Annotated in this window: 48 protein-coding genes, 2 tRNA genes and 1 rRNA gene; 26 read left to right on the top strand and 25 right to left on the bottom strand. The window is 44.8% G+C overall.

The window, feature by feature from the left end:
- Positions 1–25 precede the first annotated feature (25 nt).
- Complete coding sequence (locus B147_RS0103670) at positions 26–1,621, top strand: SidJ-related pseudokinase (RefSeq protein WP_020585894.1); 1,596 nt, start codon at positions 26–28, stop codon at positions 1,619–1,621.
- Here B147_RS0103670 and B147_RS0103665 read toward each other — a convergent pair.
- Positions 1,591–2,769, bottom strand: coding sequence for a lytic transglycosylase domain-containing protein (locus B147_RS0103665; protein ID WP_020585893.1), 1,179 nt, complete (start codon positions 2,767–2,769; stop codon positions 1,591–1,593). The genes B147_RS0103670 and B147_RS0103665 overlap by 31 nt on opposite strands.
- A 249-nt stretch (positions 2,770–3,018) precedes the next feature.
- Between B147_RS0103665 and B147_RS0103655 the strand changes: the two genes are divergently transcribed.
- From B147_RS0103655 to B147_RS0103620, 8 genes are all read left to right on the top strand, one after another.
- Positions 3,019–3,834, top strand: coding sequence for an inositol monophosphatase family protein (locus B147_RS0103655; RefSeq protein WP_020585891.1), 816 nt, complete (start codon positions 3,019–3,021; stop codon positions 3,832–3,834).
- Positions 3,835–3,854: 20 nt separating this feature from the next.
- Positions 3,855–4,103 (top strand): hypothetical protein, encoded by a 249-nt coding sequence (locus B147_RS0103650; protein ID WP_020585890.1) that lies wholly within the window; start codon positions 3,855–3,857, stop codon positions 4,101–4,103.
- Positions 4,100–4,954: a ribosome biogenesis GTPase YlqF gene (gene ylqF / locus B147_RS27300; RefSeq protein WP_020585889.1), complete on the top strand. Its 855-nt coding sequence runs from the start codon at positions 4,100–4,102 to the stop codon at positions 4,952–4,954. The genes B147_RS0103650 and ylqF overlap by 4 nt, the downstream gene beginning before the upstream one ends.
- On the top strand, positions 4,938–6,992 hold the full coding sequence (locus tag B147_RS0103640) for a carboxy terminal-processing peptidase (RefSeq protein ID WP_020585888.1): 2,055 nt from the start codon (positions 4,938–4,940) through the stop codon (positions 6,990–6,992). Before ylqF ends, B147_RS0103640 begins: the two co-directional genes overlap by 17 nt.
- Positions 6,993–7,088: 96 nt before the next feature.
- On the top strand, positions 7,089–10,328 hold the full coding sequence (locus tag B147_RS0103635) for an AsmA family protein (protein WP_020585887.1): 3,240 nt from the start codon (positions 7,089–7,091) through the stop codon (positions 10,326–10,328).
- Positions 10,318–11,130, top strand: a complete 813-nt coding sequence (locus B147_RS0103630) for an acyl-[acyl-carrier-protein] thioesterase (protein WP_020585886.1) — start codon at positions 10,318–10,320, stop codon at positions 11,128–11,130. Before B147_RS0103635 ends, B147_RS0103630 begins: the two co-directional genes overlap by 11 nt.
- 81 nt (positions 11,131–11,211) lie before the next feature.
- Complete coding sequence (locus B147_RS0103625; RefSeq protein WP_020585885.1) at positions 11,212–11,682, top strand: regulatory protein RecX; 471 nt, start codon at positions 11,212–11,214, stop codon at positions 11,680–11,682.
- Between the two features lie 258 nt (positions 11,683–11,940).
- Positions 11,941–12,357, top strand: a complete 417-nt coding sequence (locus B147_RS0103620) for a PilZ domain-containing protein (protein WP_020585884.1) — start codon at positions 11,941–11,943, stop codon at positions 12,355–12,357.
- Positions 12,358–12,415: 58 nt separating this feature from the next.
- On the opposite strand, the gene B147_RS0103615 is transcribed toward B147_RS0103620, so the two are convergent.
- Positions 12,416–14,320, bottom strand: a complete 1,905-nt coding sequence (locus B147_RS0103615) for a peptidylprolyl isomerase (protein ID WP_020585883.1) — start codon at positions 14,318–14,320, stop codon at positions 12,416–12,418.
- A gap of 170 nt (positions 14,321–14,490) precedes the next feature.
- On the opposite strand from B147_RS0103615, the gene B147_RS0103610 reads away from it, so the two are divergent.
- Positions 14,491–14,566: transfer RNA gene (locus tag B147_RS0103610), tRNA-Ala, on the top strand.
- 358 nt (positions 14,567–14,924) lie between these two features.
- Here the strand turns inward: B147_RS0103610 and B147_RS0103605 are convergent.
- From B147_RS0103605 to B147_RS0103590, 4 genes are all read right to left on the bottom strand, one after another.
- On the bottom strand, positions 14,925–15,185 hold the full coding sequence (locus B147_RS0103605) for a glutaredoxin family protein (protein ID WP_020585882.1): 261 nt from the start codon (positions 15,183–15,185) through the stop codon (positions 14,925–14,927).
- Positions 15,186–15,277: 92 nt separating this feature from the next.
- Positions 15,278–16,696: a Do family serine endopeptidase gene (locus B147_RS0103600; protein ID WP_020585881.1), complete on the bottom strand. Its 1,419-nt coding sequence runs from the start codon at positions 16,694–16,696 to the stop codon at positions 15,278–15,280.
- 85 nt (positions 16,697–16,781) lie between these two features.
- A complete protein-coding gene (locus tag B147_RS0103595) occupies positions 16,782–18,209 on the bottom strand; it encodes a HAMP domain-containing sensor histidine kinase (protein WP_020585880.1) in 1,428 nt (475 codons plus the stop codon).
- Entirely contained in the window at positions 18,202–18,882 is a 681-nt protein-coding gene (locus B147_RS0103590) for a response regulator (protein WP_020585879.1), read from the bottom strand. Before B147_RS0103590 ends, B147_RS0103595 begins: the two co-directional genes overlap by 8 nt.
- A 239-nt stretch (positions 18,883–19,121) precedes the next feature.
- Between B147_RS0103590 and aspA the strand changes: the two genes are divergently transcribed.
- A complete protein-coding gene (aspA, locus tag B147_RS0103580) occupies positions 19,122–20,984 on the top strand; it encodes an aspartate ammonia-lyase (protein ID WP_020585877.1) in 1,863 nt (620 codons plus the stop codon).
- Between the two features lie 5 nt (positions 20,985–20,989).
- Here the strand turns inward: aspA and cysK are convergent, their stop codons facing one another.
- The 4 genes from cysK to B147_RS29975 all read right to left on the bottom strand — a co-directional run bounded on the left by cysK (position 20,990) and on the right by B147_RS29975 (position 25,435).
- Positions 20,990–21,907, bottom strand: a complete 918-nt coding sequence (cysK, locus tag B147_RS0103575; protein ID WP_020585876.1) for a cysteine synthase A — start codon at positions 21,905–21,907, stop codon at positions 20,990–20,992.
- Entirely contained in the window at positions 21,894–22,877 is a 984-nt protein-coding gene (locus B147_RS0103570) for a serine O-acetyltransferase (RefSeq protein WP_020585875.1), read from the bottom strand. Before B147_RS0103570 ends, cysK begins: the two co-directional genes overlap by 14 nt.
- Positions 22,878–22,882: 5 nt before the next feature.
- Positions 22,883–23,275, bottom strand: coding sequence for a helix-turn-helix domain-containing protein (locus B147_RS0103565; protein WP_020585874.1), 393 nt, complete (start codon positions 23,273–23,275; stop codon positions 22,883–22,885).
- Between the two features lie 231 nt (positions 23,276–23,506).
- The gene (locus tag B147_RS29975; RefSeq protein WP_020585873.1) at positions 23,507–25,435 is read right to left on the bottom strand and encodes a methyl-accepting chemotaxis protein; all 1,929 of its coding nucleotides are present in this window, start codon (positions 25,433–25,435) and stop codon (positions 23,507–23,509) included.
- Between the two features lie 526 nt (positions 25,436–25,961).
- Here B147_RS29975 and truA point away from each other — a divergent pair.
- On the top strand, positions 25,962–26,732 hold the full coding sequence (truA, locus tag B147_RS0103550; protein WP_020585871.1) for a tRNA pseudouridine(38-40) synthase TruA: 771 nt from the start codon (positions 25,962–25,964) through the stop codon (positions 26,730–26,732).
- Between the two features lie 32 nt (positions 26,733–26,764).
- Here truA and B147_RS0103545 read toward each other — a convergent pair whose 3' ends face one another.
- The 3 genes from B147_RS0103545 to B147_RS0103535 form a co-directional block, all read right to left on the bottom strand.
- A complete protein-coding gene (locus B147_RS0103545) occupies positions 26,765–28,549 on the bottom strand; it encodes a chloride channel protein (protein ID WP_020585870.1) in 1,785 nt (594 codons plus the stop codon).
- Positions 28,550–28,718: 169 nt separating this feature from the next.
- Positions 28,719–30,032, bottom strand: coding sequence for an aminotransferase class I/II-fold pyridoxal phosphate-dependent enzyme (locus B147_RS0103540; protein ID WP_020585869.1), 1,314 nt, complete (start codon positions 30,030–30,032; stop codon positions 28,719–28,721).
- 138 nt (positions 30,033–30,170) lie between these two features.
- Entirely contained in the window at positions 30,171–30,443 is a 273-nt protein-coding gene (locus tag B147_RS0103535; protein ID WP_026259500.1) for a PxxKW family cysteine-rich protein, read from the bottom strand.
- 372 nt (positions 30,444–30,815) lie between these two features.
- On the opposite strand from B147_RS0103535, the gene B147_RS0103530 reads away from it, so the two are divergent.
- Positions 30,816–31,799, top strand: coding sequence for a KpsF/GutQ family sugar-phosphate isomerase (locus B147_RS0103530; RefSeq protein ID WP_026259499.1), 984 nt, complete (start codon positions 30,816–30,818; stop codon positions 31,797–31,799).
- A complete protein-coding gene (locus B147_RS0103525) occupies positions 31,796–33,121 on the top strand; it encodes an ATP-dependent 6-phosphofructokinase (protein WP_020585866.1) in 1,326 nt (441 codons plus the stop codon). The genes B147_RS0103530 and B147_RS0103525 overlap by 4 nt, the downstream gene beginning before the upstream one ends.
- On the opposite strand, the gene B147_RS0103520 is transcribed toward B147_RS0103525, so the two are convergent.
- Together B147_RS0103520 and miaA are read right to left on the bottom strand one after the other, a co-directional pair.
- Complete coding sequence (locus tag B147_RS0103520) at positions 33,108–34,562, bottom strand: penicillin-binding protein activator (protein ID WP_245568912.1); 1,455 nt, start codon at positions 34,560–34,562, stop codon at positions 33,108–33,110. The two genes, B147_RS0103525 and B147_RS0103520, sit on opposite strands and share 14 nt — an antisense overlap.
- A gap of 207 nt (positions 34,563–34,769) precedes the next feature.
- Positions 34,770–35,681: a tRNA (adenosine(37)-N6)-dimethylallyltransferase MiaA gene (gene miaA / locus B147_RS0103515; RefSeq protein WP_020585864.1), complete on the bottom strand. Its 912-nt coding sequence runs from the start codon at positions 35,679–35,681 to the stop codon at positions 34,770–34,772.
- Between the two features lie 477 nt (positions 35,682–36,158).
- On the opposite strand from miaA, the gene B147_RS0103510 reads away from it, so the two are divergent.
- The 3 genes from B147_RS0103510 (at position 36,159) to B147_RS0103500 (ending at position 37,989) form a co-directional block, all read left to right on the top strand.
- Positions 36,159–36,476, top strand: coding sequence for a TusE/DsrC/DsvC family sulfur relay protein (locus B147_RS0103510; protein ID WP_020585863.1), 318 nt, complete (start codon positions 36,159–36,161; stop codon positions 36,474–36,476).
- A gap of 222 nt (positions 36,477–36,698) precedes the next feature.
- Positions 36,699–37,151 (top strand): siroheme decarboxylase subunit alpha, encoded by a 453-nt coding sequence (gene ahbA, locus B147_RS0103505; RefSeq protein ID WP_020585862.1) that lies wholly within the window; start codon positions 36,699–36,701, stop codon positions 37,149–37,151.
- A 34-nt stretch (positions 37,152–37,185) separates the two neighbouring features.
- Entirely contained in the window at positions 37,186–37,989 is an 804-nt protein-coding gene (locus B147_RS0103500; RefSeq protein ID WP_020585861.1) for a nitrilase-related carbon-nitrogen hydrolase, read from the top strand.
- A 41-nt stretch (positions 37,990–38,030) separates the two neighbouring features.
- Here the strand turns inward: B147_RS0103500 and B147_RS0103495 are convergent, their stop codons facing one another.
- Genes B147_RS0103495 through B147_RS0103480 form a run of 4 tightly spaced genes read right to left on the bottom strand, consistent with a single transcriptional unit; the run spans position 38,031 to position 40,943 of the window.
- Positions 38,031–38,894, bottom strand: coding sequence for an MlaA family lipoprotein (locus B147_RS0103495; RefSeq protein ID WP_020585860.1), 864 nt, complete (start codon positions 38,892–38,894; stop codon positions 38,031–38,033).
- A gap of 35 nt (positions 38,895–38,929) precedes the next feature.
- On the bottom strand, positions 38,930–39,379 hold the full coding sequence (mlaD, locus tag B147_RS0103490) for an outer membrane lipid asymmetry maintenance protein MlaD (RefSeq protein ID WP_020585859.1): 450 nt from the start codon (positions 39,377–39,379) through the stop codon (positions 38,930–38,932).
- A gap of 26 nt (positions 39,380–39,405) precedes the next feature.
- Positions 39,406–40,146: an ABC transporter ATP-binding protein gene (locus tag B147_RS0103485; protein WP_020585858.1), complete on the bottom strand. Its 741-nt coding sequence runs from the start codon at positions 40,144–40,146 to the stop codon at positions 39,406–39,408.
- A 2-nt stretch (positions 40,147–40,148) separates the two neighbouring features.
- Positions 40,149–40,943, bottom strand: coding sequence for an MlaE family ABC transporter permease (locus B147_RS0103480; protein ID WP_020585857.1), 795 nt, complete (start codon positions 40,941–40,943; stop codon positions 40,149–40,151).
- A gap of 175 nt (positions 40,944–41,118) precedes the next feature.
- On the opposite strand from B147_RS0103480, the gene B147_RS0103475 reads away from it, so the two are divergent.
- Both B147_RS0103475 and B147_RS0103470 read left to right on the top strand, forming a co-directional pair.
- Positions 41,119–41,604, top strand: a complete 486-nt coding sequence (locus B147_RS0103475; RefSeq protein ID WP_020585856.1) for a hypothetical protein — start codon at positions 41,119–41,121, stop codon at positions 41,602–41,604.
- A gap of 2 nt (positions 41,605–41,606) precedes the next feature.
- Positions 41,607–45,827, top strand: coding sequence for an acyl-CoA dehydratase activase (locus tag B147_RS0103470; protein ID WP_020585855.1), 4,221 nt, complete (start codon positions 41,607–41,609; stop codon positions 45,825–45,827).
- Here the strand turns inward: B147_RS0103470 and B147_RS0103465 are convergent.
- The 3 genes from B147_RS0103465 to murA are packed head-to-tail and all read right to left on the bottom strand — an operon-like array spanning position 45,797 to position 50,409.
- On the bottom strand, positions 45,797–46,621 hold the full coding sequence (locus B147_RS0103465) for a hypothetical protein (RefSeq protein ID WP_020585854.1): 825 nt from the start codon (positions 46,619–46,621) through the stop codon (positions 45,797–45,799). The two genes, B147_RS0103470 and B147_RS0103465, sit on opposite strands and share 31 nt — an antisense overlap.
- Positions 46,622–46,641: 20 nt before the next feature.
- Positions 46,642–49,104: a DNA internalization-related competence protein ComEC/Rec2 gene (locus B147_RS0103460; RefSeq protein WP_026259497.1), complete on the bottom strand. Its 2,463-nt coding sequence runs from the start codon at positions 49,102–49,104 to the stop codon at positions 46,642–46,644.
- Positions 49,105–49,149: 45 nt separating this feature from the next.
- A complete protein-coding gene (murA, locus tag B147_RS0103455) occupies positions 49,150–50,409 on the bottom strand; it encodes a UDP-N-acetylglucosamine 1-carboxyvinyltransferase (protein ID WP_020585852.1) in 1,260 nt (419 codons plus the stop codon).
- Between the two features lie 528 nt (positions 50,410–50,937).
- On the opposite strand from murA, the gene B147_RS0103450 reads away from it, so the two are divergent.
- A complete protein-coding gene (locus B147_RS0103450; protein ID WP_157237756.1) occupies positions 50,938–51,339 on the top strand; it encodes a hypothetical protein in 402 nt (133 codons plus the stop codon).
- A 228-nt stretch (positions 51,340–51,567) separates the two neighbouring features.
- Entirely contained in the window at positions 51,568–52,314 is a 747-nt protein-coding gene (locus B147_RS29970; protein ID WP_020585849.1) for a hypothetical protein, read from the top strand.
- A 1,236-nt stretch (positions 52,315–53,550) separates the two neighbouring features.
- On the opposite strand, the gene B147_RS0103430 is transcribed toward B147_RS29970, so the two are convergent.
- Positions 53,551–53,856, bottom strand: coding sequence for a hypothetical protein (locus B147_RS0103430; RefSeq protein WP_020585847.1), 306 nt, complete (start codon positions 53,854–53,856; stop codon positions 53,551–53,553).
- Positions 53,857–53,988: 132 nt separating this feature from the next.
- Between B147_RS0103430 and B147_RS0103425 the strand changes: the two genes are divergently transcribed.
- The 5 genes from B147_RS0103425 (at position 53,989) to B147_RS0103405 (ending at position 57,241) form a co-directional block, all read left to right on the top strand.
- Complete coding sequence (locus B147_RS0103425; protein WP_020585846.1) at positions 53,989–54,375, top strand: hypothetical protein; 387 nt, start codon at positions 53,989–53,991, stop codon at positions 54,373–54,375.
- Positions 54,376–54,789: 414 nt separating this feature from the next.
- Positions 54,790–55,512 carry a rolling circle replication-associated protein gene (locus B147_RS0103420; RefSeq protein ID WP_157237755.1) on the top strand — a complete coding sequence of 241 codons (723 nt, stop codon included), beginning with the start codon at positions 54,790–54,792 and terminating at the stop codon, positions 55,510–55,512.
- Between the two features lie 10 nt (positions 55,513–55,522).
- On the top strand, positions 55,523–55,792 hold the full coding sequence (locus tag B147_RS0103415; RefSeq protein WP_020585844.1) for a hypothetical protein: 270 nt from the start codon (positions 55,523–55,525) through the stop codon (positions 55,790–55,792).
- An 11-nt stretch (positions 55,793–55,803) separates the two neighbouring features.
- A complete protein-coding gene (locus B147_RS0103410) occupies positions 55,804–56,031 on the top strand; it encodes a hypothetical protein (RefSeq protein WP_020585843.1) in 228 nt (75 codons plus the stop codon).
- A gap of 22 nt (positions 56,032–56,053) precedes the next feature.
- Positions 56,054–57,241: a tyrosine-type recombinase/integrase gene (locus tag B147_RS0103405; RefSeq protein WP_020585842.1), complete on the top strand. Its 1,188-nt coding sequence runs from the start codon at positions 56,054–56,056 to the stop codon at positions 57,239–57,241.
- Between the two features lie 86 nt (positions 57,242–57,327).
- Here B147_RS0103405 and B147_RS0103400 read toward each other — a convergent pair.
- Both B147_RS0103400 and rrf read right to left on the bottom strand, forming a co-directional pair.
- A tRNA-Leu gene (locus B147_RS0103400) sits at positions 57,328–57,412 on the bottom strand.
- Positions 57,413–57,555: 143 nt separating this feature from the next.
- Positions 57,556–57,671 (bottom strand): 5S ribosomal RNA (gene rrf / locus B147_RS0103395).

The following is a 57,671-nucleotide window of genomic DNA, read 5'->3' as shown; positions in this document are numbered from 1 at the left end:
TTTACACAGACTTTTTTATAAACAGATGAGCCACAACCCACCTTCCAACGCCCGGATACGGGAAGAACACCTTCTGATTAATCATCGCCTGAGCTTATCCGCAGCATATATGGGTATCCAATATATAGGGCGACATGCAGCTGATTGTCCGTTCACTGTTACCCAGCACACCCTGGATGCGCTGTTTTCGGTATTTGAGACCGCCAGATTTAAAAAGGCCAAACAAGCCTTTTTCCTATATCATGAAGCTGCCTGCACCCTGGTAGATATGGGCAGGTCGATGGAAAACGATATTACCCGAACCATTGTGCCAAAACTTGTGTCGCTTCTGATGAAAAGTTCAGGAAACCAGCTTCGTGCCTTAAGCCAGGCTGTTGGTCGGCTGGCAGACAACCGCCCTACACAAAATATTCCTTTTGTTCCCAACAATATCATGCCTTTGGATATTGATTTTGCCTGCCTTGCCGAAAAGATTACAACCACAGGGGAGAGATTGTCGCCCGACAGGCAACAATGGACCTGGAAGGGCAGGAGTCTGATTGTCCGGGCAGCAGCAAAAATCCTGGCCGTAATCAAATTTGCCACAACAAAAGACAATATCAGGGAAATCCATCAGGAGGCAGTCTGGATGGACTGGTTTTCCAAGAATACTTTGGATTCTGACAACCATATTCCAAAACCGGTCTGTATCCAGGGCAGATATCTATTCAACATCACAAATGAACTGCCCCAAGGTGGTCCAGAAACACTTTACGGGTCTGTCTGCATCGTCTTTATCCCCTGCCCGGGGTATTATGAATACCCTAATTTGAAAGGTGCAGATTGGGAACAAATTAAATCATCGTTTTTCAAGTCAGCCCTTGCCTTGGGCAAATTGTCTTCCCAGGGTCTTTTTCATACGGCATTGATCCCCTTATTCCATAACCGGGTTCAGCAGGATAGAAGAAACGACAATGGCAGATATTTGTGGGAACATGCCGGGCGGCTGGATCAGTGGCTGGACTCCAGCCGGTTCCCCAATTTTGCTGCATCGGGTTTGCGGGATTTTGAGCATATGGCCTGTCAAGCAAAACCGTTGGACCTTGAACATTATACCGGGGAATACCTGCTCAGTTTTATCCTGGTGGCCGGTTCCTGCTTCAGAAACAAAGCCCCGCACAGAAGGGGAACAGACGACACGTGCCCCTACGTGGATACCCGGGATCTTTTTTGCCCGGATCTATTTGAAGTGCTTTTAACAGGGGTATGTGAACACTATTTCAAAGGCTTGACCAATTCCGAGACATTTAATCCCGCTCTATTGAATATCCCTGCACTCATTGAAAATCTCATTGAAAAAATGGGTCTTGATGAACATATGCAGGAAACGTTAAGAGTACAGGATCAGTTAGCGATGGACGATGAGCAGTTTCAAAATTTTCTGACGGACCGGGGGGTTACCTCTATACCGGTCAAAGGGGAAGAAGAGATTATACTTTTTACCGGCCCCCATCTTGGCGGATTCAATCAGTCCATCTCCATACCGGAACTCATTGACTTTCTGTTCAAATTTTCCGCATTTTGCGTGGCAGCCTGTTTTTTAAAAAAACATCATTGCACACGCAATTTATCCCCGGGATGAATGATATGCCTCTTTGACGGTTTGTTAAGTTTTTGCAATGTGTACAGGGAGATATCATATTTTCTTGCAATGGCTGAAAGGCTTTCCCCTGATTTGACCACATGGTACTTTGTAGAAGACAACTGCTTTTTAGCCAGGGTTTTGTAAAGGGAGGCAAATTTTTTCTGGAAATCCTTATGCTTTCCCTCGGGCACAAGAAGCGTGGTGGTACCTTTCTCCAAATCATAGCCCCGGAGTTGGGGGTTATAATCCTTAATGGTTTTGAATGGGAGTTCACAAGCCTTGGCGATTATGGATAAAGGCACAACACTTTCTGTTGAAAGCTTGATTTCAGAAAACGTAAATACCGGATAAAGATCCTGGGGTTCAAGAAGAAAGCCATACGCTTCCGGGTTGGACATGATCAATTTGACCGCAACCATTTTCAGGATATACCGCTGGGTTTCCAAAGGCAGATAAAGGGAAAAAAAATCCCGGGTATCCTGACGTTCCATGGACTTGCTCAAACCATACTCCCCCATATTATAAGCGGACATGGCCAGCAGGTATGAGCCAAACTGGGAATAAAGATCTTTAAGATAGCGACAGGCCGCCTGGGTCGCACGAAACATGTTCCGGCGCTCGTCAACATTTGAATCAATGCGCAACCCGTATCTTTGCCCTGTACTTTTTATAAACTGCCAGTATCCAACCGCACCTTTAGGGGATTCTCCATAGGACAAAAGCGCACTTTCCACAATGGGCAGATATTTTAAATCCAAGGGCAGTTTTTCCTGCTTTAAAACGCTTTCGATGTGGGGAAACCACCGGTGGGCCCGTTTGAGCCAAAGCATCACCTGGGGACGGTTCCATACAGCCAGCATCATCTCTTTTTCAAGCCGCTCCCTGACCTCGGGGTCTGTGAACGGTATTTTTTCCCCACAAAGACGGATATCGCCGGAAAAACGAACGACCTCCACCAGGGTGGGGATGTGGGTCCTCACAATGGGTGGTCCGGATGTGGCTAATTCGGATTTATGTAATTCAGACGTGGAAAATTCAGATGTGGGCAGTTCAGTTGTGGGCAGTTCAAACATTTCTTCAGCCGCAAGTGCTGAATATGCGACAAACATTATCAAAAAAACAGTGAAAACAAGAAATCGTTTCATAATATCCCCGCTATTGTGTGGGGGTTAACGCCTTGGTTCCCCAGAATTGTGAAACCGGTCAGAAAAATCAATGACAATCATTGCATGTCATACGTTAAAAATCAAGCCCGTGAAATTGTGTATTCGCATGGTTATCCTGTACCCCCAAAACAGTAAGGTCGATGTTTTTCCAATGGATGTGCCGGGTATTTTCAAATGCCAAGTAATATGCCATAATAATCAATCTTATTTTAATGGTCCCAAGGATGAATGTCCTTGGTAAATGAGTTAAAAACGGTTGATATCTTGATTTCTTTTATAAAAAATTTGGCCCGTGAAGCGGGGGGGATCTGCCTTGAAGGCCAAAAAGACCTGACTTCCCATGACCTTGAATTTAAATCAGCAAAAGATATTGTCACGGAAATAGACAAACAAGTTGAATCGTTTCTGGTTAAAGCGATCCTTGCCAGGTATCCGGACCATGGTGTACTCGGAGAAGAGTACGGAGCTGTCCAGGCAAAAAGTGCATTCAGGTGGATCATTGATCCCATAGACGGCACCACGTCGTTTGTTCACCGGCTGCCCTTTTACAGCATCAGCATTGCTCTTGAAAAAGAGGGGGAGTTGGTGCTTGGCGTGGTCTATGCCCCGGCGATCGACCAACTCTTTTATGCTGAAAAAGGCAAAGGTGCATTTGTGGGTGACACCCCGATCCATGTTTCCGAAACCAGGGAACTTGGCAACGCGGTCATGGCGACCGGTTTTGCGTGCCTCAGAGCCGGTCTTGAAGACAATAACCTGCCTATTTTTAACGAGATTGTACCCAAACTTCGGGATATCAGGCGGTTCGGATCTGCGGCGTTGGATCTTTGTTATACGGCCCTGGGTAGCCTGGACGGCTTCTGGGAAATAAATCTCAATATTTATGACATTGCTGCAGGGACCGTTATTTTAAGGGAAGCCGGGGGTGTGGTCACCGATTTTACAGGCGGCAGGCAATTCCCGGAAAAAGGCTTTGCGGCTTCAAACAAAGGGTTGCACAATGAATTGATCCATATCCTGGCAGGATTTTGTGCATCTGCATAACTTTACACGTTAATGGACTCATGAACTTTATTTTTACTCTTATATTTATTTTAAGCCTGACAGCCGGCGGTGCCTTTGGATACTATAAGCATTACGACTGGATTGGATATACCATTGTTTTTGCCGTCAGCGGATTTATAGGTTCCAGTATCATTGCGGTCCTCTTTTCATATCTGTATCTTTTTCAAAAAGACAGTGTTGAGCAAGGGCCCATGCTGCCGGAAAAAACAATCAATCACCAACAAGACGTCAAGAAAATAAAACGATGAATATCCAGTGGTTTCCCGGCCATATGTTGGAAACAAAAAATCAACTTAAAAGTTCTATTGCCAAGGTGGATGCCCTGCTTGAGGTGGTGGATGCAAGGCTGCCGTCGTCCAGTTCAAACCCCTTTTTAGACCGGATTGCCACGGGCAAAAACCGGTTGAAAGTACTGAACAAGGCGGATATTGCCGACCCGGAGGCGACACAGGCCTGGCTTGAATATTTTAACCGGGACATCAAACTGCCGGCGGCAGCCATCTGCGGGACCCGTCTGCAGGAAACCTCACATGCCCTACAAGCACTTGTGTCGCAAGTAGACAGAAATAAAGCAAGAAAAGCCAAAGTCATGGTGGTGGGAATTCCTAACACCGGAAAATCCACGATCCTGAACACCCTGGCCGGCCGGAAAGTGGCAAAGACCGGAAATGTACCGGCTGTGACCCGCCACCAGCAGCGCACCAGCCTTAAAGGCAACATTGATATTTACGATACCCCGGGTATCCTGTGGCCGGTGATTGAACCCAGACAGCGCGGACTGGCTTTGGCTGCATCCGGGGCGATCAGTGATACAGCCGTTGACTACCATGAAATCGCCTATTTTGCCGCACAGTTTTTACTGGAAAGATACCCGGCCTGCCTTGCTGAGCGTTACCCGTTTTTAAATCCGATGCCCGGGACTCCCCAGACACTTATCGAATCGGTGGGCAAAGCCCGGGGATGTCTAAAAAAAGGCGGATATGTCGATGTTCAAAAAGCATCACAACTTATTATCAGAGATCTTAGATCCGGCAGACTTGGCCGGATCAGTTTTGAAACACCAAAGGATATAAACTTAGACTATGACAAAGATCAATAAACTTTACCACAGACTTCGGGCAGTAATGGTTGTTGCCGTCTTTTTTTATTGCGCACCACTTTGCCATGCACAAATTGCCGAACTGACCTTTCAGGATGAGCAGTCCCAACAGTGTACCACCATTGTCAATGCCCTTGAACGGGACCACTTTACCGGCAAAAGACTGGATAAACATATGTCTGCTCTGGTGTTTGACCGGTATATCAAATCCCTGGATCCGGGCAGGCATCTTCTGACCCAGGCGGACCTTAGTGATTTTCAGCCGTTGAAAATGCTGATGTATAAATATCTGAAAACCGGTAATCTTGGACCGGCCTTTGAAATTTTCAACCTCTACCGGTCCCGCAGCGAACAGCGCCTTGAATATATTCTTGAACTTGCCAAATCCTGGCAAACCCGAATTGATTTTACCAAAAACGACACCCTTGTCATTGACTATGAACACAAACCCTTTATCCGCGACACCTCAGGCCTTAAACCCCTGTGGAAAAAAGAACTGAAAAACCATATTATTAATTTGAAAATAGACAAAACCTCGGATGATGAAATTTCAGAAACCCTGGAAAAAATCTATACCAACCGGCTATCCCACCTGTCCCAGACACAATCCCGGGACGTATTCCAGATTTTCATGAATGCCGTCACCATGTCTTTTGATCCCCATTCCCAATATTTTGCCCCCCGCCTGTCCGAGGATTTTGATATTCATATGAAGCTGAGCTTAGAAGGTATTGGGGCAGTGCTGCAAAATGAGTATGAATACACAAAGGTGGTCCGGCTTATTCCCAAAGGTCCGGCAGACAAATCCCAGAAACTGGCCCCCGGGGATAAGATCATTGGCGTGGGCCAGGGCCGGGATGGAGAGATCAAGGACACCATTGGCCAGCGCATTGACGATGTGGTCAAATTGATTCGGGGCCCCAAGGACACCTTTGTGCGGCTAAAGATTATCCCTGCCCGAAAATCCAGTGTAACCGACACCATCAGCATCAAACGTGACAAGGTAAAACTTGAGGAGCAGTCCGCCCAAAAAAAGGTGGTGGAGTTAACCTCAAACGACCGGACCTATAAGCTGGGTATCATTGACATCCCCAATTTCTATATAGATTTTGATGCCTACCACAGGGGAGACCCGGATTACAAAAGCACCACAAGAGATGTGACAAAACTGCTGGGGCAGCTGAAAAAAGAAAGCATTGACGGGTTGATTATTGATTTAAGGGACAATGGGGGGGGATCGCTTAAAGAAGCCAATGACCTGACCGGGCTGTTCCTTAAATATGGCCCCACGGTACAGGTCAAAACAAAATTCAGGGTATCGCGCCTGTATGATGAAGATCCGAAGATCCTCTACACAGGTCCCCTTATGGTGCTCATCAACAGGATGAGCGCATCGGCCAGTGAAATTTTTGCAGGAGCCATCCAAGATTATCACCGGGGCCTTATTGTGGGCACCCGGAGTTTTGGCAAGGGCACGGTTCAGGAACTCAAACCATTGGGAGACGGGCGATTGAAAATGACCTCTGCCAAATTTTACCGGGTCTCGGGTGAAAGCACCCAACACAAAGGCGTTGAACCCGACATCTGGTTTCCCCGGATTTACAGGACCAAAGATACCGGAGAAAGCGCCCTTGACGGCGCCCTGCTCTGGGACCATATTGATGCCACCCGTTATTCAGAATATATGTCTTTGCAGCCCATGATCAAACCGTTGGACGATGCCTATAAAAAAAGAGTGGAAAAATCCTTTGGCATTAAATATCTCAACCAGCGAATTCAATTGGCAGAATCATTGAGTGAACAAAAAAGCCTCTCCTTGAATCTTTCGGAACGCCTGAAAACGGACACCGCCTTTAACAAAAAAGAGCTGGCCCTGGAAAACAATTACCGGAAACAGAAAGGGGAAAAACCGCTGGCATCCCTGGAGGATATTGACCCGGAAAAAGAAGAGATCAAGGAGATCCTGACAGACCAGGCCAAATACATTGCTGCAGATTTTATTACGTTAAGCCATAAAATCGGATACAGCTGGCAGTAGCATTCGATTTTATCACCGTTCAGGGCCCAAGGCGATCCATAATGGATAAGACACAATCAATGATTCTTTTACCCAAACCAATATGAATGCATGGTTATGAACAAAAAACGCATACTGCGCATTGCTGTTTTTTTGGCGGTAACCGCGACCGTCTGCGCAGTAGCTCTATCCTTTGCCGTCACGCCATTGATCAACACAAAACAGGTCAAAGCGCGCCTGACCAGGATTCTTCAAGACAAAACCGGCATTGAAGTCCGGTTTGATCAGTTAGCGTTTTTTCTCGATCCCCTGCCAAGTCTTAGCATAACAGATATATCTGCGCAGATTGACCAAAGAAACCGGATTACAATCAACAGCGCGCGGGTGGAACTGGACCCGGCCCAGTTGCTCAAGTTGAATGCGGCTATAAAGCGTATCATCCTTCAATCCCCTGAACTGATCCAGAATAAGGATATTACCCAAAAAAACAAATCCATGTCGCCGGCGGATTTTGTCCTATCAGTGAAGAACAGATTTGACGGATTGCTTGATCTAAGCCCCACAGACACGGATCATCTGGATATAATTATAGCCAATGCCCGATCAAATTATTTTGACGCCATGGACTGCCGGGTTCGGATAACAGGCCGAACACGGGCTGCGCATATCAAAGCGCAGATATCAGGGTTTCGACTGAAAACGCGCTCTATTCCAACACTTGAATCCGTACTCAAAGGCCGAATAACAGAATTTGAGATTCCTCACCTGTCAGTGGACTGCCGTCATGATGAGAACACCTTCCTTGCAGGTAATCTAAAACTCACATCCCTTCAAGCCCATCTTCAAACACCCAAAAACCATGTCATTGATGCAGGTGAGTTTGACCTTAAATTCGCCTTGTCAGAAGAGAGGATAACCGCACACCTTGCACCGTTGGAACTTGTTTATCCCAAAGGGCGTGTTGGAATGGATTTATCACTATCCCCCGGACACGAAGCCTCAAGTATTAAATTTACCGGTGAACAGATTGACATCAGCCAGGCAAGACAGGTATGCCTGCCACTGCTTAACGGACTTGAAACATCCCAAATCCTGTTTGACATACTCAGGGCTGGAACCGCCCAAAAGATTACCGTAGGGTTTAAAAGCCAAAACATTAATCAACTATTCAACCCGGAAAACCTTTTTATAAACGGTCGTGCGGAATCTGCCACCGTTAAAATCCCCGAAGTCCCCGTCATTGTAGACAATGCCTCGGGTCGGGCAGAAATGAAGGACGGAATACTGAGTATTCACCCTAAAACAGGCCACGTGAAAAAAACCGTTATCACCGGGGGTGACCTTGATATCAATCTGGTTCATCAACATACCGTCCCATTTTCAGGCAAATTCCCCCTAAAGGTCGATTTAGCAGAACTTCCTGCAACCCTTATCTCCATATTGCCGGATACGACGCTTGCCCGGGAAATGTCAAACATATCCGGCCTGACCGGCCGGGCGGATGCGGTTCTTGAGCTCAACAGCATCCCAACCCACAGAGACTTGGATGTCAAGGTGACAGCAAAAAACATCCAGGCAAGCGGAAACTACCGGCGTATGCCGTTGCCTGTCCGGATTGACAACGGCACTTTTCTTTTGGACAAACACGAGGTAGTTTTGAAAAACATGTCAGGTGCCATAGGAAACAGCAGGATTTCGAACCTTAATGCTGGTATTGATACCAGGGGTTCAGTGCCCATGAATATAAAAAATATGGCCGCAAATATTATCCTGGAACAGGTGGTCCCCCTGGTTGATCTTTTACCCGGAACAAGGGAAAAACTTGGCCCGGTTAAAAATCTTTCCGGTATCATGGACATTAAAGATCTCAGGGTTGAAGGGCCCATGTTCTCGCCAGATCTGTGGCAGGTTTACATGACAGGCCAGGTGAATAAAGGGGGTGTCATATTTTCAGACAAGACCCAAGGGATATCCGATCTATTCTGCACATTCAACGCAACCCCTTCAACAATAAAGCTGTCTGAAATTACCTGTGCAGTTAAAGACGCCGCCTGGCTTGAAAAAAACATTTCACCGGAATATACCCAAAGTATTGTCCTGCCCCTGACATTGACCCGGGGACAGTTTGTGAAACAGGCGAACGCCTGTCTGTTTCAAGGGCAGTTACTCACGATCTCGGGGACAAAGGTATTCTTCATGGTAGACGGTCCAAACATTGACCAAATAACCCCGTCAGAAGTTCAAATAGAGGACGGGGAACGAACCCATGCGGACGTGGCCTTTTACAGAAAACCGGATATGCCCAAACTTAATTTTTTGGGGAAACTGGATAAAATAACCTTGGAAAGCATGCTTCGCCCGGATTCGTTTCTTCACCGGAAACTTCAGGAGGTGACCGGAAAAAATTCGTTAACTGTTTCAACGGATAAAACGGGCAATATCACCATCACTGCAGACACACTTAATATTGATCCCCTTTTGTCCCCCCAAAAAACATCTGCCGCACCGGTTCGCCCCCTTGTAAAACAGGGACAAATTTTTCTTAATGTCGATACATTGGACTATGACCAGCGTGTATACCAAAAGGTTCAGGCAAAGGTAACAATTAATCAGCCGGGCACGGATATAGATATCACCCATGCACGTCTTTGCGGTCTCGACTTCACAGGGCGGATAACCATTAACCACACCGGGGATAATCCGGAGGTTTTGACCCACTTTTTTTTTAATACGGATCAGGCAAAGGAGGTATCGCTTTCAATCGGATGCTTGACAGGCAGTCAAAGTGTTGTTGAAGGAAGCTATACACTAAAGGGAGAGATATCAGGCGCGGCACAGACCTTGGCCCAGGTAAAATCCAAACAGAACGGGCATCTTAATTTCAAGGCGCAGTCCGGCCGTATATATAAGGCCACACTACTTTCCAGGCTTTTATCAATACTCAATATCTTAGGAGACACCGACCTGCAGCAGCAGGGGTTCGGATTTAAGACATTTACGGCCGAGGCAGACGTAAAAGAGAGCGTGATGCATATAAAAAAATCCTTTATTGACGCAGACAATATGGCCATCATCGCCGAAGGATGGGTAGATCCGTTGAATGACGCCCTGGATATCACCTTTTTGGTGGCCCCGCTTAAAACTATTGATACCATCATTAAATATATTCCGGTTGTAAATACGATTCTCAACGGTCGTCTTATCTCTTTGCCGGCCAGGGCCTATGGAAAAATATCAAATCCCACAGTAGTTCTCCTTCACCCGTCAGCAGTGGGAAAAGGCCTGCTCACCCTGTTTGGGGATCTGGTCAAATCGCCTGGCCGTCTGATCGAAGGGATGAAAAATAATGAGGAATAATCCTGACATATTTTCACAGAAATTTAATCTACCCTATTCCGCTTTAACCATCGGCGGAAGGGTTAAAATGGACTGGCTGTTAAGTATATTCCAGGATGCAGCCTCAGCCCAGTGTCACGCCCAGGGCATTTCCGGGTTTGACATGGCCAAAAAGGAGCTTAAATGGGTGGTGGTCCAATACCGGATACAGCTTCACAAACCCATCGACTGGATGACGCCTCTGGTCGTTCAGACATGGCGGGCACCCTGGAAAAACCTTTACGAAATCCGACAGTTCAGACTGATGGGGGAACAGAAACACACTTTGGAAACACCCTGCCCTCTGGTAACCGCCTCAAGTATCTGGATATTAATAAAGGCAGCAAACAACAGGCCGGTGAGGCTGGCAGCGCATATGCCGGCGTCTTTGATGACGTGCCCTGCGCAAGACCCTGCAATACGAATAAAACCAAGTACGAATCTTACCCATGTTGACCATGAATGCAGCTATCCTATTCATTTCCATGACCTGGATCCCAACGAGCATGTGAATAATCCAGTGTATCTCAGATGGGCAGTGCAATCGGTACCGGATAGCTTAAACCTTGAATATACCCCCGTGACATGTGACGTAATCTATCAAAAGGAAGCCCTGCCCGGAGATACCGTGCAAAGCCGAACGTCTATTAATGTTAAAAACGACCTTCTGTTTACGGAACATCTTATTTTCAGGCCCAGGTCAAAAGAAAATCTGGCCTACCTGACGATCTCCTGGAAAAAAACAGGTCCCCAAAGCCTGTTCCATAAGACGACCAGGGGCTGACCGAATCTATCAACACCCAGGCTCAACCCATAACAACACACGAAAGTATTTTAACAACGCATTGGGACTGTTACATCAAAAATGACTGTTGAAAACGCATACCGGCAGGCCTTGGGGTATCTGTCAAAAAGCCCTAAAACCATCCACCAAATGAAAGAATATCTCGCTGATAAAGGATATAGCGCCAACATAATCGAACAGGTTATTGTGCAGTTGTCAAATTTTAATTACCTGGATGACAGGGCCTTTGCACGCCAGTTCATTGAAAGTAGAATCCGTTACAAACCCAAATCCGTATTTGCCCTTGGCTTTGAACTACGCCAAAAAGGCATTGCCCCGGCACTTGCCGAAGAACTGTTGGCGGCATACAAAGACGAGGATCTGGCATTAAAGGCCGTTGAAACGAAAAAGCAGGCCTGGAACCGACTGGATGAATCTGAATGCAGAAAGAAAATGATGAACTATTTGCGTTACAGAGGGTTTGATTACAGCGTATGCCGGACTGTATGGCATATATTTCAAACAAAAATTCAGAGGAATACACCCCCATGACTAACTATTTTTTTTCCCAATTTAACACTTTATTTACATAAGTATTGCCAAATAAATTTCACAATAGCGAAAAAAATTTATAATTATCCATGAAAAACAAGTCGGGCATTTTCTGAATTATTCGCGATTATCGCCGCTTAGGACTCAGTACATAGGTCGGCCTCGCAAACATTAATCACGGCATAAATATTGCTTAATTTTTATAGGGACAGAATGGGTAAAAGGAAATTTTTAATACAAATAGTTAAGGGTTTACGTATGGTTGGAAGAAAAAGAACCATCGAACGTCGAAAAAACAAACGATATAAAGCGGTGGAAGGCGCCTATGCAGCCATCAGCCCCAATTCGAACAAAATTGGTCAAATCATCGACATCAGTATGGGCGGACTATGTTTTAAATACATAAACACCGAAAACAAATCAGAAGAGCCTGCAAATAGGAACCAGGAGTCCATTTTTTTAAGCAGCATGGGATATTATGTCGGCGATCTTCCCTTCCAGACTGTTGCCGACTATGAAATAACGGATACGCCGTCATTCAGTTCAATGGAAGTCAGAAAGCGCCATGTCAAATTTACCGATCTTACATTTAAACAGCTGTTTGACCTGGACTATTATCTGAAAAACAATGTATCGGAACCGGTAAAACCGCTTCAAAGTCAAAACAAATCCTGAATCGTTATTTATACCGGCTCAAAACAACAAACTGATATCTCTTCTCTATTTCTGAATATCAGTTAATAATATCCGTATTTATCCAAATTTCAGCATTTTCTTTCCGGGCCGACAGCCACTGAGAATAGTAATTTTGTTTTTTTTGGGTTTCAAGTTGCAATTTGACTTTGTCAAAATTATCTGCAATGGCAGCGGCATCAGGTGCTTGCTTTTCTTTGAGGCAAATAATGTAGAATTTTCCCGAAACCTCAAGAACTTGTTCATAGACAGAATTTTTTTCATCAAGGGTAAAAGCGGCTTGTGCAACGGCCTCAGATCCGGTAATACCGGGGACAGCTTCGTTGCGGGTAAACATCTCACTGGATTGAACCGTCAGGTGGTTGTCCCGGGCAAGTTTTTCAAGACTTTCCCTACCATTACCTGCGTTCTCAATCATTGACCCAGCCACTTTCCTAGCAGCCTGTTTTCGCAAACCGGTCGTTAATGTAACGGAAATTTCATTTTTTACATCTTCATAGGCAAGCAGTTTTGGAGCTATTCTTTCAAGCACCCGCATCAGGTAATAATTATTTCCAATTTTCTTAACTTCGCTGATTTCATTATCAGCCAAGGAAAAGGCCGTGGTAGCGAACTCTCCGGGATCTGAAATGCCCATCCCCTTAAGTTCTGTTCCCACAGCAGTAAAAGCAGGTGTATTGACAGGCTGTTTGGCTGCAACCAAGGCAACCTGTTCAAAGGAATCACCGTCAAGCACGGCATCATAGGCGTCCTCAGCCTTATTATATGCCAAATCCTGAAGCCGGCTTAAAGCCAGCTCCTTTTGAATCTGTGTCTTGGCGGTCTCAAAAGGCACAACGGTCTCAGGTGTTTTATCCGTCACCTTAATAATATGCCACCCAAAACGGGTTCTTACAGGCTGTGAAATATCGCCTGCGTTCATGGCAAATGCAGCATCAGCAAAGGGTTTTACCATACTGGTTCTGTCGAACCGGCCAAGGTATCCACCGTCGGCTGCAGACGGTCCCTGGGAATAGGCTTTGGCTAGTTCTGAAAAATCCACTGACTTAACTGCTTTTTCATAAACGCTTAACGCCTCTTCTTTAGCCTTGGCCACAGCCTGATCATCCGCGTTTTCATTCACCCTGATCAGGATATGACTGGCTTCAACCTGTTCCGGCGTGGTAAACCGTGCCGGATTTTGATCATAAAAATCCCGAATCGAGGTCTCATCAATTTTAACCTGATCCTTAAAATCCTCCGGCGCAAAGACAAGGAATGCCACCTTACGTTTAGGCTCGGACATGTACAGATCATGATGATCATCATACTGGGCACGAATCTGCTCTTCGTCGGCAGAGATATCAGAAAATGTGCCCGGATCAATCAGAACGTAGTTAACAGCGGCCTTTGTGTTGTTAAATGAATACCAGGCCCGGGCTTCCTGATCGCCTACGGTTATGCCATTGAGGACCATACGCTGGAGCTTTGTATTCCTGATAGTGTTGCGCTGCATCGCTTCAAAAGTTTCCGGGGTCATGGAGTTCTGTCCAAGCACCCGCTTGTACAAATCCATATTAAAGAAACCGTCTTTCTGGAATGCCTTAACCGAGATCAGATTCTGCTTAAGCTCCTCGTCGGATACAACAATTTTTAACTTTTGGGCCTCGATTTCCAAAATTTTTTGATCAATCAGACTGTCCACGGCATACTGCTTAACATTCATCGACTTTATCAAATCGTCATTTAAAGCGTTCCCGAACTGCTGCTGAAGACGTTGAATCATGTGCTGATAGGCATCCTTGTATTCCGCAAACGTAATGGTCTGGTCATTCACCGTGGCCACCTGATTGCGCTTGCCGGCGTTCATACTGCCAACACCTAAAAATACAAACACAATAATAATGATGGCCAAAAAAATCTTTATGATCCAATTTCCCGTATTTTCCCGAAGATAACGCAGCATCCCTGTATGACTCCTTAACCGGTTCAGATAATTTAAAAGCTCAAAATAATATCGTTTTACACCAACTTGTGTCAATGAATATTCTAAACCTGCAATTTTAATCTATCAAAAACCCATTTTTTTTATTGACACCACTTGCTGTTTCTATTATACATCTACCACTCTTTTATGGGGCTGTAGCTCAGCTGGGAGAGCGCATGGCTGGCAGCCATGAGGTCAGGGGTTCGAGCCCCCTCAGCTCCACCAAGAAAAATTCAAGCCACTGTTCTTGCAGTGGCTTTTTTTTATTGATTGGTGGATTATCCAGTTTATAGTTTCCCCGATTTCTACTGTTTCATTACAGCGCCCCAAACAAATTGAACTGAATCATCAAAAATAAGCCGTACAGCAAAAACGGGCTGCCCTAAATAAGGCAGCCCGTTTTAAAAAAGGAGGGAGATTTCTCGCTGGTTATGATTTATGAACAACGAATTTCACTGCATTCGCCGCAATAGCAAGTTATCCAGCGTTAAATATTAAATTAGCACCTGAACATGACCTGAACATGACACCAGCATTATCAAATGGTAATCCTCCAGATTAAAACCCCATAGAAGCGTCACCATCAGTCCGGTTTAAGGCCAAGTGCTTTCAGGTCGCTGTCGATCTCACGAGGGTTGAACACCTTTCCGGGCCGCCACTTCCCGTCGTTCTCAAGTGTGGGGACCACCCAGTCATCACCGCCGTTAACTTCAATAACCTGGCGTACCACGTCATCGGGCGCCGATTCAATGTCAATATACTTAAAATAAATATCTTTCTGTTCCAAATAAGAAACAGTCTGTGTGCAATGGGGGCACCATGCTGCCCCGTAAACGGTTAACATGATCTTCTCCTCTCAATAGCTGAAACGGTGCACGACGATTGATTCATAGCGTGCACCGTATTCAAAATAATATTGATTGCTGTTAAGTCTCTTTATTTTTCAAACCGGACCACGAATTTCTGGGCGTTACCCCGCATAAAGACCATATAAACGGTCTGTCCTTTCTGTATCGTATGCAGTGTTCCGGTATAGTCACTCACGCCGTTAATTTTTTTATGGTTTATTTCCACCAGTAAATCACCTGTTCTCACGCCGGACACTGCTGCCTGGGAATCCGGATCAATCCGGGTCACCACAAGTCCCTTAATGGATGGGGGGTAGCCGAGCTGCTCGGCTAAATCCTTATCCAAAGACTTAAACATAAAACCCAAGTCATCAAAGCTATTGAACTCTTCTCCGAACTGGGAATTTTCCATGTTATCCGGGCGCTCACCAAGCGTAACCGTAAACGTCTTATTTTTTCCCTGGCGAATTACATCAACATCGACCTTGGAGCCCACCCTTAAATTGGCAATGGTCATGGTCAAATCCCTGGATGAGCTGATTTTTACCCCTTCAACACTGATGATCACATCCCCCTGGCGGATACCGGCCTCATAGGCAGGATTATCCTCATAAGCTTTTGCAACGTAAACACCCTCATCCGGGTCCAGATTATAGTATTCACTCATCTCCTTGCTTACATCCTGGATGGACACGCCTAACCATCCCCTGGATACACGCTTGGAATCCTTAAGCTGATCAATAATACTGGTGGCAAGATCCGAAGGGATGGCAAAACCGATCCCCTGACCGGATTTAATAATGGCGGTGTTAATGCCGACCACTTCACCGTCCATATTCAATAACGGCCCGCCGGAATTGCCCGGGTTAATGGATGCATCAGTCTGGATAAAATCATCATAGGGGCCAGAGCCGATGCTCCTGCCTTTGGCGGAAATAATACCGGCGGTCACCGTCTGCTCAAGACCAAAGGGAGAACCGATGGCCACTACCCAGGAACCGACCTGGGCATCCTTGGAAGATCCGAATTCCAACGGTTGAAGATTCTTGGCATCAATCTTTATCAAGGCAAGGTCTGTTACAGGGTCTACGCCGATGATCCGGGCATCATATTCCTGGTCATCATGAAGGATAACCTTGATCTTGTCGGCATCTTTAATCACATGGTTATTGGTTACAATATATCCTGCCTTATCAATGATAAAGCCTGACCCAAGGCTGCGTTCCGTACGATTTCTCGGCATCCGGCTAAAGGGGCTTAAAAAGTCCTCCATCCCAGGCTGGTTACCGAAAGGGGACCCGAAAAAATGCCGAAAAACCCGGCCGCCACCTTTGATTGTCTTTACGGTCTGAATATTGACCACGCCGGACTTGGCTTGTTGCGCCAATTGTGAAAAATTTGCCGGAACCATCCGAGTCCGTGCACCGGACAGTGCCGGAAAGGCCAAAAGGCCAAAAAGCATCAAAAACGCAGTAAGCATTCTGATTTGTTTACCCACAGATTTCATTTTATAGCTCCTTTAAAAATATATTAATGTATTTAAAAAACTTGCTTTGTGAACATATACAAAGAATAAAACACAAAGATAATTTTTAAATGATCTCAAAATTACGATGCGGTAATGTTACGATAAAGACACTTCCCCCGGTTTCAGGGACTTGTACTGAAATTGAACCTGCGTGCTGTTCTATAATGGTTTTAGCAAGACTTAAACCAAGCCCTGTACCCGGCGTTGTCCTGGAGGACTCCTCCCGGAAAAACCGATCAAAGATCTTTTGACGGTTTTGCGGATCAATGCCGGGCCCGGAATCTTTGACCTGAATCTCCACCAGTTCTTTTCCGCAAGCATGCGCCGTCAAATGAACGTGGCCTTTTTCAGGAGTGTATTTGATGGCATTGTCAATCAAATTTGCAAAAGCGCGCTGGAGCATGCCGGCATCCCCCTGTATCCACAACGCCTTGTCCACCTCCTGGGTAAAGGTAATTTGCTTATCTTCTGCCAGGGGCACAAACAAATCCCAGGCATCTATGACCATGGCACTCAAATCCACAGGTGCGCACTCAAATTCGGCCTCTCCCGCCTCGGCCCGGGAAATGACCAGCATGGTGTTGATCATGTCCAGCAGATGGTCGGATTCTTCTATAGTATTGGCCGCCATGGTCCGGTATGATTCAATATCCCCCGGGGTCTCATGGATCAAGGCAAGTTCCGCAAATCCCCGTATCCGGGTCAGCGGACTTTTAAGATCATGGGCAATATTATCAGACATCTCCCGCATACTTTTTACCAGGGCCGAAATCCGATCCAGCATCCGGTTAAAAGTTACGGCCAAAAGATCAAGCTCATCACAGCTGCCGGATTCGGGAACCCGTTCATCCAGATTGGAGCCGGTTATGGTGCTCGCTGTCGCCCTGATGGCCGCAACACCGTAAAGGGCCTCCCGGGATAAAAACATGCCTGAAACAGCTGAAAATAAAATAACAAACCCCATGGAAATGGAGAATATTTTCTTGAAACCCGATAAAAACCGGGAGTATGCATTCATGGCAAGTCCGGTATGTAAAATAACATTGGATGCCACAAAGGTATACATCATTCTGGCCTTTTGTTTCTGGCCTGCAATGTGAACCGTATTAAACACCGGAACCCGGGAATTCATAAGCCGGTCCACCATTTCCTTATCTATGCGGACATCTTTCCAATAGGACATGGAGGAGGAGGCAAAGACCTCGCCTGTGGGATAGAGGAGCCTGAAAAAGATCTGCTTTTCCCCGGCGGCCTGGGCCTCAATAACTGCCAGGTTCTGGGCCCCCACAATGCCACCCCGGCTGATTACCGTACGAAAATATCCGGCCTTGTCCATGAGTTCCTGGTCCACCTGGTTCATGATGGTCTGGGTAGCAAGAAAATAGAACAAACCGAACGCCACACAGGATGAGATGGAAAAAATACCTGCATACCATACGGTCAGACGAAAGGCGATGCTCCTAAAAAAACCGGTGTGAAAAAACCTAGGCATCTTCAGCCTTTAATACATACCCGGCGCCACGGACTGTGTGGATAAGCTTGCTTGGATATCCCTTGTCAATCTTATCGCGCAACCTGCAGATTCGGGCTTCCACCACATTTGTCATAGGATCGAAATTATAATTCCAGACATGTTCCATGATCATGGTCTTGGAGACCACCCGCTCCCGGTTGCGTACCAGATATTCCAACAGGGAAAATTCCAGGGGCTGCAGCTCAATAAAATCATCGCCCCTTTTGACCTGGCGTTTGACGATATCCACACTTAGATCCGCATAGGACAGGGCCACCGGCTCGGTGCTGTTCCCGGCCCGCCGGATAAGCGCCTGGACCCGGGCCAGCAGTTCTGAAAAAGAAAAAGGTTTGGTCAGGTAATCATCGGCGCCGGCCTCAAGGCCCTTAACCCGGTCCCCCACCCTGCCCCGGGCGCTGAGAACAATAATAGGGGTATTTTTCCCCTTAGCCCTCAATTTTTCTATGAGGGCAAACCCATCCATGCCCGGCAGCATGATGTCGATAATCAAGGTATCAAAATCCGCACCTAACGCCATATCAAGGCCGTCCGGACCTGTACCGGCCACATCCACGGCAAACCCGGAAGCCTTCAGCCCCTTTTCAACAAACTTGGCTATTTTTTCATCATCTTCAACCAAAAGCAGTCTCATGACTTTACCATCCTGCATTTAGGGGTAATATTGATAAATGCCCTGCGGCCGGGCACTTCAAACCAGAGCTCTTTTCTGTAATGCTTCATAAATTTGTCCTTGGTACGTTAGGGTGTTGTGTACGTTTGAAAGACGGGTTAAAATCTATAGTCAATGAAAATATTATTATACCCCCTTACGGATTAATCAATACCGGAACTATTTTTTCGCCTTATCGAATTTATTGGCAGGAGAATTTCATGCATACAAAACAAGACATTATAAAGCTGGCCGCAAAATCCACCGGTATCAACAAAAAAGATCTGGCATCTTTTTTTAGCGAAGGCCGTGAACAGGTGTACCGGCCCAATGAATGGATATTCCATGAATCAACGCCCAGAAGATGGGCTGGTATTATCCTTGAAGGTGAGGTGGAACTGGTTCGCGGACTGCATGGGACTTCCCGCAAAGTTGGGTCCATGGCTGCAGGAACCATGATCAGTGAAAGTGCTTTTTTGGGAGATGCTTCACACGTTAATGGTGCTTTTACCCGAAACGGGGTAAAAATCCGGCAGATATCACGGGAAGAAATTGATCGGCTCAGAGAAAATGAGCCCGATTTTTTTTACAGAATCGTCTCCCGGATTGCCGTCGGTATTAATCGGCGGATGCGCATACTTACTGATAAACTTTTTGAAAACAAGAAGGTTGATGATGTAGCCACAAGCGGATTTCGCCAGGAACACGACTCCCTGGGGGCACGTGACATTTCCAACGATGTTTATTACGGCGTACAGACCCAGCGCGCCATGGAAAACTTTGCTATTTCCGGCTCACATATCAATAATTTTGAGCACATGGTCGAAGCACTGGCTATGGTCAAAAAGGCTGCGGCCCTGGCCAATTATGACCTGGGCAGAATTGATCAAACCAAAATGGAGGCCATAACCCAGGCCTGTGATGAAATCCTGTACGGCAAACTGCACGACCAGTTCACCGTTGACATGTTTCAGGGGGGTGCCGGCACCTCCACCAATATGAACGCCAACGAGGTAATTGCCAATCGGGGTCTGGAGATCATGGGGCATAATAAAGGCGAGTATCAATACCTGCATCCCAATGACCATGTTAACTGCTCCCAATCCACCAATGACACCTATCCCACGGCAATTAAGATAGCGGTATTACTCTCCAAAAAAAATCTGGTGCTGGCAATGGAGGAACTGCGCAATTCCCTGGAAACAAAGGCCGAAGAATTTAAAGACGTACTGAAAATGGGACGTACCGAGAATCAGGATGCCGTTCCCATGACCCTGGGTCAGGAATTCAGCGCCTATGCGGTCATGATTGACAGCGCCATCAATTCCATCATCCAGGCGGCCGAAGAATTTCGGGATGTGAACATGGGGGCGACAGCCATCGGTACAGGCATAAACAGTCCGCCGGGTTACGCCGACCTGGTGGTGAAAAAGCTTACCCAAGTCAGCGGTTTTCAGTTGCGGAGGGCTAGGAACCTGGTGGAGGCCACCCAGAATGCCGGCATTTTTGTCCACATGTCTGCCAATCTCAAGCTTGCGGCCGTACAAATTTCAAAAATATGCAAAGATCTGCGCTGGCTCTCTTCCGGTCCCCGCTGTGGTCTGAATGAAATCAATCTGCCCCCCATGCAGCCGGGATCTTCCATTATGCCGGGCAAGGTAAATCCGGTGATCCCGGAATTGATGAATCAAATTTGTTATCAGGTTATGGGATACGACATGGTTGTATCCATGGCAGCCGAATCCAGTGAATTGGAGCTGTGTATGGGTGAACCAATCATCGCCTTTGATCTGCTGCACGGCATGACGATCCTTAAAAACGGCTGTATCACCCTGGTTGCCCGTTGCATTAACGGCATTGAAGCGAACCGGGATGTGTGCCGAGGTTATGTCCAAACCAGCATCGGATTGGTCACCGCACTGGTTCCGATAATTGGTTATGAACAGTCAGCAGCCATTGCAAAGGAAGCGCTCAAAACCGGGGGGAGTGTATATGATCTGGTTCTGGAAAAAGGGATGCTGACCAAAACGCAACTGGATGACATGCTGCGCCCGGAAAACATGACCGATCCCAGGGAAATATAAAGCCATTACAGGTCGAACAAGCTTGTGCTGATATACCGTTCCCCAGTGTCGCATACGATGAAAACAATGGTTTTCCCCGGGTGCTTCAGGCCGGTCTGAAAGGCGGCATGAAAGTTGGCACCCGAAGAGATGCCGCAAAGAATTGCACATGATTTGGCAAGGGTTCTGGCCCCGTTCATGGCATCTTCTCCTTTGACCGGGAGAATTTGATCGACCAGCTCCCGGTTAAAGTTAGCCGGGACAAAACCGGCACCAATGCCCTGGATGGTATGAGGCCCTGCTTTCCCGCCGGAGAGGACAGGCGAATCAGCCGGTTCCACGGCAATGGACATGAGGTCCGGGTGTTTACCCTTGATATATTCCGTCACCCCGGTCAGGGTGCCGCCGGTGCCCACCCCTGCCACAAAAATATCAACCCTGCCCTGTGCCGCTTCCCAGATCTCCGGACCGGTGGTGGCCCTGTGGATAGCCGGGTTGGCAGGATTCGAAAACTGATCAGGCATAAAGGCATTCCCGTGGGTTGCCACCATCTCGGTCGCTTTGTCCACGGCACCTTTCATGCCAAGGTGTCTCGGGGTCAAAACAAGTTGTGCCCCTAAATGACGCAACAGTTTTTGACGTTCCATACTCATGGTTTCCGGCATGGTCAAAACAAGCTTCAGCCCCTTTATACGTGCCACAAACGCCAGTGCAATGCCGGTATTCCCTGAGGTAGGCTCCACGATCAATGTATCCGGTCCGATCTGTCCGCTTTTCAGACCCGCCTCAATCATGGCAAGACCGACCCGGTCTTTAACGCTGCCCAGTGGATTGAAATACTCCAGTTTAGCGTAGAGATGTGCCCCGCATTCCCGGGAGGGTGCCTCCAGATAGACCAGGGGGGTGTTACCGCAGGCCTGGGTGATGTCGTTAATCGCCTTCACTTACCGTCTCCTTTGGTTGCTGTTGAATAATCAGGCGGGGCTCTTCCATAAATATCTTGGTATCAGCCGGAATAGAGTGTGTGAGCCATACGTTCCCGCCCACAACGGACCGTGCCCCAATAGTAGTATCGCCGCCAAGCACAGTGGCCCCGGAATAGATAATTACATCATCTTCAATGGTGGGATGCCGCTTTACCCAACGCAGTTTTTCTCCGGCATCCCTGGGCAGGGACAACGCACCGATGGTGACATTCTGGTAGATGCGCACATTTTCACCGATCACAGATGTCTCTCCAATGACAACGCCGGTTCCGTGATCAATGACAAAACGTTCACCAATGGTGGCCCCCGGATGAATATCAATGCCGGTCAGACTGTGGGCCAGTTCTGTCATGATCCTGGGAAGCTGCGGAATATCAAGCTGGTGAAGGATGTTGGCGATCCGGTGAACCGTGATGGCATACAGCCCCGGGTAGGAAAAAATAATTTCATCGTGGCTTTTGGCCGCCGGATCCCCGTCATAGGCCGCCCTGACATCAGCCGCTAATTTTCTTCGCAGCACCGGGATCTGTTCGATCACCGCGAACGCAGCCTCATTGCCCCGGCGTTCACATTCCAAACAAACCTTGTCAAATCTCAGACAATCATGGCGCAATACATGGATGATCTGTTTGGAAAGGATATCGTAGAGCAGGGTAATTTCCCGGCCCAGATGGTAGGTATGGTTGACACTATCCATTTTTTCATTTGAAAAATATCCGGGGAATAAAATATTTCTTAATTTTTCGATCATATCCCTGACCGAGGTGGAGAAATGGATGGGTTCATTGCCAATGTGGGCAAAACACTCAGGATCATCCAATGTATTTATAATCCGGTCAATAACCCCGGGGAGGGCAGCTCTTTGAACATTCCGGGCCTGGGTGCCGAGATATGGGCACAGATCTTCTTTTTTGTTCGTCAGACTCATTTTTCTTAACTCCCCTGTATATCATCAAACAAATTCAAGAAGATATCGCACCGTCGGCACGCTTCCATTTTCTTCTCCCATGAATCATGAATCTTGCCCCCACACCGGGTACCGTTGACAAACCAGCACATATCCCCGGATTGGAATTCATAAGCCGGACAACGGTTCATCTGCTCCTTTGGGCATTGCAAAAGATCCCAACATTTTTTTTTCTTGCCGGTCCGCTGCAGGGTACGCGAGAGCAAAAAATAGACCTGTCGCTCCACATGGCCGGGGATCTTGCGCCACCCTTGCTCATAGCTGTGTATTGCTTTAATGGAAATCCCTAAAAGCTGGGCCATCTCTTTCTGGGTACGGTCTAAACGAGATCTGAATATTTTAAATTCCTTGCTGTTCATAGGCTCTTTCCACAAACGGTCATGGGCCGACCTGGTCTATCAACACCCAGGCTCAATCCATAACAAAATATGAAAGTAACTTAGCAACTTATTGATACTTTCATATAAAACTATTTAAATTTATCAAATAAGCTATGCCACAATGTAGTGATTGTCAAACTGTCGCAACCCCTTTTTGCTGCTTAACGACAAAAGCTTAAACTTTAACCCTATCCTGGAAATAAAAAATACTTATATTTTAAATCGTGCTACCATTTCATTAAGGTGCCCGGCAAGCTTTGAAAGTTCTGCGGCGCTTTCATTTACCTGTACAGCTCCTGAATTTGTTTCCTGGGCTGCCTGGTTAACTTCGGTAATATTCCGGGTTACCTCTCCTGTTACTGCAGAAGCCTGGTTCACATTATCATTTACTTCTTGAAGCCCTGATGCTGCCTGGCTCACATTGTTTGAAATCTCCTGAGTCGTTGCCGACTGTTCTTCAATAGCTGTTGCAATTGTAATTACAATACCATTTACTTCATTGATGACAGTTACGATCCCCTTAATTGCAGTTATAGATTCATCAGTACTTGCTTTTACTCCTGATATCCTCTCATTGATTTCCCTGGTCGCTTCTGCTGTCTGTTGGGCAAGCGCCTTGATTTCACCTGCAACTACGGCAAACCCCTTGCCCGCGTCTCCTGCCCTTGCCGCTTCTATTGTTGCGTTCAGGGCAAGAAGATTGGTCTGTTCGGAAATATCAGCGATTGTCTCTGTTACTTTGTTTATCTGTGCTGCCGCATTGCCCAATTCATCCATTGTTTCAGAAACATGCTGCGCCTGGTCAACAGCATGGGTTGTTGTCTCGCTACCTTTGGTTGTGTTGGCGGCTATTTCCTTTATGGTTGCTGTCATTTCTTCAGCAGCAGCCACGATCATCTGTATATTGGTTGTGGCCTGTTCTGTTGCAGCAGCAACGGAATTCATGTTGGTGCTCATCTCTTCTGCGGCAACAGAAACTGAATTCGCTCTTTCGCTTGTGGCCTCTGAATTTGAGGTTATCTGGTTGGCGACTCCGGCAAGTTCAGTGGATGAAGAGGACAATGTCTGGATTCCTATGGAAACATCTCTGAACATTTTATTTAGGCTGTCTGCCATGTTGTTAAGGGCTCTTGCAAGATCTCCTATTTCATCTTTTTGATCAATATCAAGCTGTTGTGTCAAATCTCCCTCTGACATTGCCTTGGCAAGGTAAACTATTTTTTTGAAAGCGCCTGTAATGCTTAAAGTGATAAGAACGGCTATGAATATACCGACAGCAACGGCGACAACTGCAATAGTAACGGCAATATTACTTAGATACCTGCTCCTGGCTTTTGCTGCTGCCATTTCACCGGTTGCATATTGGGTTGCAAGAAGAACATTTTCCTCTATCAGTGGTTCAATTCTATTTACAACCTCTCTCATTTTAGCAGACGAATTATTGATCTGATCGTCTGTCTCTACGAGTGCAAGAAAAAGCGCCTTGTATTTATTCAATTTATCTTTTGATATTCCAGGATGATCGGAAAGTTCAGACAGTATTTTAAGCGCATTGTCTTTATATTTTTTGTCAAACCTTAAAAGATAGTCTTTTTCGTGCTTTCTTAGCGTCAGAAGAGCTGTTAATGAATCCATGTCATTTGCGGCATGAACATCGTCTGTCAGTTCATGTACAACATTTCTAAAGTCTCCCTGCAATCCGGATTTATGACTAAGACCTCTTTTTTCCCACAGAGACACCACGGTATGAAATAATGCAAGATACTGGTCTGCATCTTTTACTATTCTTACAGCACGATCTTCAAATTCTTTGCTTTTATTTTTTATAGCAATACCTTGGATATTGTCTGCCTCTTTTTTCAGCAAGGTTATATTTTTTTCAACTTTATCAACATATTTCTTATCCTTGTTCATCAAAAAATTCTTTTCTTCCCTGCGGCACTGAAGCACTAAAGACTCTATATCTCTAAAACCGTCAGCAATGGCTTTTCCTGTATGCCAGACGGAATCAAACTTCGATGCTGTAACATGATTGGTATAATAAAAGATTCCCAGAGCACAGATAAAAAATATGATAACCAAGCCTATTCCGCCCATAAGTTTCCATGCAAGTTTTAAGTTATTGTACAATTTTTTCATTATCTTCTCCTTAAAAATTAGAATTGGGCATTGAAAAATTTAAGAACCCATAAATAAAGTTTTTTATAAAAAAATCTGTGTAAACCGCGCGAATCTTTCAATATTCGTTGCAGGCTGGGCCTGGGTGCTGATAGACCAGGTCAGCCCATGGCTGTTCACTGAGTTTGCGATAACTAATATAAAAAAATCCAGAAGATCACTTTAAGAAAAGTCCAGTAAAGCACAGATTTATACTAAATTCCACTACCGCCCCCAATAAATTGAAGGCAGGATCAAACTTCCACAAATGGGATCGGCTTGACAGGAATGTTTGGACAAGTTATTTGTATGTGCAAAATACGCATAGGAGGGCAAAGAACATGGAATCACCTGAAAATAATTTTCTGGTGTATGCCTGTTTTTTTTAATTGTAACACCTTTTCAAAGCGGCTTGTAAAATCCAAATATCTCCAAACTCAATCCGTCAAGCATCACCCGCTCGATGTCTTGGTTAAAAAACTTATCAAAAAAAAAGCCATACTGCAGAATGCCCAAGACAGTTGAAAATCAGAACAGCCCGACAAAAAATTTCAAAATTGTGGTGGCCTATGACGGAACCAATTTTTTCGGGTGGCAGCGCCAAGCTGATAAACCCACCATCCAGGGTGAGCTTGAACGTATATTATCCATGATTTTAAACCAGGACATTAAAATTCACGGTTCCGGACGTACGGATGCAGGTGTTCATGCACGGGCCCAGGTGGCCCATTTCCATGCAGAGACCCGTCTTACCCCTGATATCATTCAAAAAGGGGTGAACAGCCTTGTGTCCGCTCCCATTGTGATTCATGACTGCCGGCTCGCAGATCCTGATTTCCATGCACAGTACCATGTTCGTTCCAAAGAGTACCGGTATTACATACTGAACAGAGAACCCCCCACGGCCATTGGCCGGGATTATTTATGGCATGTAAAGCCGGTTCTGAATATAGACGCCATGAATCAGTGCTGTAAATACCTCGTGGGCGAACATGATTTTAAAGCTTTTGAAAATACGGGCAGTCCAAGGTCTTCCACCGTAAGAACGATTTTCAGTGCAAGCTGGACAGAAAAGCCTTACGATCGGCTGGAATTTTGTATCTGTGCCACGGGATTTTTAAAAAACATGGTCCGAAATATCGTAGGAACGCTAAAAGATGCCGGTGCAGGACGGATTAGCCCGGCAATGTTCAATCAGATCCTTTGCTCACGTGAACGTTCCCTTGCCGGAGCGACCGCCCCGGCAAGGGGGTTGTTTTTGCATCAAGTGAATTATTAATTCGTGCTCGACAGGCTGTTCAAACACTAACACTACTTTTCAGATTCCCGGATTCTTGTCACATGGAGGTTATAGTAGGCAATAATGTCACGGCGGTAAAGCATGCCGATAAATTTTCCCGGATCATCTTCATCCACCACAGGCAGCGCATCAATGTTTTTCTTTGTAAGTTTAAGCAGTACCGTGTTCAAATCTTCGGCTAAGGTGGTAGTAATCATACTGGACACCATAATATCCTTCATAAGGACCAGTTGCCCAAGATCGCTTGAAAAAAGAACCTCACGGACATCGGTGGAGGAAAAAATGCCGCATAATCTTCCTTGGCCGTTCATAACCGGGAAATATCTTTGCTTGGTGGTCTGAAATATTTTTTTAAAGTGATTGAAGCTCATGTCCTGGTTCAGGCATCGGACATCCTTGATAAGATGTTTGAGTTTTTCCACTTTTATGGTTTGAAGAATGTCTATCATAAATTCTCCGGCATGAAGCGGTGAATCAACTCGCGATTTCACCTGGTTTTCATAAATAGACCATTTTGTGGACAAAAGATAACACACCGAACAAACCAGAAGACTTGGCAGCAGAAGATGATAGGAGTTGGTCATCTCACTGACAAATATGATGGTGGAGATGGGGGTGTTGGACACAGCCGTGAAAAATCCGGCCATACCAACAATGACAAAGGCCCCCGGCTGGGTTACAACCGTGGGCATAACCATATGAAAAAACTGCCCCACGGCCCCGCCCATGGCGCCGCCGATAACAACCGAAGGCCCAAATACACCGCCGGACCCGCCGGAGCCAATGGAAAAGGATGTGGTAAAAATTTTTCCCAGGGCAAGACCCAAAAGAACGGGGATGGCCAACTGGTTGAAAATAGCCCCCTGGGCCATGCCGTATCCAAAGGCCAGGGTATAAGGCATAAAAAAACCGATCACACCGGTCACAAGACCGCCAAGGGCAGGTTTGATGTGATTTGGGATTTTCAGTTTCCGAAACAGATGCGTCGTCCCATAAAACACCTTAACATATAAAACGCCGGTGAGGACCAGAACTACGGCAAGACCAAGATAGGGACCTAACTGCAATGGATTTTCAAATTTAAATGCCGGGGAATCAAACAACGAACCCCATCCGAAAAACAGACAAAAGGTGCAATAGGCCACCACAGAGGAGATGCCGGCCGGAATGATGACCGAAGACTCAAATTCAGGATCACGGTAGAGCACTTCCGCAGCAAAAAGAGCGCCAGCCAAGGGTGCTCTGAAGATACTGCCCACACCGGCACCAATCCCTGCAGCCATCATAATACACCGTTCCCGTTCAGACAGGTTGAACCGTGTAGCCAGAAAAGAACCGAATCCGCCCCCAATCTGGGCAATGGGCCCTTCCCTGCCCCCTGAGCCGCCGGTGGTCAGCGTAATGGTGGAGGCAATGGTTTTAATAATTGGAATCCGTGAGCGAATAATACCGCCCTTGTGATGGAAGGCGTCTATTGCGGCGTCCGTACCATGCCCCTCTGCCTCCGGAGCAAAGGTATAAACAATCCACCCGGAGACAAGACCTCCCAATGCAGGTAAAAGCAATAACACCCACTTGTTGAAAGGCGTATCGGTGTGGGGCAGCAGCAGATGCTCACCGGCAGGTCCCTGGGGCCTGTATCCGGCCATCATATCCAAAAAATAATGCATGCCAAGGCCGCACAGGTAATGAAACAGAACCGCCCCAAGGCCTGACATGACGCCTATCAAAACAAAATAGAACACCCATTTGCCGGCATATTTGAGATCAACATTACTTTTTCTGCTTAAATTCATTTTTGTGCCCTGCCTCACTTGTCCCGGCAAAATCGTCATCTGCCGAAGATCAGGCCCAATCTATTTTTGACCGCCGGGATTATCCGGATATTTTAAATTTCCGGTTCAGGTTAACGCCAATATTACCTCCATATTTTTAGAGCCTTTTGTCATATGCCATAAAAAAATTTTATTTTCTTAAATCATTGATCCCTGAGAGAATAATGTCAAATAAAGTTTTTACATCTTTTTCTTCCAGACATGAAAACGCCACCCGAAGATTGTCTTCTCCAATGGAGATCAAACCGGTACCATAGTTGTCAAGCAGATGAAGCCTTAAATCTTCTGCGTTCACGCCTTTAACACGGATGCACACAAAATAGCCAGAATTAAACGGATAAACATCAAATCCACTCGCATATTTAGGATCTTTGAGTACCTCTTTAATGGCCATGGCCCGGGATTTAAGCAGGTCAAACTTTTCCTGCTTAAAACGCTCGTAATTTTCATCTTCCATGGATTTGAAAAGAATGGTCTGACTTAAATGAGAACAGTTTGAGATATTGCCCCGGATGCATCCGGCCGTCTTTTTTTCCAGAGCCTCATACACCCCTTCAAGGTTGGCATCTGCGGCAACCGCGTAAGTGGCGAACCCGGTTCTTAAGCCCATGACATAATCTTCCTTGGTGGGTCCGTCGAGTTTAACGGCTAAAAGCCGATTCGTTCTGCCGGCCATTTTGGCAAACAAAGACTGTTTAAATGTTTCCGGTTCAAAAAACAACCCAAAATAAGCGTCATCACAGGCTGCCACAACATTGGTGCCCTTTTGGGCCACATCAATGAGGATTTCTGCAACACGCAACGCCTCATTATCGTTCAAGGAATACCCGGTTGGGTTGTGGGGGAAATTCAGCATGATAATAATTTTATCGTTAAGTGCCGCCTGTTCCCTGACCACACGCTCGAAATCATCCAGGTTAAAGTGGGTCAGTGCGTCGTCATAGGATTGGTACGTAACAAACCGGGCACGATTGCGAACACGGAAGATCATGTTGTAGTTGCCCCATGTCATGTCCGGCACGACAATAACATCCCCGGCATTTACCCACATGTCCGAAAATATGGAAACCCCATGGGTGATGCCGGATGTGACCACGGGCATACTAAGGACGGTGCCCTCAAGTGACGGATTTTTAACATACATTTTCTTAAGCCATGTTTCCCGGAGTTCCGGAAGCCCAAATGAGGAAGCATAAGGCAGATAATCATCCGGTTCAATTTCTGTAATGTATTTTGTCACGGAAGAAAGACTTAAAACGCAACTGCCCTGCTTTGCGATGCCGATGGTGGCGTTGATTTTGTCCGCCTTTATCTTTGCTTCAGCGCTCTGTGTTAAAATTCCTTCGGGGAAAAACAGTCTCTTTCCCATATCAGAGAGCATTTCATATACATGGGGCGTAGCCTGTTTAATGGTGTTATTCAATTCCTGGGCATTGGGGTTCATGATTTAACCTGTTAAATTAAAGTATTCTCCAAATTCAATAAAATGAATATTGGCACCTGAAAAAAGAAAACCCTGCAGCCAGGCCTAAGGAAGTCCAAGGAAAACTGCAGAGTTTTTACGTGCATTGAATCGGTTGCGTTATCTTCGTTTGGATGCCTTGATAGGGTTAAGTTTCTGTTTTTTGGTTTCGGTGGTGGTTTTAACATGGGTGGCCATGTTGCAGTTGCCGTTTTTCCATTTCAAAGAGGGATCAGGCGCAGCAGTGCAGTAAACGCCGGTGGGAAATTCTCCACTTCTCTGACAGCCTTTGCATTCATCAATGATGGGAAGGCAGCTGCCTTCGTTATAGCTGCAGCCCTGGGCTGTCATGAATACACAATCCTGGCCTTCTCTAACAGTTGTACAAATCATAATCGTCTTCCTGTTTTATTGTTATATTACCTTAGTCATTAGGTATTTAATTTCATAAGAAAGTCTGTGTAACTAACACAGATCTTTCAACTTTTGTTGTGGGCTGAGTCTGGGTGCTGATAGACCAGGTTTACCCATGGCTGTTAAATAAAATAAATCCGGGTTTGATATAAACCGGAATAAATAAACCGTAACCAACTATCATAATGCCACTTTAATTGTCAACTAATTATTTTTAAACACATATTTGTTCTATGGTATATTTAGGAGCTATCTCTTGTGGGCAGATCTTTTCTGATGTATAACGATGAAATCGTGAGATCCCATAACCTTAACCACATCCAGTCCAATAATAGTAATCCGGAAAAACCAATGATCATAGACGACGCTGTTCAAGTTCTGAAAATGGAAGCCCAGGCCCTTCTGGACCTTATTGAAAAATTAGATACGGATTTTCAAACCCTTGTTAATGCAATCTTTAGCGCCAAAGGACGAGTCATTATTTCAGGCATCGGAAAATCGGGTTTAATCGGAAGAAAGATTGCCGCCACCTTAAGCAGCACAGGCACAAATGCCATGTTTCTTCATCCGGTTGAAGCCGTTCACGGGGACCTTGGCATGGTCAGCCGAAATGACATATTCATTGCCATCTCAAATTCCGGTGAGACCGGAGAACTCAACCAGCTTTTACCCGTAATCAGGGAGGTAGGCTGTAAGATAGCGGGTTTCACGGGAAAGCCTGAATCCGCCATGGCAGGATTCTGTGATATGATCATAAACACCGGTGTAAAAAAAGAGGCCTGCCCCTTGAATATGGCTCCGACCTGCTCAACCACAGCCCAGCTGGCCATGGGGGATGCCCTGGCCGTGGCCCTGATAAAAAAGAAAAATTTTAAAAAAGCCGATTTCATGCGCTCCCATCCCGGAGGTGCATTGGGGCAGCGCCTGTCAGGCAAGGTCAGCGAACTGATGCTTGAAAAATCAAGCGTGCCTTTTGTACAAACAGGCACCACTATGGCCCAGACCCTTGCCTGTATGGATACCCACCGCCTGGGCGCTGTTTTTGTTCTTGATTCGACTGATAAACTTATGGGAATACTTACAGACGGAGATGTCCGGCACTGGCTTGCAAAGGGGGGAGGTACAGCCGACACCCTTCTTGTAGACGAGATAATGACCCGCTCCCCGAGACACCTGTTCCCCGATTCTTATCTGTATGATGCCTTGAATTTAATGGAAAAATATGAAATTACGGTTTTGCCTATCCTTGGGGAGAGCGGCTGCCTTAAAGGGTTGCTGCATCTCCACGATATCTTGGGAAAGGGAACCTTTAAATTTAATGGAGGGAATCAATGAAAGACATGAACATCAATACGACCATTCCCGTTTTAGGCCCTGCCCGGATTCCATCTCCACTGATTTCCCAGGGGTTGGCCTGTGACGGTAAAACCCGTTTCATGAAAGATGAATACAGAATCAGCGTTGATGTCAGGGTTGACCGTGTGGCCGGAGCCAAGGCAGATGAAATACTCAGTTTTGAACAGGCAGGCCCCCGGGAGAAGATTTATTTTGACCCCAGCAAACTCAAGTGTGCAGTGGTCACTTGTGGAGGGCTGTGCCCGGGGTTAAACGACATTCTCCGGTCGTTAGTGCTTGAATTATATCATGTGTATGGTGTTAAAACCATCTATGGTATCCGCCATGGGCTCCAGGGTTTTATCCACAAATTCGGCCATGAATTAATTGAGCTGAACCCCCAACGAGTATCAGGCATTCAGAACACAGGTGGCTCCATGCTGGGCTCTTCCCGGGGTGGACAGGATATCGGGGAAATAGTGGACTGCCTGGAACGTATTGGAGTGGGATTGCTTTTCATGGTGGGGGGGGACGGGACATTGATGGCATCCAAGTCCATTGGAGATGAAATTTTAAACCGCGGATTGAAGATTTCCGTGGTTGGTATTCCAAAAACCATTGATAATGATATTTTTCTGGTTTCCCGTTCTTTTGGCTTTGATTCAGCCGTAGACGTGGCCACCCTGGCAATCAAGGGCGCCCATAACGAAGCCGAGGCCTATCCCAACGGTATCGGCCTGATCAAGCTCATGGGCAGGTATTCCGGATTTCTGGCAGCCACGGCCGCCCTTGCCCAACCTGATGCCAATTTTGTGCTCATCCCCGAAGAGCAGATCCTGCTGCATGGGGAAAACGGACTTTTAGCCGCTATAGAGCGGCGTCTGGCCCTTAGAAAACATGCAGTAATCATTGTGGCCGAAGGAGCCGGTCAGAATTTTTTTGAAGACAAGGATATCGAGCATGATGCATCGGGCAACGTGAAGCTCAAGGATATTGGTCTATTCTTAAAGTCAGAAATCAGCGATTATTTTAAATCCAAAGATATCCCCATCTCTTTGAAATACATTGATCCATCCTACATTATCCGCAGCTTGCCTGCCAATGCCAATGACTCGGTGTTCTGCGGGCTTCTGGCAAGGGATGCCGTACATGCGGGCATGGCCGGAAAAACCAATTTGCTTATCAGCTTCTGGAATAATAATTATGTCCATGTACCCATGGATGCCTCGGCCGGACGACGCAAAAAAATGGATCCGTCAGGCAGGCTGTGGCAGTCGGTTCTTGAATCCACCGGCCAAAATTCACTGTTTAACGGGTGTTGATTTCCATAAACTGATCATCCTTTATGGTAATCAAGAACAACCTCTTGTGCGGGGTGCCGGTCTTGTCAAAACGAGTGCTTCCGGTGGCCCCGTCAAATATGAATTGCCCCTGCAGAACATCCTTGAGTCGCCTTCCGGAATCAACGTCATCGGCATTGGCTGCCGTGAAGAGAATCTGGGCCGAATCATAGGCAATGGCCTCAAGAAAGCCGGGCCTTTCCTGGTATAAATCCTGGAACGCCCTATCAAACCATACGGTTTCAGGATTGGCACTGCCGGAAAAATATCCGTCGCAGATTACGGCGTTTCTATTGTACCTTCTAGTCTCTTTTAAAAGGCTGTCCTTGTGCCACAGATTGGTCCCTAACAAAGTAAAGCCCTTGGCGTCATGATAGACAAGCTGGGGGAGTATCAAATTGATCCTGGACACTGAATCCGGGATAAACAATGCCTGGAAACGTAGCCGTGTATTCCTGATCAACTCTTTAATGGAAGCTGAAAAATCAGTTTGACTACCGTCATACACCTGGGCCGCCGTTAATTGGCCGTCAAACTGCTCAACCATCTGTCTGAACACCTGCATATAACGATTTCCATAGTTGTCATCCGGATATAAGACAGCCATTCTTGTCAATCCCAGTTCATGAAAAACATAGCTGCCCAGCGCCTGAACCTGCATTTCAGGGGTTATAAAATTGCTGAATATATAATCTCCATATTGGGGAAATTCTGTTTTCTGGGTCAGTGCCATCATGGGAATACCAAGGACCTGGGCTTTATCAGCCGCTTGTTTTGAAGCGAGAATGGGCCCTAAAATGGAAAAAACATTGTTTTTTCCAAGCTGGTCCACACACCTGGCAGCATGTTCAGGATCCGACATACTGTCCTTGACCTCAATGCTTAAATCTTTAATACCAGATTCAGAAAGCCTTGCAAGGGCAAGCTCTATACCCCTCATGGCCTTTTGGCCGTAGAGCTTATACTTGCCGGACATGGGCAGGATGACCCCGATCTTCTTTTTATTAAAGACGATGGAGCCCAGATTTGCCAAAAGTCCCTTTACCCACTCGGTTTTGGGATGATTGGGATATTTTTCAAGAAATGCATTCAAAACATTTGCAGCATTGTCAGAATCTCCTATCCGGGCAAATTTGTACCCCGCCCAATAGTCGAAAAGATCCGGGGGAATGGAAAGATTTTTGATTCTCGAAAATTTTTGAATCTCCTCGGGATCTATTTTTGATAAAAATTTTTCAACATCATCAAGAATAATCGTTTTGAAAACTGCATCATGGCCGGCCCCGGGCCGTTGAGCGAGATCAAAGGCATGATTGTAGAGGAGCAAAGCATCTTGAACAGCCCCTTGATCACTTAAAATCCGGGCCTGATTGATAAGCTCCGGGACAGTTGTCTGCCGGGGTACGGTTTTGTCTGTCGGCATACGGGACGGCTTGGAAGAGGAAACTGGGATAGCATGCTTGGAACATCCGGTAAAAAAAATAAGCGCAATTATACTACAAACAGAAACTACAAATTTTATGTGTTTTGCGTAAGTCATAAAACTACCATCTTGTTTTTTTGGTGGGGGGAGGGATTGTTGATTAAAACCTTCTCCTTAACAGAGACAAACATTATCAATATGAGAGTATTATCTCAAAAAATCTTTTGCTGTTTCAATGGCTTTTTCTACCTCTTTGGCATCAATCCAGATCAAATCCTTTTCCTTTTTAAACCAGGTGAACTGCCGCTTGGCATACCGGCGGGTATCGCGTTTAAGCAGCCGGACCGCCTCTTCAAGGGTAACTTCTCCCTTTATATACATCCCCATATGCCGGTAGCCGATGGACTGCATAGATTTCAATTCCAGGGAATACCCCTGGGTCACAAGATTCTTAACCTCGTCAAGCAGCCCCTGGGACATCATGATATCCACCCGCTGATTAATCCGGTCATATAACAGTTTTCGGTCCATGTGAAGACCAAAAGTGAGGCTTTGGTACCGATCTGATTTGAAATCGTGGGTCTGCCGACGCTGGGAAATGGGAACCCCCGTGGTCAAAAACACCTCAAGGGCCCTTACAATTCTGAATCCGTCATTGGGATGAATCGTTTCTGCTGCCTTTGGATCACATTTTGTCAATTGCTCATGCAGTGCCCGCCCGCCCTTTTCTTCAAGGGTTTGATTCAATTTATCAAGGGTTGCCGGGCAAGCAGGTTTCCCTCTGAACAGGCCATGAATTAAGGCCCTGATATAAAGCCCTGTCCCACCGGCAATCACAGGCACCTTGCCCCGTTGTGTAATGTCGGCAATGGCCTGGTCCGCCAAAAGTGTAAATCTTTTCGCATCAAAATTATCTGCCGGATCAAGGAAGTCAACCAGATGGTGTACGGCAAGCTGCCGCTCCCTTTCATCGGGTTTGGCAGTCCCAACGTCCATATATTTGTAGATCTGCATGGAATCTGCACCAATGACCTCGCCGTTCAGTTCCCGGGCCAGGGCAATGGCAAAGCCGGTTTTCCCGATGCCTGTGGGGCCGCATATGGTAATAATTTTTGTCATACAAAAATAATTTTGTTTTCCGATGGGTTATTATACTAACGGCCAGGGGCAGACCTGGGCTATCAGCACCCAGGCTCAACCCACAACAAAACATGAAAGTAATGTAGCCACTTATTGATACTTTCACATAAACTGAGGTTGACAATATTCAACGAATCGTTCTATATCACGATTCTTAGAGAATGAGAATTAATTAAAGTTTTCATCTAAAGCGATCTAACAGGAAAAACCAGTGTGCAAGGACGGGCCGGGTTCTGTACTTAATACAGATTAACGAAGCCCAAAAGAGCAATAACCACGCAGGGTTCGGCCATTTCGTTTTTTTTACCGAACGTCGGCTATTCTTTATTGACAAGGCTTCAATGCTGAGATAAGGTATGTCTCCAATTGTAATGGTGACTTTGATAGTGAAGACGGTTTGTCTTAAGATAGGTTAAACGAGCAGTTATAACAAACTTTTTTAGGAGGATTGATTCAATGGCAACACTTGAGTTTAACGGGAAAACATTCGAAATAGATGAAGACGGATTTCTTCTTGATTACAATATGTACAATGAAGAATGGGTCGAGTACGTAAAAGGCCAGGAAGGCATTGATGAGATGACTGACGAACACTGGCAGCTCGTTAAAGTTCTCCAGGACTACTACGAGAAAAACGGTATCGCTCCCATGGTTCGTGTTCTTTCCAAGCTCACCAAGTTCAAACTGAAACACATTTATGAACTGTTCCCCTCCGGACCTGGTAAAGGAGCCTGCAAAATGGCCGGCCTTCCGAAACCGACCGGTTGTGTATAGTTAAAAATATTTTAAGTTTTTAACTTAAATTGATAAAGGCCCTGTTTACAAACTAAACAGGGCCTTTGTTTTTCGTACATGTTCGACCAGCACCTCATATTTGCCTATTTTGTCCTGCTCACATAACATTAAGTATGCTACGCAGTCCCAAATAGACAAATCTAAGGCACTGGATCAAACATCTACACAGTTATACTTACAAATTCGGACATTTTCCACCCAATGATAGAAGACCAGACAAGCAAAAACATACTTAACCGGATCCAGGCCGATTTCCCAATTCATCCAAGGCCCTACAAAATCCTGGCCGAAGAACTGGGGCTAAGTGAAGACCAGCTCATAAATGAAATTGAGCTGATGAAACAAGAGCTGATTATCCGCAGGATAGGCGGAAACTTCAGTCCTGATCGCCTGGGGTTTTACTCCACCCTTTGCGCCGCCCGGGTGGCCCCCGACAAAATTGAGTTGTTCACCACGACCGTTAATAGTTTCAGTGGCGTCACCCATAATTATCAAAGGGACCATCAATACAATATCTGGTTCACATTTATTGCACCCTCAGTTGAAAAAATTAAAGAAAGCCTCGAAACTATTTCACAGAAAACCGGAGTGACCGAAATTCTCAATCTGCCGGCCACCCATGTATTTAAAATAGCGGCCAATTTTAAAGTCTGACCTACTATACTATTAATTTATCGTAGGTGTCATCATGCAAAACATCCGTGTGGCCCTGGTCATTCAAAACTGCCCTGTGAACCGGTTTGCGTATAATCTTGACCGAACGGTCAAACATGTCTCTGCTGCAGCCCGGCAACACTGTGATTTTGTTGTGTTCCCTGAAATGAACCTGACGGGTTATGCCCCGGCAGATTTAAGCAATGCTGTTGCCCTTGATTCCATATGGATGGATGAACTGAACCGGCTTGCAAATAATCACAAGATCGCCATACTAACCGGACTTGTTGAAAAGGCGGCTTCGGGAAAAATCTATGCCACGCATCTGGTGTTTCGCCCGGGTCAGCCTGTGGCCCGATACAGAAAAATTCATTTGTCCCCATTTGAGGCACCTTATTTCAGCTATGGAAATGATACACAGGTCTTTAAATTCAAAGGGGTACATTTCGGAATCCAGCTTTGTTACGATGCGCATTTCCCGGAATTGTCAACGGCCATGGCATTAAAAAAGGCGGATATTATTTTTTTCCCCCATGCGTCACCAAGGGGAACCCCCGGGGAAAAAAGCGCTTCATGGAAGCGCCATTTAACGGCCCGTGCATTTGATAATGCAGTATTTGTGGCAGCCGTTAATCAAGTCGGCGAAAACGATGCAGGGCTTAATTTCCCCGGAATTTCCATGATGGTGGGTCCTGACGGATTTTTAGCAGGTGAAAACATTGCGTACGAAAATAATATGTACACCCATGTGCTGGACATGTCGCTACTTGAACATATCCGAAGCCATAAAATGAGATATTTTCTACCCAACCGGCGTGCCAATCTCATTGATAAATAATCTCTCTAAACAACAATTATCCGAATAATTGCATTTTGTCTTTAGTCTTTACTGTTTTTTAATTTTTGAGCGCCGGCCACATCTTTGACAAGAGCGTTACGGTTCTGGATATAGGCGTTCCGCATGGCTGTGTAAGGATCTATTGAGGCCTCTTTAAACGCTTCATACTCCCCGACATGAAAGGATGTCCAGCTCACCTTTTCAAACCCCCAGGCCCCCCAGGACAATTCCCAGGGCTGTGCATAATTGATGGGATTGACAAACCAGTCCCCTGCCCTGCCCACAGCATCCCTCAAAGAGCTGGGACCAAGTATGGGCAGCACCAGGTAAAATCCGTTGCCAATGCCGTATGATCCAAGAGTCTGGCCAAAATCTTCATCCTGAAGCCGGATGCCCACATATTTCTGGGCAAAATTATTTAACCCGCCAAAACCAAGGGTTGTATTGATGAAAAAAGCGGAGAATTCCATGCCTGCGGCCTCACCCTTACCCTGGAGCAGGTCATTGATAAAACGGATAGGAAAAAACAGGTTGTTAAAAAAATTTTTTATACTTTTGCGGGCAAAGGTGGGAACCACCCGGGCATACCCCTTTGAAACAGGCCTCAAGCCATACATGTAAAGTTTATCGTTAAAAACGAATACAGCACGGTTAAATCCTTCAAGGGGATCTGCGACCATGGCATGGGTACTCTGATCAGCCTGATCCTCTTGGAAAATATCAGCTTGAAATTCGTCATCTTCTACCTTATCTGCCTGGTCAACGTCACTGACTGACGGGTCGGGGGAGATATCTGAGCCTGGGGAAGATGCTGCTTGTCCGGTTTGATCGGTTAAGTTACCCGCAACGGCCGGACCTGTGATCAATGTCAGGATCATAACAATAAGGATTATATAAAATTTCATAGATATTTCTCCTGTGGTTTGCATCTGTCCATAACTCAATTATCGTCTTTAAAGATAAATTTTCTGACCATTGATTCAATATCCAGGGCAGATTCAGTATTACTAAACGCCTCTTTGTCTTCAAGCATGATATCAGACCCCCCCGGAGAAATGGAAATATATTTTTCGCCGATGATGCCTGCGGTTTTAACAGAGGCAATGCTGTCTTCGCTGAGTTGTACCCCCTGGTTGATCCTTAAGGCAACCTTTGCCTCCAGACGCTCTTTGTCCAGAATGATCTCAGAGACATTGCCGATCTCAACACCGGCCATCTCAATGCCAGCACCGTTTTTCAAACCGCTTACAGAGGTAAAATATGCATACAGCGTATATCCCTTTGGGTTAAACATCGGGACACCGCCCAGGACAACCGTAAGATATCCAGCGCACAAAAGGCCGATAATTACAAATACGCCTACATAGAATTCCTTATTGATTGATTTCATGAACCTGTCCTTAATTTTTTCATGTATCAGGGTCCTTTTCCTGAAATAAAAGCCTTAACTATCTTATTATCAGTCTGAAAAATCCCATCACTCTGTCCAAAATAAATAATCTTACCCTGGTCAAGCATGGCCACACGCTGGGATATCCTAAAAATCTCCGGGATGTCATGGCTGACAATGACAGCAGTAAAGCCGAATTCTTTCTGGTATGTGGAAATCATGGAATGAACACTGTTTCTTCTCACCGGATCAAGCCCTGACGTGGGTTCGTCAAAAAGTACGGCAACAGGCTCGGTAATCAAAGCCCGGGCAAGGGCCACACGCTTTCTTATGCCTCCGGACAATTGGGCGGGATATTTATTTTCGTGGCTGCTGATCTCCAGCGCCACCATTTTTTCCTTTACCCGCTGCCGGATCTGATCCATGGGCATCTTTTTTTTCTCAGTCAACGGCAGAGCAATATTTTCCCACACCGTTAAAAAATCAAACAATGCATTATCCTGGAACATATAGGATATCTGTTTGTAGAAACGATGTCTTTGAATCATACTCATCTGATCGGTGGGCAAACCATCTACGCAAACCTGCCCTGAATCAGGCTGCATAAGCCCGATGATATGTTTCAGCAACACGGATTTGCCGGTGCCGCTTTTTCCGATGACACAAGTAACACAACCCTTTTCAATGGAAAGGTTAACCCCGTCAAGCACATGATTGCCGGAAAAACTTTTATGAATATCTATCAGTTCAATGAATGGTTGATCCATGATTAAACCAGAAAAGAGGTGATGATGTAATCGGAAACTAGAATCAGGATACAGGAATTGACAACTGCATTCGTGGTGGCCAAGGATACGCTTTTAGCGCCCTGCCCTGACTGGGCCCCTGCAATATGGGCAAAAAAACCCTTGTAGCAGCACATGGTAGAGACAAGTACGCCAAACACCAGGGCCTTGACAAATCCCCCGGCGACATCCGCTAATTCAATGCTTCGAATCACTCTGTCCATATATATATACCGGTTGACATTCAACATTACGACGCCGGTTAGAAACCCGCCGAATATGCCTGTGACATCAAAAAGTGCGGTTAAAAGCGGGAAACTGATAATGGAGGCTGAAAGGCGTGGTGAAAAGATGAACCGCACCGGATGGATGTCCATGGTTTCAAGGGCGTCAATCTGTTCTGAGATTCGCATGACACCAATTTCCGCAGCCATGGCTGACCCGGCCCGGGCCGCAATCATGATGGCGGACAGCACAGGCCCAAGTTCACGGATAAGGGTTATGGCAACCGCTGATCCAAGGGTCGCTTCGGAACCGAAATCCACCAAGGTGTAGTACCCTTGAAGCCCGAGTACCATGCCGGTGAACAAGGCGGTTAAAACGATGACAAACATGGATTTATAACCAATAAACCACACCTGTTCCATAATTTTGGCAATCTGGACAAAAGGCACAAAATTCCGCCAGATACCCTGGAAAAAGAAAATCGATATTCGACCAAGGGATCGGGTGTCGTCAATGCAGGCCAAGCCTAATTTTTCAATACGCAGTTTGAACATGGTCTATATCTTATAGGCGTTCTTTTTTCAAAAGACAAGCAGTAAGAAGCGGATCTCCATACGTGATGAACCTGATTTGGAGTCCATACCCCTGACAAAAATAAATTGACACGTGCTTTTTATTTTCATACGTATAAGCTAAAGATTCTACAAATTTTCATCCAGGACAAATGCCATGACCCAAAAAATCACCCTGAGTATACCGGACAGGCTACATGAAAAACTCAATGAATGGAGAAGCTCTTTTAATCTTTCAAAAATGTTTCAGGATGCGTTGAGTGATGCCATTGAAAAGAAAGAGGCGTTCAGTAAAAAATTATGTGAGGAATTTGACATGACCCAGATTATTAACCGGCTTCAGCAGGAAAAGGAGCAATGGCTTAAAAATTTCTACAATGCCGGCCGAAACCGGGGTTTTGGCTGGGCCCAGGGCGCCCATTACCAGGATTTGTTATACGTACTGGATTGTGATGATACGTGTGATTCCGGTCAAAAAATTGTCCGGCACAGTCGTTTTAAAGCATACTTCGAAGATCTTTACGATGCCCATGATTTGACCCGCTACGCCCAGCAAGGTGGTGTTGACCATGAAAAAAATTTTCTGCAAGGCTGGTTTGACGGGGTCAACGCATTCTGGAATGAAGTCAGGGAGTATATTTAGACATGGAAAAATCAGCCACGATACTCGGCATTGATGCCGGATCCGTTTCCGTTCATCTTGCAATTGTTGATATGAACGGTACTCTTTTGCATAAAGCATCTGACTATCACCATGGCGATGTCCGGGCATGTCTGACAAAAATGATCAAGCATGAGGCCCTTTCATCCGTAACCCATGTGGCTAAAACGGCATCCACGCCCGCCCATATCAATGCAACGCTCAGTGTTGACGAACAGGTGGCCGTCATACGCAGTGCACGCCATATGCATAAAAACTTCAGCGCTATTTTGCATGTGGGGGGAGAAAAATTTTTCCTGAGCCTGTTTGACGGGCAAGGCAACTACAGAGGCCAGCGGCAGAATTCAGGATGTGCTGCAGGTACCGGTGCATTCCTGGACCAACAGGCCGGAAGGATTGATCTGCAGGGATCGGAACAAATTTCATCCATGGCCCTTGAAAACTGTGGACAGCGGCCGGATATCGCCACCCGGTGCGCGGTATTCGCGAAGACTGACCTGATCCATGCCCAGCAGCAGGGTTATGATCTGAAACAAATCTGTGACGGACTTTGCTACGGGCTTGCAAGGAACATTGCCAATACCTTGTTCAAGCAGGATATCCCGGAAAAAGAAATCATATTCTGCGGCGGTGTTGCCAAAAATGATGCCGTTAAAAAACATCTTGAATCCATTATCGGAAAACCCCTTATCAAAGGCGAACATGCACTGGTTTATGGGGCTATGGGCGCAGCATTGTGTCTTGCTGACGACATAATAAATTCTCATGAACCTGCCCGGTCATTTAATAATATCAGTAATTTTTTCCTGGAAAGGACAAAAACAAAAGAAGGGCTTAATCCGGCCCTTCACTTAACCCTGTCTGATTATCCTGACTTTTCATCCGTTACAACCCTTGATTTTGAATCCGTTGATATTGAAATTTTCAATCACATTGATCCCGATTCTGCCGTTAAAGGTTTTTTAGGGCTTGATGTAGGTTCCACCAGCACCAAAAGTATTATTATTGACCTGGATGGTAAACCTGTTGCCGGATTTTATACCCGGACCGCATCAAGACCTGTGGAGGCAGTCCAGCGCATATTCAAAGCGTGTGATCATCTCATGGCTGAAAAAAAGGTTATTTTCCGGATCCAGGGGTGTGGTACCACAGGTTCCGGCCGGCGTATTTCCGGCAAAATCATTGGTGCGGACTTAGAACCCGATGAGATAACGGCCCATGCTACCGCAGCCGTGAATCTCCACCCGGATGTGGATACCATCATTGAAATCGGTGGCCAGGACGCCAAGTTTACCCTGGTTAAAAACGGTCAGGTCACTTCGTCAGTCATGAATACGGTATGTGCTGCAGGTACCGGCAGTTTTATTGAGGAACAGGCCATGCGCCTCAACTGCCCGTTATCCGAGTACTCCCGAAGAGCACAGGGCATTGCGGCACCCGTATCCAGTGACCGGTGCACCGTGTTCATGGAACGGGACATCAATTATTTTTTTGCCGAGGGGTATGGAAAAAACGAAATTCTGGCATCAGTGCTTCATTCGGTACGCGACAACTACCTGACCAAGGTCGCCAATATTGCCCAAATCGGTGACAGGGTGGTATTCCAAGGGGCCACTGCCCGGAACATGGCCCTTGTGGCAGCCTTTGAACAAAAATTGAATAAACCCATCCATGTATCCCAATACTGCCATCTCACCGGTGCGCTTGGTATTGCCCTGATGGCCCGGCAGATGAAAGAGCAAGGCAAACTGCCGGAATCCGGCTTCAAAGGGTTTGATCTATGGAAAGAACGTATTCCGGTGCGTCAGGAGGTTTGCCGACTGTGCACCAACCATTGCAAGATCACCATCGCCGAAGTAAAAGGCGAAACCCTTGCCTACGGATTTTTATGCGGCAGGGATTACCAGACTGAAAAACGAATAAAATCTCCGGATCGTTATGATCTTTTAGGGCTTAGAAAAGAGGTGCGCCACAAGATCCTGCCCGCGCGCCCCGGTTTCAATGGCAATAAAAAAAATATCACCATTGGCCTTCCCAATGCCCTTCACATGGTCCAGGACCTTAATTTATGGCAGATTTTTTTCAAAGAACTTGGATTGCAAGTGGTAACCAGCCTTAAGTGTACCGATCCTGTCAAACAGGGTAAACAGATTGCCGGCGCCGAATTCTGCGCGCCTTTCCTTGCGCTGCACGGCCATGTGCGATTTCTTGAGGATAAATGCGATTATATTTTTCTGCCCTTTTATTTTGAAGACAAAACTGGTGAAAAAGGATTGCGCCGGCACCACTGCTATTATACGCAGTTTGCCCCGGCAGTTCTAAGCCGCCTGACAAAACCGGGAAAAATGCTGGCTCCCATGGTCAGATATCTGTATACGAGCTTTTATACAAAAAAGCAGCTATATGACACATTGAAAAAAACCGGTTCGGATATCTCCTTTTTTGATATATCATCTGCCTGGGACCGGGCACTGTCCATTAATAAAAACATGGAAAGCGCCCTTAACGGGCTGTGGGCATCCCAAGGAGCCGCCGATAGAGCTAACGTACTGTTGCTTGGCCGCCCATATACGGTTTTATCTCCTGCCATGAATAATAACATCCCAGGCATTTTTGCCAATCTGGGCATCAAAACATTTTTCAATGATATGATTGACCTGGAAGGCATTGATTATTCGCCCATTGAGCCATTGCTCAAACAAATTCACTGGAAACATGCAGCTCAAAATCTAAAAGCAGCCTTTGTTGCCGCCACAACCCCAAACCTGTATCCGGTTTACATTTCATCTTTCAGATGTGCGCCTGATGCCTTTGCCGTGGATTACTTCAAGGAGATCATGGCATCGGCAAACAAGCCTTATCTAGTGCTGGAGCTGGATGAACACGACTCCAGTGTGGGATATGAAACCCGTATTGAAGCGGCTGTCCGGGCATTTGAAAATCACATGGGCCAGAGTCAAACGCTTCAAGGCACAGACGCCTCTTTATTTACCCCGAAATTTGATAAAAGCATTGAACAAAAAACAATCATTTTCCCCAACTGGGATGCCATCTCAGGCCACCTCATCGTCAATATTTTCAAAAATGAGGGGTACAATGCTATATTGATGGAAGAGAACCAGGAAACCCTTAAAAAGGCGCTTCTGACAAATACCGGGCAGTGCCTGCCCCTAAATGCAGTGGCATCGGGATTTATCCACACCGTTGAAAAAAACGGACTCTCCCCGGAAAAAACGGTTTTATGGCTGAATGAATCCGATATTGCCTGCAATATAAAAATGTACCCCTACCATATCCAAAAAATTTTAACCCGCCATGGAAAAGGATTTGAAAAAGCCAGGGTCTATATAGGGGAGCTTTCTCTTTTCGACTTAGGGTTCAAGGCATCAACGAACACTTATTTTGCCTATATGTTCGGCGGACTTTTCAGGAGCATCGGATGCAAAATAAGGCCCTATGAAATAAATAAAGGGCAAACCAATTCGGTGTTGCGCACCGCCGGGTCCATCATGGGAACGGCATTTCTCACGGGCGGATCAAAGGAAAAAGCCCTTAAGGAGATCATGTCCATCTTCAAACAAATTCCTATGAAAAAAGGAATGCGGCCAAAGGTGGGAATATTCGGAGATCTGTATGTCAGGGACAACCGGATAATGAATCAGAATCTGATCCAGTTCATTGAAGATAATGGTGGAGAGGTGGTGACCACGCCTTATTACCAGTATGTTCAGATCATCGCCAATGCCTATTTTAAAAAATGGTTCAAGGAGGGTAAATACTTAAGCCTGATTTCAAACAAGGCCCTTCTGGCAGCTGTAAAAACAATGGAGAAAAAATATTATCCATTTTTTGCGCCATTCTTCAATGAAACGGAACTCAAGGTAAATGCGTCCTATGAACATATCCTTGAAACCTACGGTATGCTGCCCGAACATACCGGCGAATCCATGGATAACCTGCTCAAGATCCATTACATGGTCAATGAACATCCGGATTTAGCCCTTCTAGTGGCTGTCAATCCGGCATTTTGCTGCCCAGGCCTTATCACCGAGGCCATGGCCTCACAGATTGAAAAAAAGGTTGGGGTACCGATTATTAATATTACCTATGATCTGTCCGGAGGAAACAAAAATAAGGCGGTGGTGCCTTTCCTGAAATATTTGAAAACACCCCCCTATTCCCAGAGCCGGAAGGCCTCTGTTTGACGTTTGGCCGGCAGGTACGCTTTGATTTCAGGATATCTTCTGATGAAGTCATTCTGAAATTGAATGCGTTTGACATTGAACCGGTTGTGGGAGTCAACAGCTCGGCGGTAACGCAGATAATATTCATCATAATTTTTTAGATGGATTGTACTTTCCGCCTTGGTTATGGCGTCAAAATTCTGGTAACAGAAGCGCAGCAGGGTTTCAAAATTATCCAGATAATTTTCAAGGCTTTTAAAGTGCGCAATCACAATACGGTTGTTATAGAATCTTTTAATTTCATACACCCATTGCAGGTCCTTTTGGTTAAAAAAATCCCTATGATTTTCCACGAACTCAACCATTTGTTTAATGGCGGCCTGGTTATCATACATGGCCTGACGAAGTTCGTCTATAAAGACAATGGTTTGTTTAAGTTTATCTACCTTGGACTGAACCTTGGACTGCTCCTCAAGCTCAACCAGGTCATTGTCCAAATTCTGGGTGGTCTGTTTGAGGATTTCACTGTAACGGATAAGCTGCCGGGTAACAGGCGGCAAATGAACATATTTATATTTTGTTTTCATTTTGGAATAGATAAAAATTTCACCGGCAAGCACGAGGAAAAAACAGACCACAAAAATCAAGCACAAAATCAAACTGTTATCTTTTCTGAACTTAAATATGAAATACGGGGTGGTCACAGGCGCTGCAAATACAATGGCAGCCCACCATTTAGGAAGGCTACGACGTTTGCACTCTAAAAACATCAGGCCGGATAAAATAAAAATAAAAGAGAAATAAATATAATACACCTGTCAAATTTCCTATTGAGTTAATTTGTCCTATGGACCTTAACGGTGTAACCAACGCCATTAGACTGCAATGTAACAGCGCCCATCAGATCCGTTCGAAAAATTGAAATTCTGTTTCGCCGATATCGCTGTAAAACCGTCCGGCAGGGGAACTTATGCCTGTTCATATAACCGCATGATATTATTACTCCTGACGGGTCTACTTTATCAAGGAAAAGTTCATTAGAACTGGAACAACTGCCATGATGGGGGGAGATAAGAACATCTGATTCAAGCCTAAAATTCTTTGTATGTATAAGCTCCCTTTCCCTTTTTTCTTCAATATCGCCTGGAAAGAGCATGGAAAAGGATAAAAAATCAAGCCGGGTAACCAGACTGTTGTTGTTGCTATTGTTATCACTGAAGTGCAGGCTTTTTCCTCCAAGAATACTTATTTTGATTTGATCCCATGAAAATCGGTAGGGATCAAGGCCTGGGGTATTGATTTTAATATTTTTTTGTGCAGCGGTGCGCATCAAATTTTTGAAAACAACGGATAAGGAGGCATCGTGATTTTTTATCCATTCTCTGACCCTAAAGTTATCAAAAATAAAACACAGACCATTCATGTGATCACTGTCCGGGTGTGTCAAAATGACAGCATCAAGCGCCCGAATCCAGTTCTTCCACAAAAAGGGCCCCACAATGTACCGGCCGGTGTCAAAACTGGAACGTCCGCCAAATCCGCCGGCATCAATGAGCAGGGTTTTTCCGCCAGGCGTAATGATAACAGCAGCATTGCCCTGGCCTACATCCAGGGTGTGCACCACAAGCTTTCCTGGATAAAATCGTTTTAACATCCCTTGGCCTGTGGATACGATACCTGCTCCAATCAAAAGAAAAGTCAGATATATGGTCACGTTGTTCTTGTTCATGATTGCAAATCCGAGGCAAAGTATCAATGCATAATAAAGAAAAATTTCAATTGGCCGTGGCGTGACGACCCTGGCCCAGGTCCAGTCCAAACCTGCAATCCAATGAATGGCCTGAAGACAATATGAAAGAATGTGGATATCTAAAGTTAAAAAAATGTGGGCCAGGCCAGGCCAAAAATCCATAGACACAAGTCCTGCCAGCCCCAAAGGAAGGCATAAAAAACCGATGACAGGAATCATGACAAAATTAGTAGCCAGCTGGACCATGGAAAACATATTAAAATAAAACGCTGTTACAGGGGCGGCACCAATCCCTGCAAAGACCGTTGTCAAAATCGTTAAACAGATTCTTCTGATCCATTTATTTTCAGGCAGACCCAAGGTTCTCCCAAGGAAGATAAAGCCTGAAATAATAAAAAAAACACAGGAAAATGAAAGTTGAAATGAGATGGAAAAAAGGGCGCCGGGATCAATAAGAAGAATCAGAGTTGCAGCAAAGTAAAGGGTGTTTAAAGGATCTTTCTCTTTTTCCATGAGAAAGGACGTTAAAAAAACCGCGGCCATAATCAACGCCCTTTGGGTGGATGGTGAAAATCCGGCAAAAAAGGCATAGGCAGTCAAAGGCAAGAGCGTGAGAAAACCTGCTGTTTTTTTTGCGCGGCCGGTTATGACATAAGACGGTTGCCGATTTAATATAAAAATAAATACAGAAAAGAAACCGAACGCCACAAGAGACATGTGCAGCCCGGAAACAGCTAAGATGTGTGAAAGGCCCACTTTTGAAAAATTATCACGGGTTTTTTCATGAATCATCTCTTTTTGTCCGGTAACCAAGGCGGTGAGCACAGCCCTGGCCTGGTTGGGGAAAAAATCGGCTTGACTTCCATCCGTGCTTCGGGCGGCTCTGGTAACATTGTCTGAAAAGCGCACCCGGGTTCTTTGCAAAAATTGTATAACCCGTGCAAAGAAACTGGAGGCAATCCTTCCTGTTTGCACAATGGTACGCGAATTAGCGTAAACGCTGCCGGTTATGCCTTTAAGCCGCATCCTTAATTTATAATCATACCCTCCGGGGTTGGAAAAGTTGCGTATGGCTCTTATTTTTGATGTAACGATAATGTGTTCGCCAAAAAGCAGGGGCTGTTCAGCTTGTTTTGAAGAGTTATGATATACGGTTAAAATCAATTTCCAGTGACTATTGTCGGCATCAATACGGGTGCAATTTACGGTGTATCTGGTTTTATTTTGATAATTTTTAGGAAGAGAGTTAATTATACCTGAAATTCGGTGGGGTTTACCATTACAAAACTTGACAATATGATGATCGGAGTAATCGGGGGCGCATATGCCTGCCATGCGAAACACTGTCAAACCAAACGCGGCAAGGCCTGATAAAATAATAAATTTATCAGGCTTAAATAGAATAAAAATAATTGCGGCAGTCAGGCACACCGCAATAAAGTATATCCAGGGCAAACCTGGTGTAAGGCTTCCTGAGATGGCACCGGTTACACAGGACAAGAGGACAAAAAACATTGGCGCAAGTGTGAGCTTATGCCTAATGTTCACGTATGCCATCCTTAGATAGTGTTTGAACACTATTCATAAAGTATGTCAGGATGAAATTCTTTTAATATCTGCTCCCAGACTTTCAAATTTCTTTTCAATGGTCTCATACCCCCGGTCCATATGATAAACACGGCTGATAACAGTGGTTCCCTGTGCAATTAAGCCTGCAATCACAAGGGAAGCGCTGGCACGAAGATCCGATGCCATAACAGGTGCGCCCTGAAGATGAGACACGCCCCGGACATTGGCGATATTCCCGCCGGAAATTTTGATATCAGCACCCATGCGCAACAATTCATTGGCGTGGATAAAGCGATTTTCAAAAATAGATTCATGAATCATACTGTTGCCCTGGGCAATGGTCATAAGCGCCATAAACTGGGCCTGCATATCAGTGGGGAACCCAGGATACGGCAGGGTTTTTATGTCAATATTTTTAATGGGTTTACAACCTCTAATATGTACCCTGTCATCAAAGGTATCAACTATCGCCCCTGTTGCCTTAAGTTTACTGATAACACCACCCAAATGATCCGGCACACAGTCTCGAATCACCACATCACCCATAGTCGCTACGGCAGCGACCATAAAAGTGCCGGTTTCAATCCGGTCCGGTATTACGCGGCAGGTCGTACCCTGAAGGCGACTCACACCGTCAATGGTTATAATGGGGGTACCGGCACCACTGATATTTGCCCCCATCTTATTTAATGCGTCTGCCAAGCATACAATTTCAGGCTCTCTTGCCGCATTCCTCAGCGTGGTTTGACCCTGGGCTAAAACGGCTGCCATCATAAGGTTTTCCGTACCAGTCACCGTTGGGATGTCAAAATAGACTTCGTTTCCGGTCAAACCCTTTTCAGCCGTTGCTTCAATGTACCCGCCGGAAATTGAAATGGTAGCACCCAGCGCCTCAAGACCTGAAAGATGCATATTTACGGGACGGGCACCAATAGCACACCCTCCCGGCATAGAAACTTTGGCTCGGCCAAACCTTGCTACAAGCGGGCCTAGTACCAGAATAGAGGCCCGCATCTTTCTAACCAACTCATACTCGGCTTCTATTTTATCAATCCCGGCCCCATCAGCAGTAAATGTGTGACCTTCAAATTCACAAGACGCCCCAAGATCTTCAAGAAGCATAAGAATTGAGGAGATGTCCTTCAGCCGGGGTACATTCTCAAATCTGGAAACCCCATCCACAAGAATACTTGATGCAATAAGTGGAAGCGCAGCATTTTTAGCCCCGCTGATAAAGACTTCCCCTGTTAGCTGTCGGCCACCATTAATTTGTATTTTATCCATTAAATAATTTTATTCCTGATTTGAAAGGATGATTAATCGTTAGAAAAGTGGTGGTAGAAATCCACATTATCATCTTAAATATTGAGGTCTTTTAGCATATAATCTTAAAATTTAAAATATATTTTGCCTTGAGACATTTTAACTTAACCGCACTTCGTAAATTTTAAGCAGGACTGCGAGGTAGATTCGTCTATTTTGCTCATACCTGCTTATCCACGTAAACCATGTAGAGAACGTAATCGTTCATTAGGAAACGATAAAATCCTTTGTTTATATTTTTACAAAAAAAAGACGGGGTTTCATTTGAGTATAAACTCCCCCTGAAACCCCGTCTCTATAAATATGGTACCGAAGAAGGGACTTGAACCCCCACGCCTCGCGGCACTAGATCCTAAGCGTAAAATAAGGTTAAAAAACAACGAGTTACAACAAAGACCTACAACTAAAAACATGTTCATATTTCAATTAATTTCAGTCAATTAAGCATCACTTGCAACGTCTTGCAAAAATCAACAAAAAGTCCTAAGAATGAAGATCTTTTGGGGAGAATGTTACCCAAATGTTACCCAAATTCTTTTTGTTTATTTATCAGGCTTTCAGAAAGTCAATTCTATAAGGTTTATTCCCCGCCAGCCAGGAGGGATTGGAGAAAGAATGAAGATTGTTGGAATCGGAAATGACAAAAATATATCAAAGACAACTGATCGTATTTCGATTGAACACGACGGTGAAGAAATGGGGGTTGTCGAGACCGGAAATGACAACCCCCTATTTAAAAAAACCGATTGTATTTCAATTGAACACAACGGTGAAAAATATACAATAACCCCTGAAAAGGACGGATTAAGAATTCACAAACACGGCATATGTAGTTATATGAATTATATACTTGTCCGGCCATGCAGCGCTAATGAAATCGTTTTTCGCTAATCAAACTTAATAGAATGTTTAATCAAAATAAACGGCTGATCCTGACAGATCCAGGGATGTTTTTTAATATATTAAATTTAGTCTTGCCTTTCTTTGTCCAGAATGATTTAAACTTTAACAAGTTTGAATTTTTGCTTTAAACCGTTCCACCTGAAAACGAACAGGTAGAATTCATCTGCTTATTACCATATAGGCTTTCTGTATGTTCAATTGTTAGCAGGAGAAAGTATGAGCGATATAATTTTATCTACAATTTCATCTGTAACAATAAGTGGCCTATTAACTGCTGGGCTTATATTTCTAAGTAAGTCTATTATTTCTGAGCGCTTAAAAAATGCGATTAAAAACGAGTACGATTTAAAACTTGAAAATTACAAAAACAAATTAAAATTTGACTCAGATGTAACTATTGAAAAACTTAAAGCAGATTTACAAATTGCGGCAACTGATCATAATTCCAGGCTTTCCATGATTAATCACATCCGAAATACAAAATTTTCAAGAATTGATTCTGACCGTGCTGAGGCAATTAAAAATTTGTATTTTAACCTTTTTGAGTTGGAATATTCAGGGTTGCTTTTGAATGAACAGCTTGGAGATCTTAATCCTTTGGATAAAGATATTGAGAACAAGGCTCTTAAAATAAATAATGAATTAACAAATAAATTCAATATTGCTTCGACAAGAGCGATGAATAACCTTTCTTTTTATGCAATATACTTTGATAATCAATTATTTACAGAATTATATCGAACAATTGATTCGTTTATTATCGGTACAAAAAAAGTAATGGATACATTTCAAAGCCATTTTCAACAAAAAAACTATTCTATTCTTCCATCAATAAAGTCAGAATATCAAACCATACTTGAAGATGATTACTTGATCCATAAGAAATATTTAACTAATAAATTAAGAGAAGTATTAGGATCAGATATCGATCAAACTGCTCATACTGCTATTCAACCGACGTAAAAAAAACGCGCAGCTGAATAGCAACGTTATGGGAATTGAGAAAATCAATGAATTTATTATATCTACTTACAATAATTATATCATTTTTGGTCATACTCAAGCCTCATAAAAAGAAAGGATATCTCTCTTGGATCGTTTATTTGTTTTGTTTAAGCTGCACATATTCTATTGGAACTATCAAAATATGTGCTGATGGTTGGAAATCTCTAAGTATTGGCAAGATGGGCGCTTGCTCTCATCATGGAGGCGTTGTCACCAATTTAAGTGGAGTTGGGTATGTTCTCTTTATTGCGTTTATGGGATTTCTTTTTTATAAATTCAAATCATTGCAAAAAGACCCCTCAACGCCACCCGACTAACGATAATGCATTATTTCCGTTACTATTCAATGATCCACCAGAATCAATTTTATAGAACAGACTCCTGCCTCCGATTAAACCCCGGTGTTTATCAGTGACAAAAGTGATGATTCTTACTATCGAAAAAATATTTTATAAAACTTGGCCCTGCCGGCCTTGAGGCCCCAAAGGGTCATTAAATTGCGTGATTTCTCGCCGGCCATTATGTTTAGCAGTTGAACAAAGTTTATCCGGCGAAAATCACGTAATTTCATGAGCCCAGCAACCGAAGGGCGGTAGCCGATAAACCACGCATTTCCCACGGGGCGCAACTTTATAGATGGATAAGCCGCATACGTCCCGCGCCCCTTCGTGAAACTGTTTTGGTTCTTGGAAAGAACAAATCCAGGCCGTAGGCCCTTTTAACTTGATTAATATAGAATAATTGTCACCCTGGGAATTTTAGGTGTAAAATTTCACGGGTCTTGGAAAGTTTTCGGTTTTGATTCTGTCTATAACATGTACCCCTCATTTCGTCATTACCCATAAATATGATACCAATATCATATGGTTTTAATATCATAAGGACATGCTTTTCCATGAGTATGGATTAAGCCATATCTAAAAGATCAGACCTGAACTTTTATAATATTTCGGCTGGCCTCATCCCTTCCACGTCGAGACGACCACGCGCGGAGCGCGGGGCGTCCGGCGTGCGGGTACAGGCCCATATAACATGTACCCCCCAAATCGCTAACTGTTAAACAAATTGTTAAACAAAAAATATGGTCTTTCCTGGTCTTAAAACCATCGTCCTACAAGCATTTTGAAGTTTCCAAGTCTTTTCTAAATTTGAAATTCTGGTATTGTGTGATTGGCTTAAATGCTCTTATTTTGTTTAACTTTGTTTAACAAAAAAATTAGCTTCCCAAGCATCAATTTTGGCTCTGGCTCCATTCAATTTTTTCCCCACATAAACGCCGTGAAGTTTTCCCTTAATCCTTTGATAGGCACGATAATATCCACCGGATTTTACAATGTTCCAGTTTCCAACTTTGATTTTTTTCTTTTCTGGTTGTTTGAGTTCTTCAATTTCTATGATTGAATTTTCTAATTCTTTGATTCTTTTTTCGGCTTCCTCTAACTTTTTTCTTAATCTCCCGTTTTGACTTTTGAGAGCTTTAAAGTCTGATTTTCCTGCCATTGGATTTTCCTTTTAATATTTATTCCGTATTCATACCCCAAACCATATAAGATTTTTTATGTTAAAAAAACATAATAATTATTGACAGCTTTTTAAAAAAAATATTAGTTTAAAAGAAATAAAGGAGAACTCATGCCTAAAAAACAGGGTAAGGGACGATATACAGCATACCTCGATATAGAAAGCGTTGATATTTTAAAGGAATTCATCAAAGGTACTGGATTAAGTTTGTCTTCTTATGTGGATCTAATGATCTGTATTGCCGCTGACCGTATTATGGATTTTTGGACAATGGAATTTTCAGATGATTTTAAACCGAGTGTTGAGGACTTAAAAAACAAGTACTGCAACATTTTGGTTGCTCATCGGGTTCTAAGGTTGGCTGATTCAAAATTGCGAAATATTAAAATGAGTCCAAGTCAAATTAAAAAATTAAAAACGGGAGAATGGCATATCGAAATAGACGATGATTTTGGTATTAGAATTAATCCATTTAAAAAGGAAGATACCGTGAAATAGAAAGAAAACCCCCTGACGGTCTGACGGTGCGGGAACACCTGATGCCATATGTCAGGGGGCAAAATGTCCCGGAGAAATGCCAGACAGCATTAAGCCCAAGACACTTCTTTTATACAAATTTTCATAAGACGTGTCAATTTCCAGACCCTCTTTGGGACATTTGAAAACATTAATAGTTTTTCAAATCTCAAGGAGGTTTTTATTTTGGAAAAGCCGAAGCTTACCAAATGCCCAAACTGTATTGGTGCTTTCTCTGGAATCACCATTGATGGGCAAAAAATCGTTGCCGGGCCACTCCGCTGTAATTCTTGGACATGTGAATTCTGTCAACCCATTTTGCTAAAGAGGCTTTACAAGCGGATACTTCAAGGCTCCATAGGTCAAGATGCCGTTCCCCGTTATGGCCTAAAGTTTTTGACTCTTACATTCGCCGGTCAGGAAGAAAGGCAGCGACTTCATGATATAGTCGAAAGCCACAACCGGGAATTACTCAAAAAACGTGAGCGGGATGAACTCAAGGATTCAGAACAAAATGTAGCTGACACAAAAGATCAAAAAATATGGTCTTATCCGGAAATCGTTTACGACATCATGACGGAAAGCTTTCATAAGCTCATCCGTGCCTTGAAAAAGCAGTACGGTGAATTTCATTATTTCAGGGTCAATGAACTGCAGAAAGACGGCACACCCCATTTTCATGTTTTGCTGGCTGGCAATGCCATAATCCCCAAAGACATACTTGATTCGATAGAAAACAAATGGGTCGGCATCTATGGCATGGGCTATGTCAGAATTAATTGCATAAAATTTCGGGATAAAAAACACGCTGTCCGGTACATGCTCAAATACATAACCAAAGACATTAAGAAACCCGGGAAACGGAAAAGAATCTTCACCACATCACGACATGCCCTGCTCAAGGTAGACAAACCAAACTGGCTTGCCGTTGAAGTCTACATTGGAAGAGTTGATGACAACGGTATTCACGAAGAAAAAGTGTCTTTTGATAATGACCTGGGGCATGGGTATTGTGGGTTTGTAAACCAGGGGGCGTTAAGGATTGTTCCTAAAAAAGATGTACTTCGGATAATTTTGCAAAGGCATCTTCAAAATTTGCTGATCACCGAAAAAGTATAGGAGCCTTGCCATGTTACCGTCACAAAGTCGTAAATCACGCTATGAAAATGTTGTTGTTCTGCCAACCGAAAAAATGGCGGGTAAGGTAGATCCTAAATTTTATTATGGTGGTCTTCTGTCAGGCCGTATATCCAAGGTCCATGATATAGCTCTCGCAATGATCTCTTTCTGTGAATATGAGTTTTCGCAACATGGAATTAAGACAAAACCGGATTATGGCTTCCTCAATAAAATCATGGCTATCGTTGAGGACTATCCACTGAATTCAGAAAAATTATAAGGAAATCATAAATGGAAACAGCTATTCAATTAACATTGGAAGAATTGAAAAAACAGTTCCCTGGGAAGACTTTATTAACCGTGGAGGAGACAGCACAAGCATATGGGTTCCGAAACGTGCAGACGATATACAATGCCCTTCGGAAAAATGCCACGCACCCTTTTCCGGTTAAGCCAAGAAAACGATGTGGCAGGTTGTATTTTAACATAGTGAACATTGCAATAGATCAAGCCGGTTAATTCCGGCCCCAGGGAGGTATTTATGGCAATTCTCCAAGAGTGCCCGGTCTGCAATCTTAAGCAGGCAATCAAGAATAAAAAATGCAAATGCGGTGCTAATCTTATCCAATTCAAAAAATCTCAAAAAATAAAGTACTGGATTCAATTCCGCATTCCAGACGGCCACACCATCAAAGACGGAAAGCGGATAGCCAAGTATAAACAGCGGAAAGAATACGTTGGAATATCTATTGAAGACGCCAAAGCCGCCGATGGTAAAAGAAAAGCTCAAAAAAAGGAAGGTCGGGTGTTTGATATGCTACCGGAATCAACTATGACCTTTGAAGAATTAACAGAATGGTATCTTGAGTTGCCCAGGCTAAAAAAACTGGCCTACTACAATGTCTTAAAGGTCTACCTGGCTTCTTTCAATTCCGTATTCGGTCATCGATTCGTGAAAGACTTGAAATCCGTTGATCTGGAAAATTACCAGATTCAAAGAAAAGATCAAGGTAAGTCTGACTCGTACATTGATCAGGAAATAGGAGCGGCCCGGGGAATGGTGAACAAAGCCTGGGACAATGACAAGGTGACCGGTGATTCCTTGAAACCGTTTAAAAAAATTAACAAGATGTTAAAACATGGCAGCAATGCAAGGGATAGAGTGTTAAGCATTGAAGAATTTAATCTCTTGATTGACGCCCTACCCCTTCACGCCAGAAATATTTTTATTACCGGCTTTTTCACTGGTATGCGCATGGGTGAGATACTTTCATTGAAGTGGGACCAGGTAAACTTAAAGCTTCGGAAAATTGAACTTGAAGCAGATCAAACCAAGGATAATGAAAAACGGTTGGTGCCAATCCCTGACACCTTGTTTGAATATCTGGTTAAGATCCCCAGGTCATTGCAGGACAATCATATTTTTCTATTTCGGGGTAAGCCATTGAAAAGTATTAGGGCCAGTCTGAAAAAGGCTTGTGAGGCCACCGGCATTCCCTACGGCCGGAATGCCAAAAACGGAATCACTCCGCATGACCTGCGCCATACCTTCAATACGTATATGAGAAAAGCCGGAGCGCATGACACGGTGACAATGGATATTACCGGCCATTCCACCAGAGAAATGTTTGACAGGTACAATACAGTTGATGAACAGGAGAAGGAAGAGGCTGTCAAACGCATGGAATCAATGTTGTTCAGCAAGGAAGGCAAGGAAAAAGAAGGGTAACCAGATTTGGGAAAATGTTACCCAAAGTGTTACCCAAAACAAAAACAGGGAGTCAACCTATTTGGCTAACCCCCTGTTTTTACTTATGGTACCGAAGAGAGGACTTGAACCTCCACGCCTCGCGGCACTAGATCCTAAGTCTAGCGTGTCTACCAGTTCCACCACTTCGGCGACGCAAAAATTTTAATTTAGACAACTCTTATACTTAGATATCAGACAAAATGTCAAGGCTCAAATATAAAAATCAAAAATATACAAGCTAAATTAAAAAGGCCCTGATAATCGCTATGAGAATCAGAGCCTTTAAAAAAATAATCCGGCGACGTTCTACTCTCCCACACAGTCTCCCNTGCAGTACCATCGACGCTAAAGAGCTTAACTTCCGTGTTCGAGATGGGTACGGGTGTGGCCTCTTCGCCATCGCCACCGG

The organism is Desulfobacter curvatus DSM 3379 (assembly GCF_000373985.1).
GTDB lineage: Bacteria > Desulfobacterota > Desulfobacteria > Desulfobacterales > Desulfobacteraceae > Desulfobacter > Desulfobacter curvatus.
The sequence above is the reverse complement of the archived record's forward strand: the minus strand, read 5'-3'. Positions and strand labels throughout refer to the sequence as shown.

Coding starts and splice junctions, on each gene's coding strand:
- B147_RS0103670 (WP_020585894.1), top strand. CDS start 26: ATGAGCCACAACCCACCTTCCAACGCCCGGATACGGGAAGAACACCTT.
- B147_RS0103665 (WP_020585893.1), bottom strand. CDS start 2,769: ATGAAACGATTTCTTGTTTTCACTGTTTTTTTGATAATGTTTGTCGCA.
- B147_RS0103655 (WP_020585891.1), top strand. CDS start 3,019: ATGTCCTTGGTAAATGAGTTAAAAACGGTTGATATCTTGATTTCTTTT.
- B147_RS0103650 (WP_020585890.1), top strand. CDS start 3,855: ATGAACTTTATTTTTACTCTTATATTTATTTTAAGCCTGACAGCCGGC.
- ylqF (WP_020585889.1), top strand. CDS start 4,100: ATGAATATCCAGTGGTTTCCCGGCCATATGTTGGAAACAAAAAATCAA.
- B147_RS0103640 (WP_020585888.1), top strand. CDS start 4,938: ATGACAAAGATCAATAAACTTTACCACAGACTTCGGGCAGTAATGGTT.
- B147_RS0103635 (WP_020585887.1), top strand. CDS start 7,089: ATGAACAAAAAACGCATACTGCGCATTGCTGTTTTTTTGGCGGTAACC.
- B147_RS0103630 (WP_020585886.1), top strand. CDS start 10,318: ATGAGGAATAATCCTGACATATTTTCACAGAAATTTAATCTACCCTAT.
- B147_RS0103625 (WP_020585885.1), top strand. CDS start 11,212: ATGACTGTTGAAAACGCATACCGGCAGGCCTTGGGGTATCTGTCAAAA.
- B147_RS0103620 (WP_020585884.1), top strand. CDS start 11,941: ATGGTTGGAAGAAAAAGAACCATCGAACGTCGAAAAAACAAACGATAT.
- B147_RS0103615 (WP_020585883.1), bottom strand. CDS start 14,320: ATGCTGCGTTATCTTCGGGAAAATACGGGAAATTGGATCATAAAGATT.
- B147_RS0103605 (WP_020585882.1), bottom strand. CDS start 15,185: ATGTTAACCGTTTACGGGGCAGCATGGTGCCCCCATTGCACACAGACT.
- B147_RS0103600 (WP_020585881.1), bottom strand. CDS start 16,696: ATGAAATCTGTGGGTAAACAAATCAGAATGCTTACTGCGTTTTTGATG.
- B147_RS0103595 (WP_020585880.1), bottom strand. CDS start 18,209: ATGCCTAGGTTTTTTCACACCGGTTTTTTTAGGAGCATCGCCTTTCGT.
- B147_RS0103590 (WP_020585879.1), bottom strand. CDS start 18,882: ATGAGACTGCTTTTGGTTGAAGATGATGAAAAAATAGCCAAGTTTGTT.
- aspA (WP_020585877.1), top strand. CDS start 19,122: ATGCATACAAAACAAGACATTATAAAGCTGGCCGCAAAATCCACCGGT.
- B147_RS0103570 (WP_020585875.1), bottom strand. CDS start 22,877: ATGAGTCTGACGAACAAAAAAGAAGATCTGTGCCCATATCTCGGCACC.
- B147_RS0103565 (WP_020585874.1), bottom strand. CDS start 23,275: ATGAACAGCAAGGAATTTAAAATATTCAGATCTCGTTTAGACCGTACC.
- B147_RS29975 (WP_020585873.1), bottom strand. CDS start 25,435: ATGAAAAAATTGTACAATAACTTAAAACTTGCATGGAAACTTATGGGC.
- truA (WP_020585871.1), top strand. CDS start 25,962: ATGCCCAAGACAGTTGAAAATCAGAACAGCCCGACAAAAAATTTCAAA.
- B147_RS0103545 (WP_020585870.1), bottom strand. CDS start 28,549: ATGAATTTAAGCAGAAAAAGTAATGTTGATCTCAAATATGCCGGCAAA.
- B147_RS0103540 (WP_020585869.1), bottom strand. CDS start 30,032: ATGAACCCCAATGCCCAGGAATTGAATAACACCATTAAACAGGCTACG.
- B147_RS0103535 (WP_026259500.1), bottom strand. CDS start 30,443: ATGATTTGTACAACTGTTAGAGAAGGCCAGGATTGTGTATTCATGACA.
- B147_RS0103530 (WP_026259499.1), top strand. CDS start 30,816: ATGATCATAGACGACGCTGTTCAAGTTCTGAAAATGGAAGCCCAGGCC.
- B147_RS0103525 (WP_020585866.1), top strand. CDS start 31,796: ATGAAAGACATGAACATCAATACGACCATTCCCGTTTTAGGCCCTGCC.
- B147_RS0103520 (WP_245568912.1), bottom strand. CDS start 34,562: ATGCCGACAGACAAAACCGTACCCCGGCAGACAACTGTCCCGGAGCTT.
- miaA (WP_020585864.1), bottom strand. CDS start 35,681: ATGACAAAAATTATTACCATATGCGGCCCCACAGGCATCGGGAAAACC.
- B147_RS0103510 (WP_020585863.1), top strand. CDS start 36,159: ATGGCAACACTTGAGTTTAACGGGAAAACATTCGAAATAGATGAAGAC.
- ahbA (WP_020585862.1), top strand. CDS start 36,699: ATGATAGAAGACCAGACAAGCAAAAACATACTTAACCGGATCCAGGCC.
- B147_RS0103500 (WP_020585861.1), top strand. CDS start 37,186: ATGCAAAACATCCGTGTGGCCCTGGTCATTCAAAACTGCCCTGTGAAC.
- B147_RS0103495 (WP_020585860.1), bottom strand. CDS start 38,894: ATGAAATTTTATATAATCCTTATTGTTATGATCCTGACATTGATCACA.
- mlaD (WP_020585859.1), bottom strand. CDS start 39,379: ATGAAATCAATCAATAAGGAATTCTATGTAGGCGTATTTGTAATTATC.
- B147_RS0103485 (WP_020585858.1), bottom strand. CDS start 40,146: ATGGATCAACCATTCATTGAACTGATAGATATTCATAAAAGTTTTTCC.
- B147_RS0103480 (WP_020585857.1), bottom strand. CDS start 40,943: ATGTTCAAACTGCGTATTGAAAAATTAGGCTTGGCCTGCATTGACGAC.
- B147_RS0103475 (WP_020585856.1), top strand. CDS start 41,119: ATGACCCAAAAAATCACCCTGAGTATACCGGACAGGCTACATGAAAAA.
- B147_RS0103470 (WP_020585855.1), top strand. CDS start 41,607: ATGGAAAAATCAGCCACGATACTCGGCATTGATGCCGGATCCGTTTCC.
- murA (WP_020585852.1), bottom strand. CDS start 50,409: ATGGATAAAATACAAATTAATGGTGGCCGACAGCTAACAGGGGAAGTC.
- B147_RS0103450 (WP_157237756.1), top strand. CDS start 50,938: ATGAAGATCTTTTGGGGAGAATGTTACCCAAATGTTACCCAAATTCTT.
- B147_RS29970 (WP_020585849.1), top strand. CDS start 51,568: ATGAGCGATATAATTTTATCTACAATTTCATCTGTAACAATAAGTGGC.
- B147_RS0103430 (WP_020585847.1), bottom strand. CDS start 53,856: ATGGCAGGAAAATCAGACTTTAAAGCTCTCAAAAGTCAAAACGGGAGA.
- B147_RS0103425 (WP_020585846.1), top strand. CDS start 53,989: ATGCCTAAAAAACAGGGTAAGGGACGATATACAGCATACCTCGATATA.
- B147_RS0103415 (WP_020585844.1), top strand. CDS start 55,523: ATGTTACCGTCACAAAGTCGTAAATCACGCTATGAAAATGTTGTTGTT.
- B147_RS0103410 (WP_020585843.1), top strand. CDS start 55,804: ATGGAAACAGCTATTCAATTAACATTGGAAGAATTGAAAAAACAGTTC.
- B147_RS0103405 (WP_020585842.1), top strand. CDS start 56,054: ATGGCAATTCTCCAAGAGTGCCCGGTCTGCAATCTTAAGCAGGCAATC.